This window comes from Rhodopirellula islandica, assembly GCF_001027925.1.
GTDB lineage: Bacteria > Planctomycetota > Planctomycetia > Pirellulales > Pirellulaceae > Rhodopirellula > Rhodopirellula islandica.
The window spans coordinates 173,015-230,685 of sequence record NZ_LECT01000028.1 but is presented as its reverse complement, the minus strand read 5'-3'; the positions used below and the strand labels follow the sequence as shown (position 1 = coordinate 230,685).

The following is a 57,671-nucleotide window of genomic DNA, read 5'->3' as shown; positions in this document are numbered from 1 at the left end:
TGCAGCCCGGTGGTCAGTACGAGCTGTTTGTTTCGCAAATGGGCAAGATGCGGCTAAAATGGTTGAAAATCGAGCTGGTTTGCGAAGAAGAATCGTTTTTTCGCCAGGGCACGGACGTTCGCAGCGATCATCATGTGGCGTTGCGGCAAGAATTGTTGAAAGAAAAGACGGTTCGTGTTGACCCCCGCGGGCCCTGGGAACAACAATTGTCGTTCGAGCTCCCTGAAAACGTGATGCACTCTTTTGCTGCAACCAACAACGTTGTCAGGTGGCGACTGCTTGTCTCTGGAGAGTCCCGTCCGTGGCCATCGTTCTGCCGAAGTTTCCCGCTGCTCGTCCATCCGCCGCTCATGTCGCCTCCCGACAGCCCGCGGTGAATGTGTCGGTCTGTCGTGACGACGGGGCCTACGCAGCGGGGTGTCAACTGAAAGCGGGTTGGCGGATCAGTCGGGTTGATTTGAGTGAACTGGAAAGCGTCGAAATTTCGGTGCTTTGGCACACCGAGGGCAAAGGGGATGAGGATCTCGGTGTCCATTATTTCCAACGCTACGACCACTCGGATCTGCAGAACATTCAGTTGAAGGAGCGAAACGGAATCCAGTGCGTTTTGCCCGCTTCGCCGCTGAGCTATCAGGGCCACCTGATGCAAATCCACTGGAAGATTCGGGTGCGAGTCTTCCTGGCCGACGGGCGCGAGGTCGTTGCCGAGCAACCGTTCTACTTGGTGGCTCACCAGCCAGAATCGAATCAAGAACTGGGAATGGATCCTTCCGTGTTGGAAGCGTGTCACGACCCGCCACAGCGTCGCTCGCTCGCCGCCAAACTTCCATCCGTCATCTCGCGTTTACGCGGACGCCGATCGCAGCCGTAGTCTGTGTCAGCCACGAAGTGGCGGAATCATGTAGCCCTGAGCGGCAGCCCAGGGAACGCTATTTAGGTCGAAGATCTAGCCACGAAGTGGCGGCATGATGTAGCCCTGAGCGCCAGCTCAGGGATAACGAGGCAGCCCGGCGTCGGGAGTCCTGAAGGGACGGCAGGAGGTGCCTTGCAATCGACGCCTGTCGCCCCTCTAGGGCTTGGTGGCATGGTTTTGCCATTCGATCCACGGGTTGGCACCCGTGGCGACAACATGTCGTCCGTTCCGGACTAGGTGCGTAGGCACTGCGTAAGGTGCCAGCCACCTTCCCGCCCAGGGGAAATGAGGCGACCCCTGGCTGTTTCAGCCACGAAGTGGCGGCATGGTGTAGCCCTGAGCGTCAGCTCAGGGATAACGAGGCAGCCCGGCGTCGGGAGTCCTGAAGGGACGGCAGGAGGTGCCTTGCAATTGACGCCTGTCGCCCCTGCAGGGCTTGGTGGCACGGTTTTGCACCCGTGGCGACAACATGTCGTCCGTTCCGGACTAGGTGCGCAAGGTGCCAGCCACTATCCGGGCTCCCTGGGGAAATGAGGCGACCCCTGGCTGTTTCAGCCACGAAGTGGCGGCATGGTGTAGCCCTGAGCGTCAGCTCAGGGATAACGAGGCAACCCGGCGTCGGGAGTCCTGAAGGGACGGCAGGAGGTGCCTTGCAATCGACGCCTGTCGCCCCTGCAGGGCTTGGTGGAATGGTTTTGCGATTCGATCCACGGGTTGGCACCCGTGGCGACAACATGTCGTCCGTTCCGGACTAGGCGCGTAAGGTGCCAGCCACTTTCCGGGCTCCCTGGGGAAATGAGGCGACCCGCTGGCTGTTTCAGCCACGGAAGTGGCGGCATGATGTAGCCCTGAGCGTCAGCTCAGGGATAACGAGGCAACTCGGCGTCGGGAGTCCTGAAGGGACGGCAGGAGGTGCCTTGCAATCGACGCCTGTCGCCCCTGCAGGGCTTGGTGGAATGGTTTTGCGATTCGATCCACGGGTTGGCACCCGTGGCGACAACATGTCGTCCGTTCCGGACTAGGCGCGTAAGGTGCCAGCCACTTTCCGGGCTCCTTGGGGAAATGAGGCGACCGCTGGCTGTTTCAGCCACGAAGTGGCGGCATGGTGTAGCCCTGAGCGTCAGCTCAGGGATAACGAGGCAACTCGGCGTCGGCAGTCCTGAAGGGACGACAGGATTTGATCCCGTGCCAGATGAGGGCGGGCGGTTGTAGCGAATCGTCGGATTGAGATGACTTTGCCAGCAGCGGGGGGAGCAATTCGCCGTCGGATTGTGCACGCTCGTCACTCGGGGCTTGGTAAAATGATGGGATGCAAACAGTGTCCATTGATCGTGTTGCTCGCCCTGGCTCAAGACGCCTGCGGGGGCATGCTTCGTCTTCGCTCGGAATCCAACCACGAGGCTTGCTCGTTTTCGCTGTTGGGGTGATCGTTTGTTTCGGGGGCAGCGGCACTGCTTTGATGGCAGATGATCTCGCCAGCGAGGTGATGTTCCGCGAACAGTTGGTGCCGTTGTTGCGGACTTACTGCTACGACTGCCATGGCCTGGAAGACGGCGAAGGCGGCGTGTCGTTGGAGGCCGACGACACGGCGTTGGAGATTGTCAAAGGCCGTGATCATTGGATGCGGGCGCTCGCGCAAGTTCGCTTGGGCACCATGCCACCGGCGGATTCCGATGTGATGGATCCGTCCAGTCGGGCTCGGATGGTCGAGCTGATTGACGAGTTGGCCAATGCGATCGACTGCGTGCAAAATCCGAACGCTGGCAAGGTCGCGTTGCGGCGGCTGAATCGTGCCGAGTATCGCAACACCATCCAAGATTTGGTCGGCGTCGATTATGCACTGGCGGACGATTTTCCGGGCGATGACGTTGGCTACGGATTCGACAACATCGGTGATGTGTTGTCGCTGCCGCCGTTGTTGATGGAGAAGTACCTCGATGCGGCCGAAGCGATCATGGGCGAAGCGATTTACACGCCGCTACCGCCTGAATTGTTTGAGTTGGAACGTTCTCCCGCGACGTTGATTGGGGCGGACAAGTTCAACGTCCGCAGCCACCTGGTGATGTCCTCCAATGGCACGGTCACGTTGCAGTTCGACGCTCCTTTTCGAGGGACCTACACGATTGTGTTGTCTCTCAGCGGAGACCAGGGCGGAGACGAACCGGTCCGCGTGGAAGTCACTGATGGACGTCGTGTCATTCCGGTGGAGGTCAAGGAGAGTGAGCCCACGGAAAAGACGGTTGCGTTTCGGTTGGGGAAAGGCACGCGTCAGATCGAGATCTCGTTTCTGAATGACTTCTATGTCAAGGATCAGATCGATCGCAACCTGCACGTTCACCATGTGAAGGTGAGTGGCGTGGAGCAACGCAGTCAGTTTGCCTCGTCTCCGGATCTGCCAACGACTCATCGAGTGCTGTTGTTTGAAACCCCGGGCAACGACCAGGAATTTGAGCGAGCCGCGAAAGCGGTGTTGGGGCGATTTGCCAGCCGGGCTTATCGACGGCCGATTGGCAAGTCGGAGCTCGGGCGATTGGTTGAGCTAGCCACGCAGGTGCATGAAAACGAGGGGTCATTCGAGGAGAGCATGCAGGTCGCGATGCAGGCTGTTCTGGTTTCGCCGTACTTCCTGTTTCGAGTCGAGCGACCGCGGGAACCGGGGCCGGACGGTGTGATGCCGCTGGTGAATCAGTACGAGCTGGCCACGCGAATTTCGTACTTTTTGTGGAGCAGCATGCCGGACGATGAGCTCTTGCGGATGGCACATCGCGGCCAGTTACGTGACCGCCGGATGTTGCTTGAGAAAGTCGGGCGGATGATCAAGAGTCCCAAGGCGAGTCGCTTCGTGGATAACTTTGCTTCGCAGTGGTTGCAGCTTCGCAACTTGGAAATCGTGCAGCCGGACACTCGCATTTATCGAGGGTTTGACGAGGAGGTTCGCGAAGCGATGCGGGTTGAAACGTTGATGTTCTTCTCGGAGGTGATGCGAAACAATTTGCCGGTCACGGAACTGTTGAGTGCGGACTTCACTTACATGAACGAAGCCTTGGCGCGGTTCTATGGGATCAATGACGTGCGGGGCAGTGAATTTCGCAAGGTGTCGTTGTCGGGAACGCCGCGAGGCGGGTTGCTGACGCACGCCAGTGTGTTGACGGTGACCAGCAACCCGACTCGGACCAGTCCGGTGAAACGCGGCAAGTGGATCCTCGACAATCTGCTCAACACGCCACCACCACCGGCACCGCCCAATATCCCGGAACTTGAGAAGGGGAAGTTGGTCGGTTCGCTTCGAGAACGCATGGAGCAGCACCGGTCGAACCCAGCCTGCGCCGCGTGTCACAATATGATGGACCCGCTGGGGTTTGCGCTGGAGAACTTTGATGCGGTTGGCCGTTGGCGAACACGCGATGGGCGGGACGAGATCGACGCCAGCGGATTGATGCCCGATGGAACTTCGTTTGATGGGATCAATGGGTTGCGAGACTTGTTGACGACGCAGCGCAGCGAGCAGTTCGTTCGGTGTTTGGCCGAGAAGATGCTGATCTACGCCCTCGGGCGTGGGACCGAATATTATGACAAGTGTGCACTCGACAAGATCACGGCCGATGTTCGCGCACACGATTACAAATTCGCATACTTGATCGCCGCGATCATCGAAAGCGATCCTTTTCAGAAGCAAGGTTATCGAGAACCATGAGTCATTCGCCTCGTACTTTGTCGCGACGTTTTGTGCTTCGTGGGTTGGGGACCTCGCTGGCATTGCCATTGTTGGATGTGATGAGTCCGACGCGGCTGTTGGCGGCCGCTGCTGATGGTGGGCCGCCGCCGTTGCGGATGGGGTTTTTCTATGTTCCCAATGGCATGCACATGCCCGCTTGGACGCCCCAGAAAGAGGGACGCGAATTTGAGCTGACGCCGACCTTGCAGAAGTTGGCGGAGAACAGAGATTCGATCAGCGTTCTGTCTGGGTTGACCCTCGATGGGGCTCGGGCTCACGGCGATGGAGGCGGTGACCACGCGCGCAGTGTGGCTGCGTTCTTGACCGGCGCTCACCCTCGCAAGACCAACGGCGCTGACATTCAAAACGGCGTCTCGGTCGATCAGGTGACGGCGCAGTATGTGGGCGATCGAACCCGGTTCACTTCTTTGGAATTGGGGTTGGAAGCGAGCAGTCAGGCTGGCAATTGTGACAGTGGCTACAGTTGTGCTTATGCATCGAACATGTCGTGGCGCGGGCCAACGAATCCGATGGCCAAGGAGACGGATCCGCGGGCTTTGTTCGATCGCTTGTTCGCGGGGCAAACCATCAAGGAAACGCGACGAGCAAAGAGCGAGCGTGAGAAGTATCGAAAGAGCATCCTGGACTTTGTCTCCGAGGATGCGAAGCGTTTGCATGCTCACCTGCCCATCGTCGATCGGCGCAAATTGGACGAGTACCTGTATTCCATTCGGGATGTTGAGAAGCGACTCGACGGTGCCGAAAAATTAGGGCTGACGGAAGAAGGCGTGCCGGATTACCCGCGACCCAGCGGTGTGCCTCAGGAGCTGTCTCGGCACAGCGATTTGATGATGGACATGGTGGCGTTGGCGTATCAAACCGACAGCACGCGAATTTTGTCGTTCATGTTCACCAATGCAGGAAGCAATCGGGCTTACAAAGAGATTGGCGTCAACGAAGGGCACCATGAGCTTTCGCACCATGGCAAAAGCGAGCACAAGCAAGCTGAGATTGCGAAGATCAATTCATTCCATGCGGAGCGATTCAATTACCTGTTGTCTCGATTGAAGCTGATTCGCGAGGGCGATGGTTCGCTGCTGGATCACTGCATGATCGTGTACGGCAGCGGGATCAGTGACGGGGATCGCCACAACCACGATGACCTGCCGGTCCTGTTGGCCGGAAATGGTGGCGGGCGGATTCGGGCTGGTCAGCACGTGCGGTATGAAAATGGCACGCCGTTGTGCAATCTTTATCTGTGGATGATGAAACAGATGGGGGCGAATGCCGAAAGCTTCGGCGACAGCAACGGAGTCTTGCAGGGATTGGGGTGACGTCCGTTTTGAACCATTCAGCAAAGATCGCGAGGCGGTTGTTGCCTGTGTTGTTGATTGTGGTCGGCGTCGGCGGGTTGGTCAGCGGCGTTGGCACGGAGTTGGCCAGTGAATGGTTGGCGATGGGACGCGAAGCGGGGCCAGTCGCGTTTGTGATGCTGGGGACGTTGGCGATGTGTTTGTTTGTTCCCAAGACATTTGTGTCGATCGCGGCTGGGTCGGTGTTTGGATTGATGGTCGGTGGTTCAACGTTGGCGGCCACGGCGGTTGTTTCGGCGTGGGTGAACTACCACCTCGGAAAGTGGTCCTTGGGCGGCGGTTCTGATGGGAGTGAATCCAAGAACGATGGATCCTCTCCGGGGTCGACGCTGGAGGTGGAATCGGAGGCGTCCTGGCGAGAGGGATTGCGGGTGATCGGTTCGACTGCTCGCGATGCGAATCTGGGGATGCATCTGTTGGTCCGGCTGTCACCCATCCCGACCACGATCATCAGCTACTCGATGGGGGCGGCCGGAGCGCGTCAGGTGCCCTACTTGGCCGCCGCGTTGCTGGCCGCGGGGCCGCAGTTGTTGTGGGTGCATTGCGGGGCCATGGCGACCGAAACGATGAGTTCGGTTGCCGAGTCGGGAGTCGCCGGGGTGGCTGATTCCAGTCTGACTCGTTGGTTGGGGCTGGCAACGTCCGTCGTTGCGGCGGTGCTGCTGTCGGTTTGGGTGCCGAGGCACATTTGGCAGCAGCGAACGCAAGAGTTGGCAGGCAAGGGGTTGGTTGCCGAGGATTTGGCTGCAGCAGGCCAAGACGTTTGAGCATTGGTCCGTTGGTCGGGCAGGTCGAAGCCGTCAGGCGAGTGGTTTGGGCCAGAGGCTCGACCCAAGGGGGCAGATCTGCGGTCCGCTGCGATTTATCCTGCGTTGGAGACCATTCTGACTGCGCATCGAAAAAGGTCCTGTTTGAATCAGGACCTTTCGAAGGCTGTTTGTCTCAAACCAAGTGGCGAGTCAGCGGAATTCGCGACCTCGCCGGTGGTTGGCCTGGATCAGGCAGATTGAGCGGCGTTCTTGATCAAGTTGTTCAAGCGGCTCTTGGTGCGAGCGGCAGCGTTCTTGTGGATCAAGTTATTCGCTGCGGCACGATCCAGCTTCTTTTGAGCGATTTTGAACTCGTTCTTGGCGGTCTCCAAATCGTTGTTGTCGACAGCTTCACGGACACGACGAATCGTCGAACGCATGTTTGTACGGGTGGCACGATTCAGCAAACGACGTTTTTCGTTTTGACGCAGACGTTTCGAGGCGCTTGAAGTGTTTGGCATTTCGCTCGGAGTGTCCGGCGGACACGCAATGGTAGGGAACGGATCAAATTGGTCAAAATTTGGAATCGAGGAGTATGACGTGCAATCAGCCGACTGTCCAGGTCAACGGAGAAGTTCCATAATCTTGTTTTCCAACCCATTTATCGCGTCAAAGCTGCAACTCCTTGAATTCTGAACGCTCTCTTTCTGAAACATCGTCTGGATTCGTCGCATTGGTGGGGGCTGGTCCGGGACATCCGGGATTGCTGACCCTTCGCGGTCAGGAGTGTCTGCAGGAATGTGACGTCGTGCTGTACGACGGGCTGAGCAACGTCGAGATGCTGGTCCACGCCCCGCAAGCGGTCCACCAAAGCGTTGGAAAACACGGGCAATCGCGAATTTGGAAGCAGGACGAGATCATCGCCGAGATGCTCCGGCATGCTCAAGCGGGGCGGCATGTCGTGCGGCTCAAAGGGGGCGACCCGGCCGTTTTTGCTCGGACCAGCGAAGAGGTCAACGCGTTGAAGGCCGAGGGCATCCCGTTTGAAATCGTTCCGGGAATCACGGCGGCCTTGGCGGCGGGGTCCTACGCGGGAATTCCGATCACCCATCGCGGGATCGCATCGGCGGTGGCTCTGGTCACCGGGCATGAAGAGCCGGGCAAGGCGAAATCGGACTTGGATTGGCCGGCATTGGCGAGATTTCCTGGCACGCTGGTGATTTACATGGGGGTCACGACGGCCAAGCAATGGACGGAGGCGTTGATCGCGGGCGGCAAGGATCCGAAAACACCGTGTGCGATCCTCCGGCGTTGCAGTTTGCCCGATCAGCAGAAAATCCAGTGCCGCTTGGACGAGGTCGCTGGTCATCTGACTCCCGCCAGTCAGTTTCGGCCGCCTGTGATCACGATTGTCGGTGAAGTCACGGGATTGGCCGAGTCGATGGATTGGTTCAGTCGTCGGCCGCTCTCCGGGAAGCGTGTTTTGGTGACGCGGCCGAGGGATCAAGCCCAGGCCTTGGCCAGACCGCTGGAAGAACTGGGGGCGAATGTGATCGTTCAGCCCGCCATTGAAATTGCTCCGCCCGATGATTGGTCGGACGTGGATGCTGCGATCGAGCAGATTGACTCGTTTGATTCGCTGGTGTTCAGCAGTCGGAACGGCGTGAAGTTCTTTTTGGATCGGTTGTGGGAGCAAGGCCGCGATTTGCGTTGCCTGGGCGGACTCAAAATCGCGGTGGTCGGTGATGCGACGGCCGCGGTGTTGGCCGCCTCTCACCTGCGAGCGGATTGGATTCCGGAAACGTTTGATGCCGACGCGTTGCTGGAAACGTTGCTTCAGGTCCAGCCTTCCCTGCGTTCCACGTTGATCGTGCGAACCCAACGCGGACGGGATGTCGTCGCCGATGGGCTTCGAAGCCTCGGGACGAACGTTTGCGAAGTGGTCGCCTATCAAAATCGAGACGTGCCGGAAATGGATCCGATCACACGAGCCAAATTGAACGAGCAACCGTTGGACTGGGTGACATTGACCAGTCCGGCGACGGCACGGAACGTTCATCGTTGGTTGGGCGAATCGATTGGAGACACCAAGGTGGCGGTGATCAGTCCACTGACCGCGGAAGCGGTTCACGAATTGGGATGGCGAGTCGACGCGATCGCTTCGTCGGCCACAATGCAATCTTTGACCCAAGCGATTCTTGACGCGGAGACAACATGATTCCCAAACGCTACCGCCAAATGCACGCCGACCATCCGGAGTACATGCGAGCTTACGAGGACTTGGGCAAAGCTGCTCGCCAGTCCGGTCCGCTGAGTGACCGAGAGGTGGCGCTGGTCAAGCTGGCGATTTCACTGGGAGCGGGCTTGGAAGGCGCAGCTCACTCGCATTGTCGCAAAGCCTTGGAAGCCGGGTGCACGCCGGATGACTTGCGACACGTGGCGATGCTCTCCGCCCCGACGATCGGATTTCCCACGATGATGCGAGCGAAGTCATGGGTGGAAGATGTGATTGAACCCAAGCCGATGTGATGGCTTGGTTTCTTGAATCATTTCAGATTCAAGAGGCGTCCCCGCTTCAAAGCGTGACCCAGCCTGGACGAGTGGGGCGGCTGCCGCGTTGGCGGTGGGTGGCTTGCAGAGAGGGCATCCACAACAAGTGCTGAGCGATGGTGATCAGCGATTTGGGGTCGATGGGTTGGAAGAGGCAATGCGTGGGCGCGATCTCGACTTCGGTTTTCTTTTCCAAGCCCGCCCATTTGGAATCCGCCAGCAACACGACCGGCAAGTTTTGAAATGCTGGAAGGTGACGGATCTGTTGGACAATCGCCAGCACGCTCATCGGATCGTCGGCGACATCCCAGATCAGCAGATCGATCTCAGAACTCTTGGAAGATGTCTGGGCGGACGGCCCGACCTGACCGGGTTGTGGGTGGCGTTCGTCGAGTCGCGTTTGAAGCGTGGGAGGAGCGGATGAGTCCTCGGTGAATTCCAGTTCAAACGCTTTCAACACGGCATCGGCGGTGCGAGCACAGATGCAACGCATCCCTTCATGATGCAAGACGCCGGCGGTGGCCAGCAGCGAAAGCGGTTTGGGATCCGCCACGACCACGGTCGACGTGGTCGACTTCGATCCCGAGTTGGTGGGATCGGGATGGGGGCTGGCGGCAGGTGAGCCGGATTCGTCAGCAGGAGTGGAGGACATCAAACGACCCGAAACAGCAACGGAAGCAATTGGCATAGCAAACGAATCACAAAAATCATTGTGATTCGGGGCTCAGCGGTGTCCTCATTCCGGGAGAATGAGCCTGCGGTCGCGATGAAGGCAGACCGCTGATGAGAATCCGAAATACGCCATCGGGGCCCGTTCTGCAAGCTCAGAAGCTGCCTTTCGGTGGGCAAGTTTGCTTTGCTAGGGTCGAACCATGATTGGCGAATACAAAATCAACCGAACCACCCGGCGCTGCAGCGTTGGCGATCGTCCGCTGGAACCTGGCGAGGTTTATTATTCGGTCGTCATGGAAGCCGACGAGGACTTCAAGCGGATCGACATTGCTGCGGACGCTTGGACGGGCCCACCAGAGGAAACCATCGGATGGTGGAAGAACCGGGTGCCGCGAGCGGAGGAGAAGAAGCGTGAAATCGCTCCTCCTGAGGTGTTGGTTGAACTGTTGCGATCGATGGCGGGACAACCTGCGGCGGCGAAGAGTCGATTCTTGCTGGCCTTGTTGTTGCTCCGCAAACGGCATCTGAAAACGATCGAGCCCACGGCGACGGGGTCACCGATCGGTGCACCGCAGCAAGATCCACCCGAAGAGGGTTCGCGGGACGCTGCCGAAGCAACGCTGTCCGCCAAGAAATCACGAGAGACGATGTTGTTGATGTCCAATTTGGACCAGTCAACGATGGAGGTCGAGGTGGTCGGGATTGGGCCTTCCGAAGCCAAAACACTGCAAGATGAATTGATCGATCTGATTTACCGTGACGTCGACGAACTCCCTGAATGAGAATTGACGCCGATGCTTTCCAGGTTCCCTTTGCCCGCTTTGATTCGCATGCTTGACCGCCAATTCGCCTGGGTCGGCGTGATGTCGATGATGGGGTTGCTGTCGTTGGCCACGGGTTGCGTTCGAGCGGTTTCGAACACGCCGTTTCCGGCTCCGCCTGTCGTGCTCAACGCGTCCCCTGACATTCATCAGCTGGCCGCGGCGGTCAATCGAACCGACGCGATTCAGCAGCTTTCGACAAACTCGGCGAAGGTCGACGTGTTGTCGATGCCAGCCGTTCCGAAGCTCAACGCAACGGTCAATGTGCAACGTGAAAAACGATTTCGGATGAAGGCCAGTGTGCCGATCATCATGGGAGCCGGCATTGATCTGGGCAGCAACGAGAACGAGTTCTGGTTCGAAGTCCCGGACAACATGACCCAGACGTTGTACTACGCGAATCATGAACAATACGCGAGGCAACTCAACCGTGCGATCTTGCCGGTGGACCCGACTTGGTTGATCGAGGCCATTGGGTTGGCCCGACTGGATCCGGCCACCGTGCTCAGTGGGCCCGTGATTCGGAGCGATGGTTTGATCGAGGTGCGGACATCGATGCAGACGCCGTCGGGCATGTATCAGCGGGTTGTGTTCATCGAGCCATCGGCGGGATACATCACCAATCTGTTTTTGTATTCCCCGGATGGTCGTCAAGTCGCCAAGAGCGTCGCGTCGGACCACCGTTTCAATGAAACGGTCAACGTCGTTTTGCCTCACCGTGTCAAAATCGAGTTGTTCCCCGCTGCGGGGCCGCCTCTGGCGATGCAGTTGGAAGTGGCTTCTTACACGGTCAACCAATTGTTGTCGGGCGATCCGGAATTGTTCACCATGCCGACGACCACCACGACCAAAGTGGACTTGGTTCAGATGGCGGGGATCGGATCGCCGGGAGGATTCGGAAGCAATGCGTCGGGCGCGATGGGATACAGTTCCGCGACGACGGGCCCGATCGTGCCGGCTGCGGAAGCCCCTTGGACGCGCCCACCGGGATTGCCTGGGACGGCCGCGGCGTATTCCGCCAACGCTCCCACGGGACCACCGCTTCGCGGCATTCGCTACGAATGAGTCGGCTTGGCTTGCAACGGTTGGCCCGGTATTCGCTCATGCCTGGAATTCAGATCCTGGGGCTGATTGTTGCCAAAGCGACAGCCGCACGGTCCAATGACAGTTCCAATTTCGTAACACAGGGTGGGCCCCAGTACAGGGACGAATGAGCGACCGCGAAACCGAAGTCAATGACGAACCCCTCGACGATGAGAGTGCCGCCTCGGATGTCGAGGCGTCCTCCAAGTCGGCGGTTTCACCGAAGGTGCTGCAGGATTTCACCCAAGGGTTCCGTCAAGCCGCCCGGAAGGTCAAGACGTTCCCGCAATCGCCGGGCGTGTATTTGATGAAGGATTGCGCTGGCGTGGTGATCTACGTCGGCAAAGCCAAGAACCTTCGATCGCGGGCGAGCAGCTACTTTTTGAAAGCTGCCAGCGAGGACGCTCGCACGGCCGATTGGATTGGCGACATCGCTGACATCGACTTTGTGGAAACGGAAAGCGAAGTCGACGCGTTGTTGATGGAATCGCGGTTGATCAAGGACATCCAACCGCGAAACAACAAAGAGCTAAAGGACGACAAGTCGTTTCCGTACCTGATGATCACCACGCGAGAGGAGTTCCCGCGGGTGGAAGTGACCCGGGAACCGCAGTCCAAGGGCGTGAAGCTTTACGGACCGTTCACCAGCGCGGGGGCTCTGCGCGGCGCGATCCAGGTGATGCAGCGGATCTTTAAGTTTCGAACGTGTTCGCTGGACATCAGCGAGTCCGACGAGCGGTGGCAGTGGTTTCGGCCGTGTCTGCTGGCGAGCATCAATCAATGCACCGCGCCGTGCAACTTTCGAATCAGCAAAGAAGATTACCGCCGCGACATCAAGCGATTGCAAACGTTTCTGGATGGTGGGAAGACGAAGCTGCTGCGTGAGATGCGAAGCGAGATGAAGGAGGCCAGCAAGGCATTGGACTTTGAACGAGCCGCTGTGCTTCGCGACGAGATCAACATGATCGAGCGTTTAGAAGAGCGGGGCGACTTGGACACCAATGCTCAGCCTGAAGTCTTTTACATCGATCCTCAAAAGGGATTGGCTGGCCTGAAGAAGGTGTTGGGACTGTCAGAGACGCCGCGTGTGATCGAAGGCGTCGACATCGCGCACTTGGGTGGGAACGAAACCGTTGCTAGTCTCGTCCAATTCATTGACGGGTTGCCGTTCAAGCCCGGATACCGGCGATTTCGCATTCAGGAAGTCAAAGGCATCGATGACTACCGTAGCATTTACGAGGTTGTTTCTCGACGTTTTCGTGGGTTGTCGGATCGTCAAGAATCGTTTCCCGACGTGTTGTTGATCGATGGTGGCAAGGGGCAGCTCAACGCGGCGATGGCGGCGTTTCGAGATCAAGACATCCAACCGCCGACCGTGATCAGCCTTGCAAAACGCGATGAAGAGATTTTTCGACCGGGGATCTCTGAACCCTTGAAGCTGAGCAAAAACGCGTTTGCATTGCGGTTGTTACAGTATGTTCGCGACGAATCTCACCGGTTTGCCCAACACTACCATCACATTTTACGTAGTAAATCCAGTCTCGAGCGGTGAACCTTTCCGAGTGCGAAGGGTCCGTTATGAGAGTAAAATGGAGTCGACGACTCCGCTTCCAACCTTTTCAACCAAGGCACCCTCTCCCTCGTGTCAGATAAACACATCACCCTGCACGACGACGCTCCCGAACGTAGCATTTTGGCTCGTTTGATCCTGCCTGACACCGTGGTCGAAGAAGACCCGTTGGAAGAACTGCACGGGCTGGCGACCACCTCGGGGACCGAAGTGGTCGACGAGTTGATTCAGCGTCGATCCACCCCCGACCACTCCACCTATTTGGGCAAAGGCAAAGTCGAAGAGCTGCGTTTGATGGTCGAACGCCATGAAGCCGACGTGGTCGTCTTCGACAACGATCTGAGCCCCGCTCAAATTCGCAACTTGGAAAAGAAGATCAATGCGAAGGTGATCGATCGAACGGAGTTGATCCTGGACATCTTTGCCGCCGGAGCACGAACGCACGAATCGCGTTTGGCCGTTGAGTTGGCTCAGTTGGAATACTCGCTGCCACGGCTCAAACGCATGTGGACCCACCTTTCGCGTCAGTCGATGGGCGTGGGGATGCGTGGTCCAGGTGAAAAACAGTTGGAGGTTGACCGCCGGTTGGCCCAAAAACGCATTCACGATTTGAAGACCGAACTGAAGAGCGTGGAGCTGAGGCGGGAACGCCAGGTCGCGGCTCGGTCGGATTCACCGACGGTGTCGTTGGTCGGGTACACCAACGCGGGCAAGAGCACGTTGATGAACGCTCTGACCGATGCCGGCGTGATGGCTCAAGACAAACTGTTTGCGACCCTGGACACTCGCACGCGACGTTGGCATCTGCCGGAATGGGGGCATGTGTTGCTCAGCGACACGGTTGGTTTCATTCGCGATTTGCCTCACTCGTTGGTTGCCAGTTTTAAATCGACGTTGGAAGAAACTCGTCAAGCGGAATTGTTGCTGCACGTGGCGGACGCCAGCAGCCCTCAGGTTTTCGAGCAGATCAGCGCGGTGTATCAGGTGCTCGAAGAGCTGGGCATCGAAGCGAAGGACACGTTGTTGGTGCTCAACAAGATTGATGCCATCACCAGCCCGCGAATTTTGAATCGGGTGCTGGATCGTTACCCGAATGCCATTCCTGTCAGTGCGAGGTCGCATTCCGGTTTGAAGCCATTGGCTCAAGCGGTTGGCGAAGCCCTGTCTCGCGAGTTTCTGGATGTGGAGATTGTGGTGGCGCATCACGATGGCAAGCTGCTGTCGTTTCTCTCCGCAACAGGCAAAATCGAATCGCGTGAGTTTGGAAACGACCATGTCACCGTGCGGGTTCGGATGCCAGCCTCGGCAATGGGAACCGTTCATCGCAGTGCGTTGAGGGTGACACCCACGACGCTTGAAATGTGGAAGCAAACCGCGTCGGAAGATGACCCCAAGCCATCCGAGGAGGATTCTGTGGAAGAGTCTGTCGAGCGTTCGAGCGACGTGGCTTGAACATGCCGTTGCCCTTTCAGCAGGTTTGGAGTCCCGAGGATGCTGTGACCATCGTCACGGGGGCGAGCAGTGGAATCGGATTTGAACTGACACGAATGTTGGTGGAAGAAGGAGCTCATGTCGTCGCCGTCGCTCGGCGCCAGCAACGGTTGACAGAGCTCGCCAACGCAACGTCGTGTCCGGAACGTGTGCACTGCATTGTTGGTGATGTGACGGACGCATCCACTCGTGAAAAAGCCATGGCAGCGGCGGATTCGCTTCGCGATGGCCGATTGGATTTGTTGGTCAACAATGCGGGCGTGGGCGCGATCGGGCCGTTCGCGGAAGCATCGCCTGAACGCATGCGGCGGGTGATGGAGGTGAACTTTTTCGCGCCCGTGGATTGGACTCGCGACGCTCTGCCTCGGTTGCGTCAGGCGGCTCAGGAAGGAGGGCATCCTGTGATCTGCAACATCGGCAGCGTGTTGGGGCACCGAGCGGTGCCGGACAAAAGCGAGTACTGTGCCAGCAAGTTTGCGCTGCACGGTTGGAACGATTCGCTTCGAGCCGAATTGGTAGGCGATGGGATCGGCGTGACGTTGGTCAGCCCCAGCACCACTCGCAGCGAGTTCTTTGACTCGTTGGTTGAGACGGACCCGGGGCAGAAGTCTGCTAGTGTTGGCAGTTGGCCGCCCACACGAGTTGCTCAGGCAGCGTTGCTGGCGATCAAACGTGGGCGTAGCGAAGTGATCTTGAGCCTGGGTGGCAAAGCGTTGGTTTACGCTGATCGAATGTCGCCGCCGGTGATGAACGGCCTCTTGGCCAAACGTGGACGCTGAACCGTTCGCTGGCAGGGTCGCGAAAGACTTGGATCAGTCGCGATCGGTCGGCGAGTAACCGTCTTAGTACGGTGCCACTGGGGACGGCGTTCCTTGACCGGTTGGGTAGGGAGCGAACTGGTTGGTGCCGGCCGCTGGGTTCGGGCCACGGTTGTGTCCGCCGCCGCGTGGATGCCCCGGTCCACCTGGATTGGTCCCCGGACCGCCATGCTGTGGCCCACCGGGATTGGGGCCCTGCCCGTTGGAGCCCCGTCCATTGAAGCCCTGTCCGTTGAAGCCAGCGCCGGGGCCGTACTGTGTGGGGGCGTTCCAGCCGTATCCACCACCCAATCCGATGTTCAAGCCACCGTAGGGCTGGCCCCAGTTCGGATAGGGAGTGCTGTAAGGTCGATATGGAAAACGCCATTCGCCATAGGGGCGAACGGGGTCGCCCCACTCTTCGACTCGGTGGTAGTTGTCCGCCGATTGCCCGTAGGCAAGTGTGCTGCGGTAGTGGGTGTAACCACTGGTTCGGAGCGGCTGAGAGATCGCTGTGGTGGGGGCGTCGATCGGAGCAAACTGAGCGACGCGTTGGCCGGTTGCAACGTCGTGCGTGTAGGTGCTGGGCAGTGCCAACCAGTCGGCCGAGACGGATGGCGATTCGCCTGCAAGGGCGATCGTGGCGAGACACAGAAGGGCTGGGACGAGCGATTTCATAGACGCCAACGTAGTTCGCATTTGGCGATCAGGTCGGGCGTCGTAGAAAAATCAATCTGGGAATGTCTCTGCGAGACAGCCTGATCGTTGCAATCGATACAAACGGAAGCCCTTGCCGGGCCGACGCTACGGTTGGAGGTTGAAACGAGGGTGGCGGCTGCGAATCAGTTCGCTCTCGTAAGCCCGCCGGACCGTGATTTTCTTCGCGGGTGAATCGTTTGGAAACGCGTGCAATTCCAAGGTCACTGGGTTGGCTTCGGAATCGCTGAGCACTTTTGACAAGCCAGCGTTGTGGCTGCCACGGAGGTGGTCACCGATACGGTCTCGCAAACGAACCGCTTCACCGATGTAGAGGTACCCGGTCGAGTCGCGAAAAAGGTAAACGCCTGGTGTGTTGGGGAGCGACTCGAGATGGAGTTGGTTGACCGGATGTGTGGTCACGGTTCGATCCCAATCGGCCACGCGGAGGACGAGTTCGGGACGAAGCCGCCTTGATTTGCGAAGTCGTAGAACCGCTCGTCGAACGGTTTCAGCGGAGATGTTTTTCGAGAGTCGTTCGGCTTCTTGCTGCAATTCGGTGCGCATTCTGGGGTCGCAGAGGACATCGTCGATCATGGCATCGTGTCGATCAAGGACCGTCCGGATGGCGATCTCAGCGGTCGGAATGGCGGCGTTGATGGACGCCGACGATTCGCTCGATCGTTGCGTGGTTGGCACATCCAAATCACCGCGTTTGCGAAGTTGCAGCAAGGCTCTTAGGGCTGCTCGCTGTTCGTCAAATTGCGATTCTTGTTTGGGAGCGATGCCCAATTCTTGAAGGAAAGCGTCTCGAAGTTTGTCCTGCAGGATCAATTCATCGCTGCTGAACCCTTGATGGGTTTCGCGAAACGCTTCGCGGATTGACTCGGGAGTGACATCCTTGTGATCGGTCTGATTCGATGGCGAACCGACTCTGGTGGAGGTGGCTTGCGCGAGTGTCGGGCGGGCGTCTTGAGAGGCTGCCATGGCCAGCCACACCGCGAAAAAACAGCGAATCAGGGAGCCTGTGCCTGGAGAGTGATCCGTATGGTTGCGGGGAAGCGCTGGGTTCGAGGAGGTTGGCATGTCAAAGAATTCCGGTCAGGCAATTGGTTTGCATTCTCTCGATTCTAGCAATCATTCGTTGTGCAACGTGCTGCGACCGCTACAGGCGGCGATTCAGCCGGTTTGATTGCCATCATCGGGGCGAGCCGGACGATAGGATCGAAGAAATCAATCACCGGTTTGCGGCATGAGGCCGCTGCCCCCATTTTTGCTTCTAAGTCACGACCGCGGATTTGCGGCCTTTCCCGACTTGGATTGAAGTCAATCGGAAACGGAGTTCGCCACCCATGACAAGAATCAATACCAACGTTTCGTCGCTCGTTGCACAAAACCGCTTGCAGGCTAGCAACGATGACTTGCAAACGGCATTGACTCGGTTGAGCACGGGTTTGCGAATCAACAGTGGTGCGGATGATCCCGCTGGTTTGATTGCCAGTGAGGCCTTGCGAAGCGAAGTGACCAGCCTTGGTCGAGCGATCACCAACACCCGTCGTGCCAGCCAAATCATCAGCACCGCCGACAGTGCCTTGGGGCAGGTCAGCAACCTGCTCAACGATGTTCGCGGTTTGGTGGTGGAAGCAGCCAACAACGGGGCGTTGTCCCAAGAAGAGATCGCTGCCAACCAGTTGCAGATCGACTCTTCTTTGGAAGCGATCAACCGGATTGCACAGACCACGACCTTCCAAGGTCGCAAATTGCTCGATGGTTCGTTGGACTTTGTTTCGACTGCGGGCGGCGTTGATTCGATCCGTGATATCAATATCGACCAAGCAAACCTTGGCATCACCGGCCAGATCGACGTGGAAGTGGTGGTTCAGTCGGAGGCCACCCAAGCGACGGTGACCACAGGTGGTTTCAGTGCCGCATCACAAGCTTCCGTCAGCTTTGGCAGCTCAACGACTGCGGACATCAACGGGGAGGCCATCGATATTGTGGGGCCAGACGGCTTCACCAGCGTCGCCTTCGTCGATGATCCCAACAATTCGAACACGGGGGCTGTGTCCTATGATGACACGACCGGGGTGTTGACCGTCACCGGCAACTTCACGGGTGACTCTTTGAATGTTGGTGAAGCTGACGCAGATGCGAGTGCGGTTGCGATCCAAGGGTTGATCGACGCATTGGATGGGTTCTCTGCTTCGGGAACTGCGGTTGCTGGAACACAAGCGTTGCCCACCGGAGTCACGGCGGACGTCGCCTTCCAAGTCGATGCCATTGTAGAAGGATCGGAATTCAACAATGTTCAGGTCGAGTTTGTGGACCTGAATGATGCGTTGGCCGATGACGCTGCGACCGCATCGTTTGACGAGGAGCAAAAGATTCTGACGGTCACCTATAACTCGCAGGCCGCAACGTCCACCAACCGGGATTACGCAGCGATTGCGACCGCCATTGATGCTGTCCAGGACTCGGAAGGCACCAACCTGTTCACCAGCACCAACAACTCGGGAGCAAACGCATTCGTTGCTCCTGAGTCGCCACTGACGACTGCCAACACGGGTGGCGAAGTGCTTTTGGATGACTTGGTGTTTCAGCTCAACGGAGCCCAGGGAGCCGAAACGTTCAACTTCGCTGGTGGAACCGGACAAGATCAGATTGCAGCCGCGATCAATTTGGTCAGCGACAGCACGGGGATTTCGGCCAGCACAGAGACCGGCGCGTTGACGTTCACTTCGACCGAATACGGGTCGGAAGCGTTGATCAACATTGATGTGATCAATGAGGGGGACTCGGGAACTTTCGAATCGTCTTTGACCGTGGCGCGAGCGACGGGACAGGATATCTCGGCCACCGTCAACGGCGTCGAAGCTGACGGACGTGCCAACACGTTGTCGATCAACACGTCGTCGCTGGACTTGGAAGTGACCGTTGACAACGGGAGTTCCGCCAACTTCTCGTTCTCGATCACGGGTGGTGGAGCGTTGTTCCAGTTGGGACCGGACGTCACCAGCAATCAACAAGCTCGTTTGGGCATCGGAAGCTTGAGCACCGGTCAGCTTGGTGGTGCATCGGGCCGCTTGTACGAACTGGGAAGTGGGCAAGCGAAGAGTTTGACCAACGATGTCAACGGAGCGGCTTCGGTCATCGACGAAGTGATCGACAAAGTCACCAGCCTGCGTGGTCGACTCGGTGCATTCCAAGCCACCAGTCTGGAAAGCAACTTGGTGAGTTTGAACGAGACGCTCGCGAACTTGGAAGAAGCCGAGAGCTCGATCCGTGACGCTGACTTTGCACAAGAGTCGGCGAACTTGACCCGGGCACAGATCCTGGTTCAATCGGGAACCAACGTGCTTTCGTTGGCCAACCAGAACCCACAAAACGTGTTGTCCTTGCTCGGGTAAGATTCGCTTTTGGCCCAGGCAAACTTTTAAGAACGAACGCCACCGGTTCCAAGTCATGGGATCGGTGGCGTTGTTTGTTTGGGAGTGAGCAACGCACGTTCAATCCCTGTCGTGGTGGACGAGCTAAGTAGGCCGGATCAAGGAACGATCTGTCGCCGCTCCGCGGCTTTGGATTGAGGTGGGGGCATCCGCGACGTCGGGTTGAAACCCGACGCTGTCGACTGTCACCGCTCCGCGGTTGTTCGATCAACCGGACACACACAACCAGTCACCCTTGCCCGTCCGAGTGGTGGCTGTCGGCCAAGACCGTCAATCACAACCCGACGCGTGAGCGAGGGACAACCCCCATTCCCACGACGGCCCCATCCGGGGCGACCGTTTGTTTTCCGGTATCAGTCTCTCGGGGCTTCCGCCCCGAGCTAAGCACGACGGCCCCATCCGGGGCGACACCCTGACGCCAGCCACCACTGATTGATCGAACGTTCTGAGGGAGGGTGAATAGAAGGGCTTGGCAAATCGGTACTGCAGGGGGCTTTCGGTATTGGAACCGTTTCGGGAAACGTCACTGTTCCTATGTACAACCGGGGCGAACGCCCAAACGGCTCACATACCCGATGACGTCTGCGTACGCGCTCAGATGTAGAACATCGGGGCGGCGACGTCTTGGCACTCTCGGATGACATCGCCCAGACGGACGCGAGCCAGACGTGCTCGGGATTCCTCAGAGGCTTCGTTCCATCGTCGTTGCAGGGCGCGCTGCGCGTCTGACATGGGTTGGTCACCTCGGTCAGTGGATTCCGTGCATCCAATCGCTTCGGCGATGTCCAGCAACGTGATCGAGTCGGGGTCGACGGCCAAGACGTAGCCGCCCTGGGCGCCACGCACGGCGCGCACCCAGCCGGTGGACTTCAGTGTGCGCAGAATCTGAACCAGATACGGTCCCGGGATGTCGTGGCGCGAGGTGATCTCGGACGTGCGGACCGGTTGCCCGTCGTTGCTGTGCATGGCCAAATCCATCATCGCCAAGCAGGCGTAGTGAACGGCAGCGTTGATCACCATCGCAAAATTCTCCGAGCAGGGGGCAACCGATCTACGTCAATCCGCGGTGTGCAGTCCGCATTCCGTCTTTTGGAATCCCGTCCACCGACCCGCTCGCTCGTCTTCGCCAATTTGGACGGGGCGCGTGCAGGCTTGGCATCCAATGCTCGGGTAACCTTGATCGTGCAACGGGTTGTAAGGAATGTTCTCTTTGGTAATCAGCGACCAAACATCCTTCTTGGTCCAGTTCGCCAGAGGGCTGATTTTCACCAGTTGGAACTTCTTGTCCCAGCCAACGATGGGAGCCTTGGCTCGATCTTCGCTTTGGTCGCGACGGATCGCGCTGGCCCAAGCGTGCCATCCACTGGCCGCCCGGTGCAGGACTCTCAGTTTGCGTTCAAAGCAGCAGCGGTTCGGATCGGTTTGGTAGAGCGGTCCACCGTTGAGAGCTTCGAACTCCTCGACCGTTGTGTCCGGGTACTTGTACTGGACTTCGATGCCATAACGCTGCTTCACCGTCTCGCGAAGATCGAGGGTTTCTTGGAACTGGTAACCGGTTTCCAGATTGAAAATCGGAGTTTCCGGCGCGATGGTCGCCAGCATGTGAATGATCGTCATGCCCTCCGGGCCGAAGGCGGTCGCCATCGTGAATTTGGGAGCGAATCGATCCGCGGCCCACTTCAAAATTTCCTGTGGCGTGGCCGATTCCAGCGACTCACTGTCTCGTTTCAGTTCCGCCAAAAACTCGTCCGTGGGGTTCAGGGGCGGATCGGCTGCCAAGGCGCCACGTTTCATCGGGATGCCCTGAGCGTCGACGTCAGGGCCCGCGGCAGCAGCGTTGTGAGCGATTTCAGCGGGCGTCAGCACGCGCAGAGATGGTTTGGGCACTGACTCATCCGAGGCAGGGGGAGATTCGAATTCAGAGGGGACATCGGTGGGGTTCACCACGGCTGTCTCGTTCAGGCGAATGGGCATTGCGACTCATCTCCAGACCGCCAAAAAAGCCGTCGGAATGACTTTGGAATTGTGAAACCTTACAAACATGATCTGAATGGTCAAGTATCCCCATCGGCCGCCAGCGGGATCCGCTTGAGTCGATCAAAGTGGATCCCCGCGAGTTTGACGTATAATTGGGGTGAGACGCTCTCTTTCGCCGTCTGAGCCAAGGATCTGGAACATGCACGTTTTCCCTCACGCCAACCTGAATCATCGACCCATTTCCCGTCGGAAGACGCGGGGGATGGTGGGGGTGGTGTGCGCGATGGGTCTGGCCGGCATCCCGATGGCGAGCACGACGGCGGACACGCTGCTGCTGAGCACCGGTGGGCAGCTGACCGGCAAAGTCCGCGAAGTCGAGGGCAAGAAAACGCCTTATGTCTTGGTGCAGGTCGATCCAGAACTGTCCGTTGCGATCGCGAAAGCGAATTCGCGGATGATTGTCGGCGAGGAAAAGCTGAGTGAATACCGACGCCATGTCGCGGAAGCTGGTCAAGACGGGCAGGCCCACTACGAGTTGGCGACTTGGTGCAAGCAAAACAACCTGTTGCAGCAACGCCAGTATCATTTGATGAGAACCATTGACTTGCTGCCGGATCATCCCAATGCCAGGGCAGCGCTGGGGTACACGCAGCGTGATGGCAAGTGGATTCTCACGGAAGTTTGGCGACGCAACCAAGGTTTGGTGAAAGACCGCCGGGGACAATGGGTTCTGCCCGAGGTCCTGGCTTGGCGAAAGGCCGCCGATCAGAACGACAAAACCGCCAAGCGTTGGATCAAGACGATCAAGCAACAGTTTTCAAAGATCAAAAATGGCGATGCCGAAGCGATGGCCGAGTTGAACGCGATTGAGGATCCATTGGCGTCACAAGCGATCGCGAAGGAGCTGATCGATTCGCAGAAACGGGGCTCGAGCTTGCGTCCCGTGCGGATGGTGTGGCTGCGGAAATTGATGGAGCTTCGAACCGGCGTGGCGGTGGAGGCGATTGTCCAAACAGGGTTGCTGGAACCGGACGATGTGATTCGCGAAGAAGCCTTGCGTTGGTTGCAATCCAATGAGACCAGTTCAGCGGTAGCGACTTACATGCCGTGGTTGAAGAGCAACAACCCGCAGCAGGTCAAAGCGGCCGCTCGTGCACTCTCGTTCTTTCCCAATTCGGAAGCCGCGTTTGCCTACATCGACGCCTTGATCACGATCGAAGAGCGAACGCAGCAGGTTGGTGGCGGTTCGCGAGCCGGTTTCGACAACCAGGGAGGTGGCGGGTTCTCTCAAGGCAGCAAGCAGGTGGTCATCAAAACGCCACACCGTCACGCGGAAGTCTTGCAGTTGCTTCGGTCGATCGCACCCGACGTCGACTTCGGCTACGACAAATCAGCCTGGAAGAAGTACTTCGCTGATCTGCGTTCACCGCCACGCTCGGATTTGCGACGCGACAGTTGAGTATGAGGCAATCGTGGCCAGACAAAACAAAAACGCCTTGGTGAGCGGGCTCACCAAGGCGTTCGTTGTTTGATTTCGTCGTCGATAACGTTTTATCGCATGTGGGATGGGCACTCTTGCCCGTCAGAGTTGTGGATGTCGGCCAAGAGTGGCCAACCTACAACAAAATCAACAAGCCGTGAGGCCCGGTTGGGTTGTAGAAACCGGTGCTAACGCACGGCGGTTAATATTCATCAACTCGACGGATGATTGCCCGGTCCAATCAGGCGACGGGTTTGACTTCGTAACCAGGACGGTATTCACGACGCAAGAACGGGTTGGCGACGTCGGCGTTTTCACCCACGAATTGTTCCGTCTTGGAATCGTGCGTCAGCATCGGGCCAGACTTCAGTTCCGACAGGTCGGCGCCGTATCGTTTCAGCGATTCGTGCATGTCATCGAGCACGGCTGACCAAGCGGGCAAGTCCGACGCGGAACGAACCTGTTCGTCGTTGTAAGTGCTGGCACAACGCATGGCGACGTTGGCCAGGTTGCACCAACCGGTGCTGTAGTGACCGTTTTCGATCGGGGCGGCCAGGGAGTCGGCTTTGCGACTCTTGACTGCTTCGACGAAGTTGCTGACGTGAGCCGGCACGGTGCTGACATTGGCTTTGAAGGTCCGGATGGTTTTGCCATCCAAGTCGACCGCTTTTCCAGTGCCACGTTGGCCAAGGTAGTAGCCCCCTTCGCAAACGATGACATAGCCACTGTTGGGGCCTGTCATGGGCTTGCCGCCGGGGACTTTCCAGCTGCCTTTTTCGCCCGGTTTGATCGACATGTTGCTCAACGCGATCACGGTCGGGAAGAGTTCGGTTTCGAACAGCGCGAAGTGAGCGTTGGGGGTTTGCCCCGCGTCGTTCCAGGCCATGCGTCCGCCAGCGGCGATCATCTTGGAGGGGGTTGAAACCTGGTCTTGGTAAGCGACGTTGCGAATGTCGTCCAAGATGTGGACACCCCAGTTGCCCATTTCACCGCTGCCGGTGTTCCAGTCCCAGTGCCAATCGTAGTGGAGGCTGTTCCGCATGATGGGTTGGTCTTGAGCAGGGCCAAGCCACAGGTCGTAGTTGACTTCCTTGGGGATCTCGAGTGGCGTGTCGCGTTTGCCGATTGGTCCGCGAACCCCGAGCCGGTTGGCTTGGACGTATTTGATTTCGCCGAGGCCTTTGTCGTTGTGCAGGAACTGGCGAGCTTCCATTTGGATGGGATCGCTGCGCTGTTGAGTTCCCAGTTGAACGATCGCGCCGGACTTCTTGGCGGCTTCAACGACTTGGCGTCCTTCCCACTGCGAGTGCGACAAGGGCTTTTCCACGTACACATCTTTGCCAGCATCGATGGCCCAGATGGCAGCCAAGCAGTGCCAGTGGTTGCAGGTCGTGATGACAACGGCATCGACATTGTCGAGGTCCAAGACTTCCCGCAGATCGGTGTAGGGCTTGGCTCCGAATTTACCTGCCAGGGAAGCGGCTCGCTTTTGATCCGGGTCCGCCACGGCGACCAGTTTGGCCCCGCTGACACCATGGACGGTGCGGGCCAATTCACCGCCGCGTCCGCCGGCACCGAGGACGGCGATGCGGACTTCTTCGTTGGCAGCGGCGCGGAGGGGGCTGCTGAGGGCGACAGTGCCGACTCCTGCTGCCATACCGGCTAGAAATTGACGCCTGCCGAGATTTGAAGTCGAGACTTCACGCATGTTGTAGATCCTATGAAGTGGGGAGACGGGGGGACCGTTGAGGTTCATGCTATCCAGGATAGCGGATGGTGCTTAGGAAAGGCAAAGCACCCCAGTGGCTCGGTTAGCGGGAGAGTCTCTCCCGCACGCCAAAGTATCTTATTCGTGCCGCAGGGCTTCGATGGGATTCATCCGGGCGGCGCGAATCGCGGGGTACAACCCGCTGACCAAACCCACCAAGACAGCGATGATCACCGCCAAAGGAATGGTTTCGTAAACGATCGCTGGTTGCGAATCGCGAATTGCACTGGGGAGGGCTTCGAACTGTTCCGGGAACCCTCTGGCAACCAATCCCATGAACAATCGGTACATCGGTGGGCCGGCGAAGCCCAATAAAATCCCCAGAAAGGCACCGGCAAAGCTGAGGACAATGGTTTCGACCAAAAATTGTCGGACGATGTCGGCCCGTTTCGCACCCAGGGCACGTCGAATCCCGATCTCTCGCGTGCGTTCGGTGACGCTGGCCAACATGATGTTCATGATTCCGATGCCACCCACCAGCAGAGAAATGCAGGCGATCAAGATCCCAATGCCCAGGAACATCAAACGCAAGTTGCGGGCTTGTTCGAGCAATTCCAGCGGGACCACGACGGCGATGTCACCGACATCCGCGTGTTTGGGGGCCAAGATGTTTTGGATCACAGCGGCGGTGGTTCGGACTTGCGAGACCTTTTCCACCTGCAGTGTGATTTGGTTCAGCTCCATCATTTCGATTTGAAATTGGCCGCTTCGCCGCGTCACGATTGTGTCGCCGATGCGCTTTTGCATCGTCTGCATCGGGATGTAAATGTCTTTGGAAAAGTCCTGCGAATCCAAGGATCCACCGATGGCGGCGGATGGGTTGCGAGCTTCCAGGACGCCCACCACTCGGTAGTAATCCGTGTGCTCGGGGATATAGATTCGCTTGCCGATGGGTTCTTCATAGGGGAACAAACGTTCGACCACGCCGGTTGCGATGACGCAGACATTTTCGTTGGTCATCCCGTCGGCGTCGGTCAGGAACCGTCCGCCACGTTCGCGAATCTTGAGTTGATTGACGGTGGCATAGCCAGGCGTGCTACCCACCAAACGGCCATCACACAGTTTGTCTCGATAGGTGAACTGGCGACGGATCTCACGAATCGGAACTGCCTTTTGAATCGTTGGCAGAGTCGAAATGATTTGGTCGAGTTCGGAACGCAACAGCCCGTATTTCGAGGCGGAGCTTTCCGCGAGCTTTTCTTCCGGTGGTTTGACCGTTCGCACGATGATCGTCGTTGCGCCGAGTGATTCAATTTGCTTTTGGACTTGGTCGCTGGCGCCTTGGCTGATCGCGGTCAGCACGATCACGGCCCACACACCAATCAGGATGCCCAGCATCGTCAGCCCGGTTCGCAGCGGGTGCAGGGTCAGGCTTTTGACGCCCAGCGAAAAGGTACGGAGCCACATCATGATTCGAGCCCTTGTTTCGCAAGGATGGCTTGGGCAGCGGAACGCTGTGCTTCACGAGCTTTTTTGCGTTGCGATTCAGGAACCAATTCATCGCTATGCAACATGCCGTCTTTGAGTCGCACGACTCGTTTGGCGCGGTCCGCCACATCGTCTTCGTGAGTCACCAGAATGATGGTTCGGCCTTCGCTGTTGAGCACATCGAAGAGCGTCAGGATTTCTTCGGTGGTGACCGAATCCAGGTTTCCTGTTGGTTCGTCCGCAAGGATGAAGAACGGATCGTTGACCAACGAGCGAGCGATCGCGACGCGTTGTTGTTGTCCACCAGAGAGTTGATTGGGGCGGTGATCGAGGCGGTCGCCCAGGCCCACGCGTCCAGCCAGTTCGACCACATGCTTGTGTTGCTCCGGGCCAAGTTTGCCTTGGTAGTAGAGCGGCACCTGAATGTTCTCAACGACGCTGAGTTGTTGGATCAGGTTGTAGGACTGAAACACAAACCCGATGCGGCGACTTCGGATATCAGCCAACTCGTCATCGGTCATGGTTCCGATGTCGTCGTCGCCCAGCATCAGGTGGCCCGAGGTCGGTTGGTCCAAGCATCCCAGCAGATTCAAGAGTGTACTTTTGCCGCTTCCCGAGGGTCCCATGATGGCAACGAAGTCACCTTCCGGAACATCAAAGGAAACGCCGCGAAGTGCTCGCACGGTCTCGCTCTTGAGAACGTATTCCTTCGTCAGTTTCTTGATGCTGGTCGCAAGACGCTTTCCGTTTGCGCCCGATTCGGATTCTTTGTTTGATGCCAAGGCAGTGCCGCTCGAAGATGCAACCGGTGTCTGAGAGTCATAGGCGTTTGGGACGCTCATGATGCGACCGGGGGAGTGTCAGTGACCTCGCTGAGTGACGGTGTGTCAGCTTCAAGAATCGCTGCTGGCTCTTCCAAGGTCGAGTCGGAGGCTGCCACACCATCGACGGTAGCCTCCGTCGAGGATAGTTGGTTCGGACGGGAGCGGTGGAGGCTTTCTGCGTTGCCTGCTGGGCCCCGGTTGCCACCATTGCCGCCAGGTTTGCCCGCACCAGGTTTTCTGCCACCGGGAGGTCCTCCACCGGGACGTCCTCCACCAGGAGGTCCAGCGCCGGGGCGGCCTTCAGGTTTGGCTTCCGAATCGGATGCCGCTTCTGTGCCGGCTGGTGCGGTTTCGCGAATGTCTCGCATTTCGCTGTTGTCCTCGGCGATGATTTCCGGCAGGTCCAACAGGTTCAAATGCTCTCGCAAGTTCAAGATGACTTGTTCACCCGGTTCCAATCCCGACAGGATGTGGCCCATTGTGTCATTGATGGCACCCACCTCGACTTGTCGAGTTTCAAAGGCCATGGGGCCGGTTTGCACGAGCGAGTACATGTTGCCGCCGTGTTCGTACAATCCCTGGATCGGCACTTGAGTCGCCTCCGGAATTTGTTGGATGAAGACTTCGACGGCGGTCGTCATGCCGGTGCGGATGATTTCCGGTGGGTCGATGATTTCGATGGTGGTGGCGTACTCTTTGACGGAAGAACTGAACCAGCTACCTGGTTCGGCGTAACGGTTCACCTTGGTGACGCGACCTTTGAGAACGACATCGGGCAAGGCGTCCAAACGAATCTTCGCCGGCATGCCTTTTTTGAGCAGGGTGATCCGTGATTCGTTGACCTTGCAGCGAACCTGCATGCGTGTGGGATCGGGAAGTTCAATGATGGCTTGGCGTTCACGAACTTGGGCCCCGGCCTCGACAACGAATTCAGCGTTGCCACCGCGTGAGCTGTATTTGTTCGCGTGAACGACCACGCCATCGGTTGGGGCATAGATCACACAGTGTTCGATTTGTTGCTCGACTTCGGCCAGTTCCTGTTGCTCCGAGAGCAGTTCCGCACGAGCGGCTGAGAGGGTGGCTTCGGCGGCATCAATGTCGCTGTCGAACTGGACCAACATCTTTCGGCGAGTCAGGTTTTGCAGAACCTTCAAGCGGGCTTCGGCCGATTCCAATTGGTTGCGAGCGTTGGCGAGTGCGAACTTGTCGGCTTCGAGTTGCAGTGATTTGACCAGACCTTTGGCGACCAAGCGTTCGGTACTGCCGATGGCCAATTGAGCTTTGCGGAGCTCTTGTTCTGCGACCGCAATTTCACTTTGAATCGTTTTCTCGTCGGTCTTGAAGACCCCTTCCAGGTATTCTTCCCGAGCGATCTTGGCTTGCTCCACCAGTGCCGATGCGGTCGCCACATTGGCCTCCGCCGTGATCACCTGGATGCGATCTTCTTTCAGTTCGACTTCCAGGTTGGAGGAGTCCAGTTCGACCAGTTTGTCGCCCTTGCGGACTCGCGAACCTTCGTCGATGACCCACAGAATCGAGGTTCCCGAACCACCACGCGTTTCAATCTGGCAGACGATTTCGGTGTTGCTGCTGCTCTCGATTTCTCCTTGCTCGATGACGGTGTGATCGAAAGCGGCTTTGGTGGTCTTGGTGACAATCAAATCATCAATGCTGATCTGTGATTGCTGGGCGACGTATCGCTGGTACCCGAAGTAACCGCCCACTCCGAGCAGGACCAAGCAGATCAACAATCCGATCAGGATCCCGCCGGTCCGTGGCGGATTGGCTGAATCGGCCGCTGCCATCCCCTGGGAATGGCAACCGCGGGAATGTGAAAGGAGATGGCGAGCCGAACGAACGCGACTTCGCTCCGCAACGACATTCTGCCGTCGTGGGCTGGATTGGGATGATCGCATGATTTTCAGGCGGGGGCCGTGGGGAGAGGACGGAGGGCTAACGGTTTGAACCCCAGAAATCAGCGAAGGTTTCGGCGGATTTCGTTCGGGGAGGTGAACACGGCAAGTCCACCAGTCGGGTCAATATGTTACTCCACCCAGACGATCTCCCAACCATTATTAGCAAAAATATCGATCGGATGAGATCGTTTGCTCTGCCTCGGATTGTCCCAATTTGCTCATCTTTTCGCCGAGTTCGGAGGGATCCAAGGCAAATCGTGGGTTGATTTCGACCTGGACCGAATCGTCCACGCTGACGCCACAGGAACGCAGCCAACGCCGGTGCAAATCGCAAATTGCCTGGCGAGCCAATTCCGGGGTGTCCGTTGCCGCGCCGTTGGCATTCTTCACCGGTGCAAAGGCCTCCGCGGGATCTGCCTCGCAAACGATCGTGTTTTTCGCATGCGGAAGCAGGTCAAAAATGAATTGTTCAAACTTGGTGGCGTTGGGTTGGTCGGGGCTCACCAATTGCCCGTTTGCGTCGAGATGAGGCACCTTTTTGCTGGCTCGGTGGATCGGCAAGGACGCGTCAAGTTGCAGCATCCGTTCGAGGAAGTTCAGGTCGAACAGGTGCACCGCGATGTTGCCGGCCCAGAGTTTCAGGCTGCCATCGGGGTTGGTCATCTCGGCGGCTGAGTCGGGCAAATCGCTGTACTCGATGATCTGGGTCTGCCCATCGATCTCGACCACATTGCCGACTTTTTCGGTCGGGTAACGTTTGCGGATGACTTGGGTGGTCATCTCGCTGCCTGCCAACAAGTGGTGCCCAATGAAGATCGGGTCGCACAAACCGACCAACGGGTTGTCGACTTGGAAGTAGAACAGATGCTTCCGTTTGTTCTTTTGCATCTCGTCCAAGCAACCGTTTTGCGACAGTGCTCGCAGGGTCCCGCCATGACCGTCGGGGCTGAGCGCCAGGGAACCTTTCTCGGCCAACAACACTTCGCCGGTTGACGCATCGACGGCGGGCATTGTGCCCTGCTGAAAAATCGTGACTTGGTCGGGTTTCAGGCCGAGGTAGTCGTTTTCCTCGAAGTAACGACGTGTTTCGTCATGGGTCGCTTCGCTGGTCATCAGATACAGCGGGACGTCGACGCCATACTTTTGACCTGCTGCGATCAAGCGGTCGGCGAAAAACTGAAACAGCGTTCGGTCGCTCACTGGGCCCACTGGAAACATGCCTTTGGGTTGATCAAATCCCAAGCGGGTGCCTTGGCCACCGGCGACCAGCACCGTCGCGATCTCGCCGGCCCGCAAGGCTTCTTCGCCACGCTGCTGGGCTTGTTCTAGAGTCCAATCGCAGCCACTTCCGTCACTGGCGACCGCTTGAGGCATCGAGGCCCGCGAGGCGAGTTCAGCGAAGTCGACGGATTTGTCCTTTCCTTCGACCAACGTTTTGAGTTGAGCGAAGTCGACTTGGGCGATCTGGTGGCTCAGGTGGGACTGCTCGTCGGAATCGAGGGAATCCCAAAAACGTAGCAACTGAGTCTGCTGGAATGGTTCCAAGCGTGACTTCAGTTCCGCGAATGAAAGTGGCGATTGGCTTTGAGCAGATGGCTGGTCGGCAGACATTGGCAACAGCTGAGTTCTTAGAGGGAAACGCAAAGGAATGAAATCACGGGCAGAGTCAGCATATTCTGTTCCAAGAAGATGCCAGCCACCCGTTGGGGAGATTCACGGAAACTTCGTCAACTGGTTTCCGAACGTGGGAATGCTGCCGGTTGGCCGAACCAATCGGGATGGAAATCTTGCCGGACGGCGAGCAGGACGGCCTTGCCATGTTGGTGCGGGGCGCCGTGGGTGGTGTCCCACTCCAGCCGTTCTTCATACCGCAAGACTCGCAGGCGTGAGTCGGCCTCGCAGGCCCACCCGACCAATTGGTTGGGACGAAAGTAATTGATGACGGCGCCTGCCGTTTCGCTGACAGGCTGGTCGCTTTCCTTGCCCGGTGATTGGTCGCTGCCGGGATCTTCGGTGGTGTGAACCTGGGTGTACAGCATGCCCTGGGAGGTCAACGCCGCGCACATCTTCTTCCAGACGGCGGGCGCATCGGTGCCGGGAATGTGGTCCAGGACCGTGGTGGCGATGACCGCGGAATAGCAGTCGGCGTCCATGGACAGTTCGCGGACGTCGCAGACCAGGGTTTTGACTCGGTCGGACAAGTTCGCTCGTTCGGCGCGTTCGCGAATTCGGTCCAGCCCACGTTCGCTGACGTCCACCGAGGTGACGTCGTAACCCGCCGCTGCCAGTGCCAGCGTGTCTCGACCGGCTCCGGCACCCAGGTCGATGGCTTGGGGGCGGGCGGATCGTGACGATTCCGCTGAGGCGGTCTGTTTCAGATAGGCCGCCAATTCCGGCGACGGTTGCATCCCATAGGCGATGTTTTCGCGGTCGTAGGCTTCGAAGAAGAAGTCGTTGGACGGGTCATCGGTGACTGGATTCACGCTGATACAGACTGTCTGAAGAAATCGGATAAAGTGGAGTGGTCATTGGCAAGATAGCCCGCCGGAAAGCGAAACACACTCATGCCTTCCATTGAACCCACGATCGACCCAAGCGACGAGTCCCCTGATTCTTTCGCTGAAAATACGCTCGTGACGGCCGAATTGGTGACTCCGCCGGTCGTCACGGCTGAACTCGTGCCGCGTTGGAAACGAACGCTGGCGTCTGTGCGACGCTGGGGGGTGTTGCTCGTTTTGGCGTTGTTGACGTTTGGATTCTTGTCCTCCGGATTGAGTCCGGATCCTTCGGCCATCTTTGACGAGAGCGATCGTGACCTCCATCCGGTGGCTCAAGGTGACCGCCAAGCAGAGACTCAAGCGAGATGGATGGGCGCTGGCTCGGCTGAGATCGATCTCGCTTCGGTCGAGCCTGTTCGATTGGAGGCGTCTGGGCGGGCCTCCGTGAGTGGCTCGACATCACAGACGGCAGATTCCGAACAAGTTTTGATCTCGACGATCCTCGAGGAGCAATGGCGGTCCGGACTGGAGTCACGCGGTTTGGAAGCTGGCCCGATGGCGGATTGGTTGACGGTTTGCCGTCGTCTTTCGTTGTCTTTGGCGGGGACCGGATTGTCACTGGAAGAGATTCGGTCGTTGCAACGATTGCCCGAGGCGGATCGTGTGGCGACGCATCGTGAACGCTTGCTACTGAGCGACCGGTTTCATCATTACTGGGCGGAACGAACGGCACGCTATCTGGTCGGTGCCGACGAAGGGCCATTCATCGTTTATCGCGGACGGCGATTTCGCACCTGGTTGGCCAATCATTACGCGATGAACACGCCCTACGACGAATTGGTGCGGATGTTGATCACTGCCGAAGGTGTTTGGACCGACCGACCGGAAGTCAACTTTCATACCGTCACGTTTGACAGCGGCGACGATGCTCCGGATCCCATTCGTTTGGCAGCCCGGACGACAAGGGCATTTTTGGGTGTGCGGATTGATTGTCTGCAATGCCACGATGACTTCTTGGGGAACGTCTCACTGGGGGACGCAGCTTGGGTCAGGCCCCACACGGCTGCCGAGGCACCCGTGACAGAAACCGATGCATCGGAAACGGAATCCAGTTGGTTGCTTCGCGAAGGGGCTCAAGAAGATTTCCATTCGCTGGCGGCGTTCTTCACGGCCGCGACGAGTGAAGGGGTGCAGGGACTGAAAGACAAACGAGCGGACTACGAGTACCAGTACTTGTATGCGGACGAGACGGTGCCGGTTGAGCCCAACGTCCCGTTCCGCCGAGATTTGTTGCCTCCGCGACCGCCGCAGAAGTCGGAGTCAGACGAGCAGGTTGATGACGAAAAAGATGGGACAGGGGAACAGGACGCCGCACAACAAGACTTGGATTCGGAGCCCCAAGTGGATGACGCCATCGTTGGGGTGGAGGATGCAGTCACGACGGGAAGCGGTGGCGAATCTGAAACCAGCGATCTGCCCAGGTACATGAGTGATCGGGAACGCTTGGCGTATTGGTTGACACACCCCGAGAACAAACCTGCGGCTCGGGCCGCCGTGACCCGGGTTTGGACCCTGTTGTTTGGGCGACCGCCGGCCATCGAAACCGAGTATGGATTTCAAGTGGGGGAGGTCGACAATTTGCCATTGGACTCGCCTCCTTCGGAGATGATCGACACCTTGACGGAGGCCTTCGTCGACGGCGGATTTGATGTCCGGGAACTGATTCGCTTGATCACGAATGCGCCGGCTTTTCGAGTGAGCAGTCGGGCGGACTTTGACGTCACAGAACAACATGAGTTGGCGATGGCCGTGTTCCCCGTGACTCGGTTGCGGAGCGAACAAGTCGCGGGGGCAACCATCCAATCTGGACGCGTCAAAACGATCAACCGTGATTCGTCTTTCTTGGTTCAGTTGCAGCAGTTCGGAAGTCTGAACGACTTTCTGAAGCGGTACGGCGATTTGGGTGAGGACGAGTTCACGCCGCAACCGGTCACCATCACGCAGCGGCTGGTGATGTTGAACGGGAAATTGGTCAGTGAAACGGCGTCACCGAACCCCATTTTGAACGCTTCATCGCACATCGAAATGTTCGCTCGAAACGACCAAGAAGTCGTGCGGACATTGTATTTGACGGTTTTGAATCGAGAGCCGACCGAGCCCGAGTTGAAACACTTCACCACTCGGCTCACCCCGGAGAGTCGCAATCAAAGCGAGCCGCCGACGTCACGGAAACAAGAGATCACGGATCTCACGTGGGCCTTGCTCAACAGCAGTGAGTTCGCCTGGAACCATTGAGGCCCGCCCTGTGCGGGAAACCAACTGGAGACTTTCATGAGTATCACGTTCCATGACCAAACCGGATCCAACTTTGGAGCGTGGCGTTCCGCGCCGAGTGGTTTGTGCAGTGCTGAGGTCCACCTCTCACGTCGACGACTGTTGGGTGCCGGATCCGCGTTGGTGATGTCATCGCTGGCACGTCGTTTGACATTGGCGGCCGAGCAACAAGCGGATTCTGGCAAGCCGCCCCTCAGTGTGATTCTGTTGTGGATGGAAGGCGGGCCAAGCCAATTGGAAACCTTCGACCCACATCCAGGAACCAAATTCGGTGGTGAGGTCGGCGACCTTGCAACCACAGCGAAGGATCTGCGGATCGCTGACACGATGCCGCGTTTGGCGGAGCAGATGCACCTGTGTTCTTTGGTCCGAAGCGTGGTTGGCAAGGAAGGCGATCATGAGCGCGCGATTTATGCGATGAAGTCGGGCTATCGGCCGGATCCCACGTTGGAACATCCCTCGATTGGAAGCATCCTGTGTCATGCGGATGACGCGGGGGCTGACATCCCGCGGCACATTTCGATTTTAGCTGGACGGTCTGCCGCGACGGGGGGATACCTCGGGCCGCAGTTCGATGCATTCAAAACTGGCGACCCTTTGGAGCCGGTTCCTGACGTCCGGCCGAGAGTTGATGAATCACGTTACCAACGTCGGCTCAATGCATTGACCAACGTTTTGGAACCCCAGTTCACACGGGGCCGAATTCGGGATTTGCAAGAGAATCGAACGTTGCATTTGGCAGGAACGCAAGCGGCTCGGAAAATGATGTCGAGTGATCAGTTGACCGCGTTTGATATCAAAGAAGAACCGCAAGCGGAGCTGGATGCCTTCGGTGATCATGCGTTTGGGCGGGGGTGCTTGGCTGCATCCCGGTTGGTGGAAGTCGGCGTTCGATGTGTGGAAGTGACGCTCAGCGGATGGGACAGCCATATCAACAACCACAGCCTGCAATCGAGTGCCGCGGGAACCTTGGACGCAGGCCTGGCGGCGCTCTTGAAACGACTGGAAGAACGCGGTCTGTTGGAATCCACGTTGGTCGTTTGCGGTGGTGAGTTTGGACGCACGCCGCAACTCAATCCGGCAGCAGGACGTGACCACTGGATTCACGGTTTCAGCACGTTGTTGGCTGGCGGTGGCATTCGCCGTGGTCATGTGCATGGTGCCACGGGGCCGGAGCCCGATCCCGACAAGCCAGATGCGCATGTTGTGGCCCCCGTCACGATCCCGGATCTTCATGCCACGATCCTGTCCACGTTGGGATTGGATCCGACAGAAGAGTTGGACACTCCAATTGGACGACCGATGAAACGCAGCGAAGGCCAGGTCATCGAATCGGTCATCGCATAGGAAGCGATCGGGTATCGAGCGTCAGGTTCCCTTTGGCCGGCGGCCCCTTGAGCCGGTTTGGGATTGTGAACGTCGACCCGGTGCTCTGTTCAGCAGATCGTGGTCAGCATCACTGAGCTGGTTGGATCCAGTTGATTTCAAACGATGCGGGCTCGTTGGAAACGTCGATGTTTCCAAAGGCAACCGCGGTGATCGTTTGTGCCTCGACGTCGTCCGCGAATGTGACTGGGTAAGCCTTTCCGCCCATCAACCGAACTTGATAGCCGTCGGTTTCTTCCGCAGCGACAAATTTGCCGAGGATGAATGCCCCGTCGGTTTGCCGTTCCGCTTTGGGTGTGTCGACCCAGGCTGGGACTTGCTTGGCAAAGGAACGAAACAGATCGGCGTTGGATTTGATGCGATCAACCAAGGGTTGCAGTTGGTCAAACTGATCCGCCGAGGTTTCTGTGGACAACCTCGAAAGCATGCCATAGGCGAAGGCGACCGCTTGGCCGTACTTGGGGTCTTGGGGGTCCATGCCTTCGAGGCGAATGAGAACCTTCCCGACTTCTTTGACCGACTCCGCGAGCTGGGACTCACCATTGTCGGGGATGTCATCGGCAGGATCCAATTCGCTCGGCAGATCCAGCTCCTCTGACGCGGCTTTCATCACGGCAGGCGGCAAGCCGGGAAAGCCCGTCAAAGGTTCTTCCTCGGCGGGTTCTTCTGGCGTGCGATCTTCCCGAGCGGTGTCTGGAAGTTCCATCGCCGTGCCGTTTGAGTCGACCGCTGGTTTGGCCACCTCGGTGACGGGAGCGTCGTCGGACGGCATTGCGAAATCATCTGTGTCTAAAACGGCGTTGTTCACCGCGTCATTCAACTCGGCCAAGGCTTCTGAGGCGGGGTCGGTGGCCGGAACCATGTCCGTTTGAGAGGTGTCCAATTCGACGGGAGGGGGAGGCGTGGTCTCTTCGCCACCGCCGTTGTCGAGGTCCTCGCCCAACGAGCGACCCTCCGGTGACTCGTCCATGATTGGCGGGACGTATCCACCAGGAGCGGATGGGACGGATGCCGAGCGACGGACTGGATTGGACGAACTGTAGGTTCCGTCCAGCGGATAAAATCCAAGGTTGGGAAGGGCATCGAGGTACCACAACAATCCACCACCGATGGGCAACGCCAGCAATGCACCGAGGATGGGCGAACCAACGGTCTTGATCAGGGATTTCTTTTTGCGACGAGATTTGTCGCTGGTGTAAATCGCCATTGGAGCGGCATCTGTCGCCACTCCGAGTTCCGGTGTTGCGTTGTCATCTGGGATGATGAATTCATCCATGTTCTCATCCGCCGCGGGCGATTCCTGCGAACTGAATTCCGGTTCGTCCTGGGCAGGCTCGAAGGAATCCGTGTCCAGTGTCTCTAAGTCAGTCACTTCGTCCGCCGCAAAGTCATCCGTGCTGAGTGGTTCTGCGGCGACCCCCACGCTGTCCAGTTCTGTGTCGTCCAGTTCAGGGACGGTGTCTGCTGAGGTGAAGCCGGCTAACTCAGCGGGTTCCTCATCGTCAGATTCGATTGTTTCCAAATCCAAGAGAGGTTCGGAGGCAGTGTTCAAATCATCACCCACCACGATCAAAGCGGGCGGCATTGCCGACTCGATTTCCTGTTGGTCCAGCGTCGACAAGCACCACGGGCATTGGATTTGTGCGGACGTTGCCACCTGACCCGATAGCAAACGATCAGGAATCCGGACCGATTCGTGGCAGCGAGGACAAGAGGTGACCAACATGAGCGAGACCAATCCGGCGGGAACTGTTTGATACGAGATTGGTCGTATTGTAACCACGCTTGGCAGCGATTTCAGCCCGCCGCTTGTGGGGCAATTTCCTCTTCTGGGTGGCTGGTCGTTAACTCATGATTGAGGATTTCAAGCAAGGTTTGCAGGAAGACCACGACCATGGGGCCAACCAGGATCCCGATCGGACCGAACACGGAAACGCCACCGATCACGCTGAGAAGTGCGAACAGCGGGTGAAGTTGGCTGCGGCCGTGCAGCACGTAAACCTTGATCACGTTGTCGATCGAAGAGACAACGGTGGCTCCGTAGAACGCCAGAAACGAGGCGGCGATCCAACGCTGATCGACCAGGCCGAGCCACAGGGCGCAGGGCACCCACACGGAGGCGGCACCCAAGAATGGCACCAATGCCATCACACTGGTCAGGAACAACAGCAAGACAATCTGATCAAAATCACAGAGCCAGAATCCAATGGTTGCCAGGATGCCTTGAACCAATGCACTGGCGACGCTTGCCAGCACCACCGCCCGACTGGTTCGGTCAAATTCCATCAACAGTTGATGTTCGTAGTTGTCGTCCATCGGCGAAAGCCGCATCAGCGTGCGGATCATCACAGGACCGTCGATTAAAAAGAAGTAAACCGACACGACCAAAATCACCAACCCAAAGATGACTTGCGCGACAATGCTTCCCGTCGCGCTGGTCAAGCGGACGAACCGAGGCTGCAAGGATTCACGCGCCATCCGGATCAAGGCAGCAAAATCGCCTTCGTCGGGATTGGCGATCAAACAGAGTTGGCTGCGAAGGGATCCGCCGAGCAACAGATTCATCCAGCTTCGAACGGAGGCAGCCGCGATCACCGCGGGCTGCTCGAAGCGTTCGTTGTTGTTCAGTTGGACCAGCAGTTGAGGTCGAGTGTCGGTGGATGAATCATCACGCTGAGTTTGGGAGCCCAAAGAATCGACGTCGCTTGATTCCGCGGGGGTCTCCGCCGCGGATCCCTGCGGTGAATCCTCGTCGGCGTTTGATTCGGGAAGACTGGGAGGATCCAACGCCGCCGGAGGAGGCGTTTCTGAATCGATCTGTCCAAGTGAAGAGGTGGCTGGCGCAGGGGGCTTGGGGAGAGGAGTGTCGTCGGCGGAAACACCCCACTCCGATTCGATCGTTTGGGACTGGATCGACTGTTTGAGTAGGTCCGAGAACTGGCTCAAGTTGTTGACCGCGATTTCAGCGGCCGCCTCGGCAACGCCCGCGTCGGGAACTTCCGATTGCAAGTACGTGACGATCGCCGCGGCTTGATTCAGTTCGTTGATTTTGTCCTGCACCGCTTGTGGATTGTCGGCTTGGGGCACGGTGATGTCCCCGATGATGCGGTCCAGTTCACGAAAGTGTTCTGGGTGGGGCAACGACAGGCCGACTTGTGAACGGACACGGTCCATCGCGACCGACATGTTGCTCAGATTCATTTTGCTGAGCAGGATCGTGAACTGAGTGGTGGCCACCGACACCAAAATGCCCATGGGCAGCAACACGATCAACAAAATCAACGCGGTGGTCGAACCCGCCGCGAGCCGTCGGCGTCGCCCGACTTTCTCAAAGATCCACAGATGGATGGGACGGAAGATGACGACCAGCAACGCTGCCAGAAACAGCGGGACAAAGAACCCAACCATCAAGCGGTAGAACAGGACGCCAACCGCCAAAATCCCAATCACCAACATGACCACGGACATGATCCGTGAGAGCGATGGCAGTTGAGGGAAGAGGATCTGTTTGCGATTGCCTGGTGGGACCTCTGTGTCCTGGGGCTCCGATTCAGGATCACTGACCACCGCGTTCAGTGGTTCGTCACCGGCGGTTTGGGCAGCTGTTTCGGATGCAGGTGACGAGTCAGGAAACCCTGAGTCGGACGGCGTCGAACCAGGAGACGCGGAGTCCGCATCGCGGGAATGGGAATCTTCACGCGGAGCGGAGCCACTGGTTCGTTGCTGGTTCTTTTTGCGTCGTCCCACAAACTCCCTTTCAATTTTGAGACGCTGCGATCGCATCGCCTTCGAGAGCGATTCCAAACGCCGACATCATTTCGTCACGATTGATCGACAACGTGATCCGGTGGCGACCTCGCGACAAGGGGAGATTCTTCAATTGCCAGGTTGGTGTCGGTTTGCCATCCACCCACGCCTCGAAGCCGTCCCACGATTTTTCGTCGTCCGCGGATGGGGTGGATTCAATCAACTTCAACGCAATGGTTGCGGTCTCGGTGTTGGAATCCGAAGGCGTGACTTCGATGTCAAAACGTAGGAAGCTGATGAACGGTGATTGGCGATGTTGTTTGAATCGATCCAGTTCTTCCAAGCGAACGGTTCCATCGACCATCGAGGTCAGGTCTCGCCAAGTCATCGCGGGATCGTCCTGGGCGGCGGTGTCGACACTGGTTCGATTCAGTCGTCCGTTTGCGGCCGCGGTGTAATTCAGCGTTTCAAAGCTTCGCACGATGTTCTGCGTCGAAACCGTGAACTTTGGATCTCGCCCCAGTGCGACCAAGAACGTCGTCAAGTCGACCAATTCGGCTTCGGTCAGATTGTCGAGCAACCCTTCCGGCATCAGTGATTTGCCAGGGGCGTCATCCAAGATCGCATCGGTTTCGATTTCACGTTCGGTTCCATCGGCCAATCGCAAACGGGTCGCGTCGTCGGTTTGTCCAATCGCGATTCCGCTGATGACCTCTCCGTCTTCGGTCAAAATCTTGCGAGTGGAATAGCCTTCTTTCAGTCGCGCACTCGGATCGAGCAGTGACTCCAGGACGTAGTCCGGTTGGGAACTGCCGCCCAGCGAAACCAAGTTGGGACCGACCAGTCCTCCCGCTGTTCCGATGGCATGGCAAGAGATGCACTGCAATTCTTGGCGGCGATAAACCAACTCACCACGAGTCGCCGAGCCGGATTCTTGGACCCGTTTCAGCAGCCGTGATTTGAGTTCCGGCGTCAGTTTCCAAGTCGCGTCGGCGAGTTTGCCCGCCTTTCGGATCGCTTGTTCCAGTCCTGCATTTCCGCCAGCCGAACGGATGGCGCGAAGCAACGTGCGAGCGGTGTCGGAGGCCAGTTCGGTCTCGTTCATCTTCTCGGTGTAGCGTTTCACCAAATCAGGTCGTGAAAGAGCGCTGACCAACCAGCCATGAGCTGCTTCCGACGTTTCCGGTTTTGTAAGTGCACTGAGCACCAAAGGAATCGCGGCACCTGGACGTGAGGCGACCAAGCCATCGATGGCTGCGACTCGATCGGCAACCGATCCTGATTTCGCAATGCTCATCAATTGTTGGTTCGCTTGCGGCGTCGGTAGCGATGCCAGAGCTTTGATCCACACCTGACGATCAGCGGCGGAGGCATCCGATCGCGTTTGGATAGCGGACAGCAAGGTTGCCTCGGTGGACTTCAACTTCCACTGCTGGGTGGATTGCGAAATCCAACGCAGCGTCGACGGCTTCAGGTCCTTGGTGGTTTGTTTGCTCAGCCACTGCTTCACGCTGGCATCGGCGTTGGTGGGGGCCACGTTTTTACGTTTCGAAGTTGACTCCAACAAAACGCTGATTCGGTGTTGGACTTGCGAAGGATCACCGCCGAGCAAACGGCTCAGGACACTCCCCAGTTGCTCCGCGGTTGCCACTTCGCCGATTGCTTTCAACCATTGGTCATCCGCGGCATCGGGAGACGATTGATCCCACGCGACACGATCGATCAACAGTTTCGCGGCATCGGCGCTGCCGACGGCTCCGACGGACCAGGCAAGGGTTTGTGGGGAATCTTCCCAAATCTGTTGCAGCGTCTCGTTCCCTCGCTGCCAATGCTCCGCCGTTTCGCGAATCGATTGCCAGAGCGCGAAATCAAGCGACGCTTGCGAGGACAACGGTTGATCGGAAGCCAGCGTTCTGGCGAGGATTTGATGCAACCAGACGGCGGATTCTTCGCTGTCGAGTTGTCCACATTGCACGACGACTTCCAGCGTCAAAGCGGGATCGGCGATGTCGATTGCCGCTTCGACCAAGCTGGCTGCATCGGTCATTGCTTTGGTTGCATTTGCGGGATCCGTCACCCTGGTTTGATCGGCTGATCGGAACTGGCTTCGCAGCCAGGCGCGAGCGTTGTCCGGGACCGAACTGGGGTCGGCTTTCCAGGCATTGAGTTGAGCGATGGCGGCGTCGGTCGCGATCGGTTGGAACGCGGCTTCGCGAAGCCACTGAGACTCGAGTTGTCGGTGGGCCAAACCATCTTCCCGGCTTTGAACCCAGTTGCCGACTTGATCAAAGAAGCCCGGATCTTCCAGGTGATCCCAGAGCGTTTGCCGAGCGAATTGTCGGACGGTCAGGGATTCGTCTTCGAGGTATCCCAGCAGTTCCGGCGTGGAGGAGGCCAGGAAATCGGGCCAAGGGTCGAGCGGTCGATTGGGAAACGACAGTCGCCAAATGCGGCCGTGTTCGGTGTCGCGACGTGGGTCACGGAAGTCGACTTCGCCGTGTTGGATGATCGGGTTGTACCAGTCGGCGATCATCAGGGTGCCGTCGGGAGCCATCCGAGCATCGATCGGGCGAAAGGCAACGTGCTCCGTCGTCAGCGGTTCCGGTTGTTGGCGGCTGATGTAGTCCGCTCCATTGGGACGGATGCTGAACCGGCACACACGGTGGCTTCGGAAGTCGTTGGTGATCAGGTCGCCTTTCCATTCGGGCGGAATGTGTGATCCCGAGAGAATTTCCAATCCGCAATACTTCGGACTGCCAGGGTTCAATCCCAGCAACCATCGGGTCGCACCGGGCGATGTCTTGAAGACCGCGTCGGGGAAGGCGTGGGTGATGCCGTCAAAGGCTGCGCCGTCGGAGACGAAGGATTCGCCATTCGTATCCACGATGTGGCCCCACGGATTGATGAACCCTTTGCAGAAAACGTCGAGTTGTCCGGTGCTGGGGCGGTAACGCCAAATGCCACCACCGTCCAAGCGTTTGGTTCCATCGGGAGTGTCGATGTGCGAGTGGATATAGATGGATTGATTGAAGTACAGGCATCCATCCGGGCCCCAGCGAAGGGTGTGAACCAAGTGGTGCGTGTCTTCCGTTCCAAATCCACTGAGCACGATCCGACGTTTGTCGGCGACGCCGTCGTGGTCGGTGTCTTCGAAGTACAGCAGTTCGGTGCTGGCGGCGACGTAGGCAGCGTGCGGTCCGTCCGGAATCACTCCGGTGGGGATCAGCAACCCGTCCGCGAAAACGGTGCTGGATTCGGCGACGCCGTCGTGGTCCAAATCTCGCAGCACGACAATCTGGTCGTTGGGGATTTCACCCGGTTTGACTTGCGGGTACGACTTGCTGCTGGCGACCCACAGGGCACCTGTGCAGTCGAAGTTCATTTGAATTGGTTTGCGAATCGCCGGATCCGCGGCAAAAAGATTGACGGCCGCGCCGGAGTCCAATTTCATCGCCGCCGCTTCGGCGACCGGGTCGGGTTCCGGGATATCGGTTAGATTCCGTTGTGCGTGCGCCGCCGTGGCGAAGCAGCCGATCCAAACCGCGAAACAAAACAAAAGAGGGGGGCGACGCAGATTCATTCTTTGGATTTCAATTCTTGACAGAAAATCGGGAGGGCCTTTTCTATGCTTCGTTTTGAACGCTCACAACCTAACAGGTTTCTGCTTGGATACCGCCAATCAGCGTCCTTCCACTCTGCGTCCCTCAATTGACCGCCACTTTAATCCACGCGTCCTGGCGGAACGACCCACCACCCACCCCGTCTCCCAACGAACCCCACCTTTGCTGAATGTCTGCCGCCGCTGCCACCCACCGACTGTTTCGAATGGACGAGATGGAAACATTGCGTCGCGATCGTCGCTTGGACCCGCAGTTGATTCGGCAGCTTCGAAACGGGCTGCTGAAAAAGTTTGAGCCTGACGACGTTGTCAGGGAACGATTTCCGGCCTCCGACGCGGTCCAGTTGCACGCCCTGAAACTTTTTCAGCGGATGGATTCCGAGATCGACGGGGCGACCAAACTGTTGTTCGAAACCGATTCGGGATTGCTGATCGAAAGCGTGATCCTTCGAATCGCATCGGGGCGAACGACCTTGTGTGTGTCCAGTCAAATCGGATGTGCCGCTGCCTGTGACTTCTGCGCGACCGGCAAAATGGGGATCGCCAAGAACTTGGCCACAGAGGAAATCTTGGACCAAGTCGTTCAGGCGGGACAGATTCTGCGAGCCGAAAACAGGCGGCTGAGCAACATTGTGTTCATGGGGATGGGGGAACCTCTGCACAACGAAGCCAACGTGACCGAAGCGATCCAGTTGCTAACCGCACCGGACCATTTTGCCCGTTCGCCGTCGACGGTGTTGGTGTCCACGGTCGGCGTGCCCGCGGCGATGCTGCGGTTGGCCAACGCATTTCCGCGATTGAATCTTGCTCTCAGCTTGCATTCCGCCGATCAAGCGACCCGTGAGACCATCATTCCGCTGGGCAAGAAGGCTTCGTTGACGCAATTGCACGACACGATCCAGGAGATTCAAACGATTCAAGATCGTGAGTTCATGATCGAATACTTGATGCTTCGCGGCGTGAACGATTCCGCTGAGGACGCGAAGCGATTGATCGATTGGATTGGCGATCTGCGGGTGCACGTGAATCTGATTCCATACAACACGATTGAGGCGTCGCCCCACCTGCAAGCGTCGCCGCGACCGACGATCGAATCGTTCGCCGACCTCTTGAAGGCGTCCGGTTTGAAGACCACGGTGCGGTACAGTTTGGGCCATGACATCGAAGCCGCCTGTGGGCAATTGATCCGCCAAGAAAACCGTCAACGAGCGATGCAGGCTCGGCGAGCGGCGGCGGAGGGCGACTCACATGTTGGCTTCCTCGACGTGCGGCAAGTCATCGATGGACTCGAGTCCTAAAAGAACGAGCAATCGCTCGCCGGGATAGAATCGCGATACCAGTTTGTCGGTGCCCTCGCCGGGTTCCCGTTTGACTTCGACGAGCCGGCGACGCACCATTTGATTCAGCAACGAGCCGCTGTCGCGTCCTCTCAAATCGGTGACGCGTGCGGAGGTGATACCGGGTTGATAAGCGACCAGGGAAAGCACCTCAACGGCAGCTTGATTCAGCCGCGTTTCGCGAACTTTGCCGGTGAATGCGGCGCGGACCGATTCCACTTCGGGAGCCACCACCATGCGGTACCCGCCGTCTTGTTCGACGATCCGGATGCCCTGGCGTTCGGTGCGGTACGAGGCATTCAGCTTCTCGATGATTTCGACGACTTCCTCGGGCGAAAAACCTCGCATGATCGAGGCCAGACGGGGAGGCGTCAGCGGCAGGTTTTCTGGGTGCCCGACAAACAGGGCGGCTTCCACGATGGCTTCTGGGGTGGCGGCGTGATCCGCCGTGGCGTCGGAATCGGCGGAACTTTGTGCCGCGACGGCGAGTGCTTCGTCGCTGTCCGGATCCTCCTCGACAAATTCGTTTCCCGATTCTTCGTCCCTGGGGGCGGGGTCTGGTTCGGCACGCAGCAGTTCGGCCGGATCCAGGTCCGCGGGCGCGTCGTCACCGCTTTCTGACATGGCCGCGACACGGGCGTAGGCGGCCCCGAGTTGTTCGAGCGAAAAACCTTCCTCGTCGTCATCGAACTCGTTGTCGAGTGCTTCTGCGTTTTCAGGGGGCCCGTCTTCCGGGATCTCGTCTTTCGGGGAATCGGATGGCTCATTCATGGAAGTTCTGTCGCAATTGTTTCATGCCTCGGTGCAGCAGTCCCGCGACTGATCCAGCGGTTTTGTCCATTCGTTCGGCGACATCGGACAGTTTCAATCCTTCCAGGTAGTGCAGCGAGATCGCGTCTCGCTGAGCTTCGGGCAACGATTCGATCGCATCGGCCAACGTCAACAGCGATTCGCCCACCATCGCGTGCTGGCTGGGGGTGCCAACATCGCCGGCCAGCAAACCTTCCAGCCGCATGGAGGATTGAGCGACCCGTTGTTCCATCGACTGTTCGCGGCGGATGTCTCGTTTGTCGCGGTGCAGGTCGCGATCCAGGTGGCACATTTGCCGCACCAGAATCTTCCGCAACCAGGCCCGCCACTCGGCTTCCGTGGTGCCGCGATATTGATCGACGGCGGCGACCGCTTGCAACATGGTTTGCTGGACGATGTCAGATGCGCCCAATTTGGCTTTGTAGTTGGCTCGCATTTGCATTCGAGCCAACATCCGCAAATACGGCTCGTACTGGGCGATCTCCTCGGCCCGATTCGACGATTCGGCGGAGAAAGCCGGATCGGCGGCAGCGTGGTCCGAAGCCCGTGAATCGTGGGGCTCAGGCGGGTCGAGATCGGATGGATCGGGGGACGTCATCGTTGGTTCGATTGGGTTTGTCGCTTCGCGGGTTGCCAGCGGACCGTTACAGTAGCAGAACTTTCCGGGCGGATTGGAGACGTCCCGGACACATTTCATTGCCTGAAACCGTTTGATTGATCGCCTGATGGCTCGCGAAGCAATTTACCAACAATCGAATCCTGACCCTGGCGGGGATCCGCCTGAGGATGGGCCACCGCCAACCAACAGCATCGCTGATGGCGGGGAGGAGCCCGATCGAGGTCCTGATCCGGATGTCACCCTCCGCCCGCAACGCATGGCCGAGATGGTGGGGCAGCAGGACGTGATCGAACGATTGCGAATCGCCATCGATGCGGCTCAGGTGCGTGGCGAACCGCTGGGACACATTCTGTTCGATGGGCCGCCGGGGCTGGGGAAGACCACGTTTGCGACCGTGATCCCCTCCGAAATGAACACGACGGTCCAAATGGCCAACGGGGCCGGGTTGAAAGCCCCGCGAGATTTGCTGCCGTACCTGACGAACGTTTCGCGAGGTTCGGTGCTGTTCATCGATGAAATTCACCGCGTTCCTCGAGCGATCGAAGAGTACCTGTACACCGCGATGGAAGATTTTCGAATCGACATTGTGCTCGGCGAAGGGGTCAACGCGCGAACCTTGAACCTGAGTTTGGAACCGTTCACGTTGATCGGGGCGACCACCCGAGCCGGGATGTTGACCGCTCCCCTGCGAGATCGGTTCCAAATCCGTGAGCACCTTGGCTGGTACACGCGAAACGAGTTGGCGGAGATTGTTCAGCGCAATTCGAAGAAGCTGAACATCGAGGTCGACCCAATCTCGGCGGGAGTCATCGCGGATCGAAGTCGCAGCACACCTCGGTTGGCGAACAACCGCTTGCTCTGGGTGCGGGACTACGCTCAAAGCAAAGCGAATGGCAACGTGGAAGCGAGAATCTGCGAAGCGGCGTTGGACATGATCGGCATCGATCATCTGGGGCTCGACAAACAAGATCGCAACTACTTGGACACGCTGATGCGAGTTTTCCTGGGCGGGCCAGCGGGCTTGGACGCGATCGCCCACACGATGAACGTCAGCTCGGACACGCTCGAAGACGAAGTCGAACCGTTCTTGTTGCGAAGCGAACTGTTGGTGCGGACTCGGCGTGGACGGTTGGCGACGCCCAAAGCATTTGAACACATGAAACGCGAAATGCCGGATCGTCCTCTCCCTTGAATGGAAGCCGTGCCGTTTTCTGGTGCTGCGTTTGGGCGGGTTTCTGCATTGGCGTACCTCTCCCGAAACGAAGTTTGGGAGATCGGAGATCGGAGATCGGAGATCGGTCAAGCGACGCCGTTCAGGCGTACGCGAGGGTGAGGGCCGGGCATGGGAAACGGCGCGGACAGCCCTCCCCGGAATTCTCGCTGAACGCTCGCATTCCGACCCTCCCCAACTGCGTTCAGGAGGGTGAATTCAACCTTGCGAGCACGGCACTTCAAAACGGCGCGACCTCTGCGCGGGCGGGGTTCTCAAGGCGTTACTGGCACAGCATTTCAAATACTGCACGGCCTCCTTTGTTTCAGGGGAGGCGTCGGTTGCGGAAACCCTTCAAGCAACCTGGGGTTTCTCACGCGGAATCGACGAAGTGTTGCCAAGATCGGGCGTTCGTGTCCGAAGAGCGTTGGGTATGACACTCGCCTCCTGAAATTGGCTGATCACAACGATGAATGACACCGACGAAACCGTCCTTTGGGAAGCGGAATTCAATCCCAAAGTCAGAGTGTATTGGTTGATCAGTGCGGTTCTGACCACGTTTTTGACAATCTTCCTGATCCCGCTGTTGCCGTTGATCGCTCCGCTGGCTTGGTACATTTCGGGGCTGTATCTGAAGAGTCACCGCTGCACGCTGACCGAGCGAACGCTGAAAGTCAGCCGTGGTGTTCTGGTCCGGCAAGAGAAGACGGTGCCGCTGGATCGGATCACCGACTTGGGGTTGGTCCAAGGGCCGATCATGCGGTCGCTCGATTTGGAAGCCGTCAGCGTCGAGACGGCTGGTCAATCGGGACCAGGTTCGTTGGTCCGACTGACCGGCATCCGAAATGGCCGGTCTTTTCGCGATGCGGTGTTGAAGCAACGCGACATGGTGACCGGCGGCGAGCCCGCTCGTTTGACCGCGGCAGCGGAACCGGATGGGATAGTGGATACGAACGTCCAAGCGACGCTGACCGAGATCCGTGACATTTTGAAACGGATCGAAGCTCGATCAACGTCGCTGTAAACGACAGGATCCTGTCGCCCGGTGGGGGCCACCGAGCGACAAGTTTTGGACGAGCTGCTTAGTGGTCTGTCACAGCTAAAAGTGAGGGTTGATCGTAGTGGACGAGGCCACGAGTCCTTGGATTTGACGCCAGTTCAGGACTCGTGGCCTCGTCCACTACCCGAAAGATGAGTCGTGCCTAAAGATAAGTCGTGACACCCTGCTAAGCAGATCGGCTGGAATGATCGGGCACAACCATGTGAGCCGTTTGGGCGTTCGCCCCGGTTGCGCGTGAAAACCGTGGCTAACGCCAACGGCTCACATACCCGATGACACCTGCGTACCTGCTTAGAAACCGCGATCGCGGGGATCCGTCAACCCATCGGCTAAACGACGCAAGGCTTCCGTTTCGATCTGGCGAACTCGTTCTCGCGTCAGCCCCAGCTCAGCACCGATTTCTTTCAACGTCATCGGTTCGACGCCGCCCAACCCAAACCGCAGCTTCAGAACGGTGGATTCGCGTTCTTCCAAGTCCCCCAGCAAACTCATCGCGTGTTTGAGGATGTCGTGATCGAGCATCTCCTCGTCAGGAGCCTTCAGTCGATCGTCCTGCACCATGTCGCCCAACGACCATCCCGCCTCGGTCTGATCGCTTTGCGGCGTTGAGTTGTTGATCTTGATCGCCTTGCGAATGATCGGCAACTTCTTCTTGGGCAACCCGAGCACGCGAGCCACTTCTTCGTTGGTTGGCGTGCGTCCCAGTTCTTCGTTCAAGCGTGCGGTCGCTCGGCGCCACTTGCTCAACAACTCCACCATGTACGCTGGAATGCGAATGGTTTTGGCTGAGTTGATGAGCGCCCGTTTGATGGACTGCTTGATCCAGTAACTTGCATAGGTGCTGAACCGAGTCCCGTGGATTGGGTCAAACCCTTCGACCGCACGCAACAACCCCAGGTTCCCCTCTTCGATCAAATCCTGCAGTCCGAGACCTTTGCCCGTGTAACCACGCGAGATGTTCACGACCAACCGCAGGTTTGCACGAACCATTTGGTCGCGAGCCATCACGTCGCCTTGAGCGATGCGGGCCGCGAGTTCGAGTTCTTCCGCGGCGCACAACAACGGGGTTTCGTTGATTTCGCGAAGGTACGTTTCCAAGGGCGACTGAGCCGCTTCACTTCGGCGTGTCGGCGTTTTGCGGCGACTCTTTTTCAGCAGCGAGAGTTCGTCCTGCTCCAGAGATTCGGATAATGTCATCGGTGGCGATCCGGTCGGGAAAGGGAGGTGGTTCCGACAAATCACGAGTCGATGCATCACTGCGACGATGCTCGTCATCAACCCGAACGCGTTCCCTGTTGTTCAGTGGCAAATGGGAGGTGCCAGTGAACGGAACGCTTTGGAGTCAACGACGACAAACGTCATTCCAAGTGTGATGCCTACAACGACGCGGGGAGAGATCGGTCGGGAGGTGGTCACAAATGGTTTCGACCAATTCCAGCCCCAGAAATCAGAGGTTGTTAAAACGTTCGGCTTGTGTCGGCCGCAACGGTGGTTCCGGTTGGGCAAAAGCCGGGGAGTCGGAGGCTTCCACAGGAGGATCGCGCGCTGGCTGTGAACCTGAACTCGCGCGGTGGCGTGCTCGACGTGGCAACTTGAATCGAACAGAACGATTTTGCTCCGAGAACGACAGCTGAGTCGCAGCGGACTGATTTTATGCCGCTCAAGACCGATTCCTCGCGAATCGAAATGCAACTATACTGCCGCAATCCTGGCGTCAACAGCCGTTTAATCCCCCCTACAATCTTCCCAAGAGATGCCGATGGACAATCGCAAGAAACTGCTAATCGCTGGAATTCTAACCCTCATCGCCGCTGGGATCGGGTTTGGGGTTCGCGGGGGTTTGCTGGGGATCTGGGCTGGCCAATACGGATTCACCATGACGGAACTCGGACAGATCACCGGTGGTGGTTTGGTCGGCTTCGGGGTCGTGATTCTGTTCGCAGGCTTCTTGATCGACGTGATCGGATACAAAAAGTTGCTGATGGCGGCACTTGTGTGTCACGTTGTTTCGGCAGCAATGTTGTTCATGGCGACGCCGGTGTTCAACGCCAGCGGCAAGGACGCCGTCTACGCCATTCTGTACTGGTCGATGTTTATTTTTGCGGTCGGAAATGGGATTTGCGAGGCGGTGATCAACCCGCTGACGGCAACCTTGTTCCCTGATCAAAAGACGCACTACCTCAACATTCTGCACGCCGGCTGGCCAGCTGGTTTGGTGCTCGGCGGACTGATCGTGTTTGCCTCCAGCATTGTCGCTTGGGAAATCTTGATGGCGGCGTTCTTGATCCCTGTTTTGATCTATGGGTTCATCGTTTTGACGGAAACGTTCCCGCAAACTGCTGCCCAGGGCGGCAACATCTCTTACGGTGGCATGATTGGTCGCCTGATCGGCCCGTTCTTCCTGATCTTGCTGCTCGCTCACGCTTGCGTTGGATACGTTGAACTCGGCACCGACAGCTGGATCAATAAGATCACCGGCAGCATCCTGAACAGCGAAAGCACCGGAACGACCCTGTTCATCTACACGTCCTTGTTGATGACGATCTTGCGATTCTTCGCTGGCCCCATTGTCCACCGGATTTCGTCGCTTGGTTTGCTCTTGGTCAGTGCCGTCATCGGTGCCTGTGGTCTCTACCTGATCAGCATCGGCACGAACGTTGGCTTCATGTTCTTGGCCGCTTCGGTTTACGCCGTGGGCAAAACGTTCCTTTGGCCAACCATGTTGGGCGTCCTGGGCGAACGTTATCCCAACAGTGCCACCGTCGGCATGGCAATCATGGGCTGCGTCGGAATGCTCTCGGCAGGTTTGTTGGGCGGTCCCGGCATTGGTTACAAACAGGATTACTACGCTTCTCAGCAGTTGGAACAAGCCGCTCCGGAAACGTTTGAGCGGGTCAAGGCTCCCAATGAGAACCAGTTCTTGGTCTTCCCCGCCATCACCGGTCTGGATGGAGCCAAGTCCAAGATGATCCAGGACTCGGGAGCCGCGATCGAAGCGGACCGGGAATTGGCTGGCGAAGACTGGGACGACCCCAAATACGAAGAATTGCGAAAGCAATACACTTGGTGGGAAACCAACAAGGAATTCGCGGTAGTCGACAGCGAACCTGTTTCAGTCGCAACGTTGTATGGCAGCCGAATGGCTCTGCGTGTGACCGCTTTGGTGCCTTGCACGATGGCAGTCCTCTACCTGATCTTGCTGGTCGGCTTCAAAGCTCCCAAGCATGAAAATGAAGAGTTGGTTGCGGAACTGGAAGCGGAAGCTCCAGCCTGACCTGCGGATGCTCGACCGGTTGAACAACCGGAAGCTTCCCACCAAACTCGCGGGCGGAACTTTGTTTCCGCCCGCGTTTTTTTTTGAGCGTTTGCTCCCTCCGTGTTCCTCGTTCTGATTAAAAGTGACGCATGTCCGTTGAAATCACTGCGGTTTATCAAGGTCAACTTCACTGCGAAGCCACTCACGGGCCCAGCGGGACTCAACTGCTCACTGACGCGCCCACCGACAACGGTGGACGCGGTGCCTCATTTTCTCCGTCCGATTTGGTTGCCACCGCATTGGGGACTTGCGTGATGACAATCATGGGATTGGTGGCGGATCGGCACGAGCTTGACTTGAGTGGAACAACCATTCGCGTCGAAAAGGAAATGGCCAGCACTCCGGTTCGCCGAATTGCCAGCCTCAAAACTCGGGTTGCGTTTCCGGCAGGTTTGGAATTGCTACCCGAGATGCGAGATCGACTGATTGCGGCGGCACGGAAATGCCCCGTTCATCAAAGTTTGCATCCGGACATTGACGCACCAATCGATTTTGTCGACCTAGATTGACAGGCACGGTCTGGTTTCAAGCCATCAATCGGATCATACTGCTGCCACCCGCTTGTCCCGTTTTCTCTTGTTTTGACCGATTCTTTCATGAACCGCAGTGACATCGTGATCACCGGCGTCGGTGTGGTTTCATCGATTGGTTTGGGGCGGGAAGCCTTCACGCAATCTCTGCTCCAAGCGAACAGCGGAGTCATCGAACTGGTCGATTCCACGGTGGGCGATCGGAATGCAACGGCTCGGTTCAAGTTTGAGGAAGGCCACTCGGGACCGACCCAGCCCGAATCTGCGGTCGAGATTGGCGCCCCGATCACCGAATTTGACCCCAAGCAGTACGTCAAACCGCGAAAAGCGTTGAAGGTGATGTGCCGCGAAATCCAGACGTCCTTCGCCGCCTCCCAGATGGCGATCGAGGACGCGGGTCTGACCTCGCTGCTTCCCGCTGAACCGGCCGAACTAGCCAAGAAGTCGGGACGCATCGCCGTCGAACGAATTGGGACTGTGTTTGGCAGTGAAATGCTGTACGGGGATCCCGAGGAACTCGCCGACGCCTTTGCGGCCTGCAAAACCGAAGCCGATGAGATCGATCGTTCCAAGTTTGGAAACGCGGCGATGCGGTCGATCACGCCGCTGTGGATGTTGAAGTACCTGCCCAACATGCCTGCCTGTCACGTTGGGATCGCCGTCAATTCGCATGGTCCCAACAACACCTTGACCGTCGGCGATGTCTCCGGCCCCAACGCGGTCCTGGAATCCTGTGGCTACCTGCGTCGTGGGATCGCGGACATCATGGTCGCCGCCGCGGCCGGGTCGCGGATGAACACCACCCGAACGATGTTCACCGAAGATCAACCGCTCACAGGTGCATCGGATCCTGTCTGCCGCAGCAGTCGCCCTCACGCAAAAGACGCTCAGGGAATCGTACGAGGCGAAGGAGCGGCGTGCTTGATCTTGGAATCGGGGGAATCTGCCTCGTCGGGAAATCGCAAGCCCATCGCCAGGGTTCTGGGAATGGCTTCGCGTTTTGTTCCCTCCGCTGCGTTTGCTGCGGGGCAGTTCACCAGTTCATCTGAAAAGAACGCTGGACGCGGGTCATCCGCCGCGATTGAAATTGCCATCCAAGCTGCCTTGTCCGACGCCGGATTGACGGCCAACGACATCGGGTTGGTGGTTGGACACGGCATGGGCGACCCGGTGATTGACGCTCAAGAAGCTGAAGCGATTACGAAGGCTTTGCCGGGTGTGCCGGTGACTTTGCCCATCGGATTGCTGGGGCACACTGGTGCGGCGACAGGAATGCTGGGCCTCATTGCCGCAGTGGTTGCCGCCCAACGAGGCGTGGCACCGCCAGTGGCTCATGCTTCGGATTGCCCGGAGCCTTTGAATGTCGTCGCCTCATCGACTCCGTTGACCCAGCCCAATGTGATCGCGTTGTCGCACACATCCCATGGATCAGCGACTGCGATCATCGTTTCCGCAACTTGAGGAAAAACGTGGTCGCCGTTGTGATATCGACAAACGAATCACGCAACCGCTTCTGATTCGGACTTGAGGCAAATCAACAAAGTTGTTCGTCGCCACTGCGGCTTCTCGGCCGAAGTCAACTCAGACAGACGCGTGAGGCGGTCCTCGCGTCATTCGAACAAGCCCCGGCAAATGAGCCGCAGTTTGTTCGCCCCTGTGCATCCTCCCAATGCCAAGCTGAGCGACGCGATGACAAAGACACGATTCGAATCCATCCTGCGAATTGCCGTGGCCCTTGTGGGGTTCGCTGCCGTGACCTGGTCGGCATCCTCCGCCCATGCCGTCGAAGGCACTGAGCTGACCAGTCGCAAAGCGATTTGGGCACCCCTGCTGCCGACCTACCAAGGCGACTCCGGTGACTCAGTTGGTTTCCTGACCGACATTCGCGGTCATCACCGCTTTGATGGGTACCGAACCAGCGTCGAAGGAAACGTCACGTACGCCGTTTCCGATAACACTGAAATGTACGGCTTCGACGCCATCCTTCGTGACACGTGGACCTTTGGGGTGCACGATTTGTCCGCTGGAACCGGCTACAGCCAAATGGAATGGAAGCAAGAGATCAGCGACAACGAGCTGGACAACTCCTACCGCGGTGCCGTCGTGGTGGCCGGTTGGGAAACTGCATTCGGTCGTCGCCCCGTTTGGGTTGACCTGCGTCTCGGGCTCTATGACCTGGATGGGCAATTCGTCAGCAGCGACGGACTGACGACCGGCTCAAACAACAAATTTACCACCACGTACGGCATCGATGTCAAACATGACATCTGCGTGTGGGGCATTCCCGGTCGCACCGTCCTCGGAATCGACTACCTGGCCGACTACGCAACGTGGGATGGAGCGAACATGGGCTTCGATGACGCAGTCGTGCTCAAAGCCGGTTTTGAGCTCCTGCTCTACTAAGCAAGAATGATCGGGCAGAACCATGCGAGCCGTTTGGCCCGTTTGCGTGAGGGATCGCGAATCCGCTTCCGCACTGGCCGAGTTTTGAAATTGTTCGGTTTAAGAAGCCGCCATTGAAAAGACAACCACAGCAAAAGGAGCGTGTGCAATTCAATTTGTACGCGCTCCTTTTTTGTAGTTTTGTGGAGGGTGACTCGGGCCAGGCTGCCGTTCGACGCAAGCGTGGGCGGTCGTTTGAATCCGACCCTCGGCTTGCCTACTGAGGACCTTCGACTGGGGGTGTCTCGGTGACGTTGTACAGGTCCAACCGGCGGTCGTTCCAGTTCTGCACGCTGCCTTGTTCTCGATGTCGGCGTAGCAACTCCAGGTCAACGTCATAGATCACGACGGTCTCCACATTCGGATTCGCTTCGGCCCCAATGCCTTCACGAGCGAACGTGACATCCAATGGCGTCAGCACCGCCGACTGGGCGTAGTGAATGTCCGCGTTCTCGCAAAACGGCAGGTTCCCAGTGCAGCCCGCGATCGCGACAAAAACATGGTTTTCGACACAGCGTGCGGCAGCGCAAGTCCGCACACGCAAGTAACCATGTTGGTTGTCCGTGTTGAACGGAACGAAAATCAGTTGGGCGCCCTTCTGAACCGCAATTCGTGATAGCTCGGGAAACTCAATGTCATAGCACACCTGAATGCAGATCGGTCCACAATCGGTTTGTAGCACTTCGATGCCTGGACCGCCAACGACGCCCCACCACTTTCTTTCGCTGGGTGTGATGTGCAGCTTGTACTGCTTGTCGATTCCCCCGTCTCGGTGAAACAAAAACGCGACGTTGTAGAGTCGTTCGTCTTCGATCACAAAGTGGGAACCGCCAATGATGTTGGTGTCAAACTTGACCGCCAAGTGGCTGAACAATTCCAGGTACTGCGGCGTGAACTCCGCCAATGTCCGGGCGGCTTGTCCCGGTCGCTCATTGGGCAGGAACGAAAGCAATTGCGTGGTGAACAACTCAGGGAACAACAAGAAATCACATTTGTAATCCCCCGCCACGTCGACAAAATAGCGTGCTTGCTGAGCGAACTCTTCGAAGTCTTTCACTGCCCGCATCTGATACTGCACCGCACCGATTCGCACCGGACGGACAGTGCGGCGAAAACGTCGCTTCGCCGCCGAGACATAATCAAGGTTCCGCCATTCTAAGAATGTCGCGTAACCGCAGCTCTGCATGTCCGTTGGCAAGTAGTTCGGGATCAAGCCTTGTAGTGAGAACCCGTTTGCGATTTGCGCCGTGAGAACTGGATCGAAGAACGTTTTGTCGATCACTCGGTCAATGTACTCACTCGCCTTCATCTCATCGGCGTGCAAGTGGTAGCCCGGAATGCGTCCACCAACGATCATCTGTTCGATGTTTCGTGAACGACAGAGTTCCTTGCGGGCGTCGTACAAACGCCTCGACAAACGCATCCCTCGAAGATCGGAATGCACCATGATTTCGATGCCATACAGCGTGTCGCCGGTGGGTTGGTGGTTTCGAATGAAGCCACTGTCGGCGATCTTCTTGTAGTCGTGCCATTCCAAGTCGTCGTCGTAGTGCAGCAACAAACTGCTGCTACTGGCGACCAACTTCCCGTCGCATTCGATCACAATCTGGCCTTCTGGAAAGTGCGCCAGCTGGCTTTCGACTTGCTCTCGTGTCCACGGTTGCATGTCAGGGAAACAAGCGAGCTGCATCTCGACCATCGAATCGTAGTCCTCCAGCCGCATGTTTCGGAGAATCAGTTCGCGTTCGAAGTTCGAAACGTCAAAGTCAGGTGTGGGCGACGACATAAAGGGCAGTCATAGAACCGAAGAGAAGGAAACGACTCAAATCGAACCGTGCAAAAAGTCTGCCACGGAACCACAGCAGATCCACGAATCATTTTGTTCGTGTCGACAGATACGTGTATCCGCTGAGTGCGCGTTCGTAGGCGGCGACGGTCTCGCCAGCTTGCTGATGATCGATGCTCCCTTTGCCAATCGCGGTTTCTACCGAATCTTGCAGGTTCTCGATCAGCTCACGGTCCTCGTACTGGACGTAGCCCAAGACCTCCGAGACCGTGTCGCCTTTGACGATCGAGCGGACCTTGGTCACACCGTCCTCGATGTCCACGTGGACCGCATGGGTGTCGCCAAACAAGTTGTGCAGGTCTCCCAGAATCTCTTGATAGGCACCCACCATGAACACCGCCAACTGATAGGGTTCGCCGGATTTCAGCGGATGCAACATCAATGTTCGCTGCCGCCCACCGCCGCCAACGAACGCGTCAACCTTGCCGTCGCTGTCGCAGGTGATGTCCCCCAGCACCGCGTGGCGGGTTGGCTTTTCCAGCAACCGGTGGATTGGCATGATCGGAAACAGTTGATCGATTGCCCAGGAATCCGGCATCGACTGAAACAGAGAGAAATTCGCGAAGTAGATGTCCGACAACATTCGGTCGAGATGCTTCAAATCGTCGGGACGTTCCTTCATTGATTCGGCCAGCTCTCGCACCCGGTGGCAGATCGCGAAGTACAGGTTTTCCGCGGCCACACGTTGTTCCAATGGCAAGTAACCACCACTGAACAGGTTCATGCAAAGATCCAGTGATACCTGCGCGTCGTGAAACGTCTCCATCATGCTGGCTTGCGTCATGTTCACATAACCAACCCACAGATCATGCACCGGTTGTTCGTAAGACTGAGGTGGTCCTTCCATCTCGGAAGTCTCAATGGCTCCGACGGAGTCCATCTCACTGCCCCCGTGATCTGGTGAGACTGGCTCGCCTTCGACTTTCGCCCACGAGGGCAAATTCGCGACGCCTTGCGAGGTCACGCCCAGCGTCTCCATCACCAACACGCTGTGGTGAGCGGCGACGGCCCGACCCGATTCTGAGATCAGTTCGGGGTGCGGCACACCGGCTTCGTCGCAAACCGTTTGCGTGTGATAGACGACGTCATTGGCGTATTCCTGCATCGTGTAGTTCATGCTGGATTCGCTGTCACTGCGTGAACCGTCGTAGTCGACGCCCAGGCCGCCACCGACGTCCAGGTAACGCATGCCTGCGCCGCGACGCACCAAGTCCACGTAGATTCGAGCCGCTTCCAAAATGGCCGATTTCAGTTGCCGAATGTTTCCGATTTGGCTGCCGACATGGAAGTGCAGCAACTGCAGGCAGTCGCCCATGTCCATCGCGATCAAGCGATCCAGCTGATCGAGCAATTCAGCCACCGTCAGCCCGAATTTGCTGCGGTAACCTCCGCTGGCCTGCCAACGACCGCTGCCTCGAGTCGCCAACTTCACACGCATGCCGATCGTTGGACGCACGCCAATGTCCTTGGCCACATCCAAGATCAGATCCAGTTCGCTGACCTTTTCAACGACGGGCAACACAACCCGGCCAAGACGCTGCGCCAACAGAGCCAATCGAATGAACTCTTCGTCTTTGAAACCATTGCAGACGACAGGAACGCTGGCGTCGCCCATTGCCACCGCGGCGACCAACTCGGGTTTGCTGCC

Annotated in this window: 43 protein-coding genes (2 of these 43 running past the window's edge); 23 read left to right on the top strand and 20 right to left on the bottom strand. The window is 57.8% G+C overall.

Annotated elements, in window-relative coordinates; all coding sequences use genetic code 11:
* The 5 genes from RISK_RS14550 to RISK_RS14530 all read left to right on the top strand — a co-directional run.
* Positions 1–377, top strand: the final stretch of a protein-coding gene (locus RISK_RS14550; RefSeq protein ID WP_236696312.1) for a hypothetical protein. It extends 784 nt beyond the left edge of the window; the window shows 377 of its 1,161 coding nt (coding positions 785–1,161); its start codon lies beyond the left edge, outside the window; it ends in the stop codon at positions 375–377.
* Between the two features lie 2 nt (positions 378–379).
* Positions 380–871: a hypothetical protein gene (locus RISK_RS14545; protein WP_047815084.1), complete on the top strand. Its 492-nt coding sequence runs from the start codon at positions 380–382 to the stop codon at positions 869–871.
* Between the two features lie 1,501 nt (positions 872–2,372).
* A complete protein-coding gene (locus tag RISK_RS14540; protein WP_236696311.1) occupies positions 2,373–4,607 on the top strand; it encodes a DUF1592 domain-containing protein in 2,235 nt (744 codons plus the stop codon).
* A complete protein-coding gene (locus RISK_RS14535) occupies positions 4,604–5,962 on the top strand; it encodes a DUF1552 domain-containing protein (RefSeq protein WP_047815009.1) in 1,359 nt (452 codons plus the stop codon). Before RISK_RS14540 ends, RISK_RS14535 begins: the two co-directional genes overlap by 4 nt.
* Positions 5,959–6,768: a VTT domain-containing protein gene (locus RISK_RS14530; RefSeq protein ID WP_236696310.1), complete on the top strand. Its 810-nt coding sequence runs from the start codon at positions 5,959–5,961 to the stop codon at positions 6,766–6,768. Before RISK_RS14535 ends, RISK_RS14530 begins: the two co-directional genes overlap by 4 nt.
* Positions 6,769–6,998: 230 nt before the next feature.
* On the opposite strand, the gene rpsT is transcribed toward RISK_RS14530, so the two are convergent.
* Positions 6,999–7,271 (bottom strand): 30S ribosomal protein S20, encoded by a 273-nt coding sequence (gene rpsT / locus RISK_RS14525; protein ID WP_047815008.1) that lies wholly within the window; start codon positions 7,269–7,271, stop codon positions 6,999–7,001.
* A gap of 164 nt (positions 7,272–7,435) precedes the next feature.
* On the opposite strand from rpsT, the gene cobA reads away from it, so the two are divergent.
* Complete coding sequence (gene cobA / locus RISK_RS14520) at positions 7,436–8,968, top strand: uroporphyrinogen-III C-methyltransferase (protein WP_047815007.1); 1,533 nt, start codon at positions 7,436–7,438, stop codon at positions 8,966–8,968.
* Positions 8,965–9,279: a carboxymuconolactone decarboxylase family protein gene (locus RISK_RS14515; RefSeq protein WP_173442674.1), complete on the top strand. Its 315-nt coding sequence runs from the start codon at positions 8,965–8,967 to the stop codon at positions 9,277–9,279. Before cobA ends, RISK_RS14515 begins: the two co-directional genes overlap by 4 nt.
* 46 nt (positions 9,280–9,325) lie before the next feature.
* Here the strand turns inward: RISK_RS14515 and RISK_RS14510 are convergent, their stop codons facing one another.
* Positions 9,326–9,952, bottom strand: coding sequence for a hypothetical protein (locus RISK_RS14510; RefSeq protein WP_173442673.1), 627 nt, complete (start codon positions 9,950–9,952; stop codon positions 9,326–9,328).
* 220 nt (positions 9,953–10,172) lie between these two features.
* Between RISK_RS14510 and RISK_RS14505 the strand changes: the two genes are divergently transcribed.
* The 5 genes from RISK_RS14505 (at position 10,173) to RISK_RS14485 (ending at position 15,716) form a co-directional block, all read left to right on the top strand.
* Positions 10,173–10,754, top strand: a complete 582-nt coding sequence (locus RISK_RS14505; protein WP_047815005.1) for a hypothetical protein — start codon at positions 10,173–10,175, stop codon at positions 10,752–10,754.
* A gap of 48 nt (positions 10,755–10,802) precedes the next feature.
* Positions 10,803–11,858: a hypothetical protein gene (locus RISK_RS14500; protein WP_173442672.1), complete on the top strand. Its 1,056-nt coding sequence runs from the start codon at positions 10,803–10,805 to the stop codon at positions 11,856–11,858.
* A gap of 145 nt (positions 11,859–12,003) precedes the next feature.
* Entirely contained in the window at positions 12,004–13,428 is a 1,425-nt protein-coding gene (locus tag RISK_RS14495) for an excinuclease ABC subunit UvrC (protein ID WP_047815004.1), read from the top strand.
* Between the two features lie 90 nt (positions 13,429–13,518).
* Positions 13,519–14,898 (top strand): GTPase HflX, encoded by a 1,380-nt coding sequence (gene hflX / locus RISK_RS14490; RefSeq protein ID WP_047815003.1) that lies wholly within the window; start codon positions 13,519–13,521, stop codon positions 14,896–14,898.
* 2 nt (positions 14,899–14,900) lie between these two features.
* Entirely contained in the window at positions 14,901–15,716 is an 816-nt protein-coding gene (locus RISK_RS14485; protein ID WP_047815002.1) for an SDR family NAD(P)-dependent oxidoreductase, read from the top strand.
* Between the two features lie 63 nt (positions 15,717–15,779).
* Here the strand turns inward: RISK_RS14485 and RISK_RS14480 are convergent, their stop codons facing one another.
* Both RISK_RS14480 and RISK_RS14475 read right to left on the bottom strand, forming a co-directional pair.
* Complete coding sequence (locus RISK_RS14480; protein ID WP_047815001.1) at positions 15,780–16,412, bottom strand: hypothetical protein; 633 nt, start codon at positions 16,410–16,412, stop codon at positions 15,780–15,782.
* 126 nt (positions 16,413–16,538) lie between these two features.
* Positions 16,539–17,417 carry a GIY-YIG nuclease family protein gene (locus RISK_RS14475; protein WP_236696309.1) on the bottom strand — a complete coding sequence of 293 codons (879 nt, stop codon included), beginning with the start codon at positions 17,415–17,417 and terminating at the stop codon, positions 16,539–16,541.
* Between the two features lie 365 nt (positions 17,418–17,782).
* On the opposite strand from RISK_RS14475, the gene RISK_RS14470 reads away from it, so the two are divergent.
* Positions 17,783–19,837, top strand: a complete 2,055-nt coding sequence (locus tag RISK_RS14470; protein ID WP_047815080.1) for a flagellin — start codon at positions 17,783–17,785, stop codon at positions 19,835–19,837.
* 633 nt (positions 19,838–20,470) lie between these two features.
* On the opposite strand, the gene RISK_RS14465 is transcribed toward RISK_RS14470, so the two are convergent.
* Complete coding sequence (locus RISK_RS14465; RefSeq protein WP_047815000.1) at positions 20,471–20,896, bottom strand: Rrf2 family transcriptional regulator; 426 nt, start codon at positions 20,894–20,896, stop codon at positions 20,471–20,473.
* A gap of 36 nt (positions 20,897–20,932) precedes the next feature.
* Complete coding sequence (locus tag RISK_RS14460; RefSeq protein WP_047814999.1) at positions 20,933–21,850, bottom strand: phosphoadenylyl-sulfate reductase; 918 nt, start codon at positions 21,848–21,850, stop codon at positions 20,933–20,935.
* Positions 21,851–22,181: 331 nt separating this feature from the next.
* Between RISK_RS14460 and RISK_RS14455 the strand changes: the two genes are divergently transcribed.
* Positions 22,182–23,312: a HEAT repeat domain-containing protein gene (locus RISK_RS14455; RefSeq protein ID WP_047815079.1), complete on the top strand. Its 1,131-nt coding sequence runs from the start codon at positions 22,182–22,184 to the stop codon at positions 23,310–23,312.
* Between the two features lie 262 nt (positions 23,313–23,574).
* Here the strand turns inward: RISK_RS14455 and RISK_RS14450 are convergent, their stop codons facing one another.
* From RISK_RS14450 to RISK_RS14425, 6 genes are all read right to left on the bottom strand, one after another.
* Positions 23,575–25,041 carry a Gfo/Idh/MocA family protein gene (locus RISK_RS14450; protein WP_047815078.1) on the bottom strand — a complete coding sequence of 489 codons (1,467 nt, stop codon included), beginning with the start codon at positions 25,039–25,041 and terminating at the stop codon, positions 23,575–23,577.
* Between the two features lie 138 nt (positions 25,042–25,179).
* Positions 25,180–26,511, bottom strand: coding sequence for an ABC transporter permease (locus tag RISK_RS14445; RefSeq protein ID WP_047814998.1), 1,332 nt, complete (start codon positions 26,509–26,511; stop codon positions 25,180–25,182).
* Positions 26,508–27,371, bottom strand: coding sequence for an ABC transporter ATP-binding protein (locus tag RISK_RS14440; protein ID WP_047814997.1), 864 nt, complete (start codon positions 27,369–27,371; stop codon positions 26,508–26,510). The genes RISK_RS14445 and RISK_RS14440 overlap by 4 nt, the downstream gene beginning before the upstream one ends.
* Positions 27,368–29,269, bottom strand: a complete 1,902-nt coding sequence (locus RISK_RS14435; RefSeq protein WP_047814996.1) for an HlyD family secretion protein — start codon at positions 29,267–29,269, stop codon at positions 27,368–27,370. Before RISK_RS14435 ends, RISK_RS14440 begins: the two co-directional genes overlap by 4 nt.
* A gap of 159 nt (positions 29,270–29,428) precedes the next feature.
* The gene (locus tag RISK_RS14430; RefSeq protein WP_047814995.1) at positions 29,429–30,880 is read right to left on the bottom strand and encodes a UTP--glucose-1-phosphate uridylyltransferase; all 1,452 of its coding nucleotides are present in this window, start codon (positions 30,878–30,880) and stop codon (positions 29,429–29,431) included.
* 116 nt (positions 30,881–30,996) lie between these two features.
* A complete protein-coding gene (locus RISK_RS14425) occupies positions 30,997–31,752 on the bottom strand; it encodes a class I SAM-dependent methyltransferase (RefSeq protein ID WP_047814994.1) in 756 nt (251 codons plus the stop codon).
* 81 nt (positions 31,753–31,833) lie between these two features.
* Here RISK_RS14425 and RISK_RS14420 point away from each other — a divergent pair, with 81 nt between their 5' ends.
* Both RISK_RS14420 and RISK_RS14415 read left to right on the top strand, forming a co-directional pair.
* Positions 31,834–34,062 carry a DUF1553 domain-containing protein gene (locus RISK_RS14420; RefSeq protein WP_047814993.1) on the top strand — a complete coding sequence of 743 codons (2,229 nt, stop codon included), beginning with the start codon at positions 31,834–31,836 and terminating at the stop codon, positions 34,060–34,062.
* 36 nt (positions 34,063–34,098) lie between these two features.
* On the top strand, positions 34,099–35,448 hold the full coding sequence (locus RISK_RS14415) for a DUF1501 domain-containing protein (RefSeq protein WP_047814992.1): 1,350 nt from the start codon (positions 34,099–34,101) through the stop codon (positions 35,446–35,448).
* 109 nt (positions 35,449–35,557) lie between these two features.
* Here RISK_RS14415 and RISK_RS14410 read toward each other — a convergent pair whose 3' ends face one another.
* The 3 genes from RISK_RS14410 to RISK_RS14400 all read right to left on the bottom strand — a co-directional run bounded on the left by RISK_RS14410 (position 35,558) and on the right by RISK_RS14400 (position 42,814).
* A complete protein-coding gene (locus RISK_RS14410; RefSeq protein WP_047814991.1) occupies positions 35,558–37,213 on the bottom strand; it encodes a hypothetical protein in 1,656 nt (551 codons plus the stop codon).
* A gap of 71 nt (positions 37,214–37,284) precedes the next feature.
* The gene (locus RISK_RS14405; protein ID WP_390173934.1) at positions 37,285–39,270 is read right to left on the bottom strand and encodes an AI-2E family transporter; all 1,986 of its coding nucleotides are present in this window, start codon (positions 39,268–39,270) and stop codon (positions 37,285–37,287) included.
* Positions 39,245–42,814, bottom strand: coding sequence for a PVC-type heme-binding CxxCH protein (locus tag RISK_RS14400; RefSeq protein ID WP_047814990.1), 3,570 nt, complete (start codon positions 42,812–42,814; stop codon positions 39,245–39,247). Before RISK_RS14400 ends, RISK_RS14405 begins: the two co-directional genes overlap by 26 nt.
* A 209-nt stretch (positions 42,815–43,023) precedes the next feature.
* Here RISK_RS14400 and rlmN point away from each other — a divergent pair, with 209 nt between their 5' ends.
* Entirely contained in the window at positions 43,024–44,151 is a 1,128-nt protein-coding gene (gene rlmN / locus RISK_RS14395) for a 23S rRNA (adenine(2503)-C(2))-methyltransferase RlmN (RefSeq protein ID WP_047814989.1), read from the top strand.
* Here rlmN and RISK_RS14390 read toward each other — a convergent pair.
* Together RISK_RS14390 and RISK_RS14385 are read right to left on the bottom strand one after the other, a co-directional pair.
* Positions 44,098–44,961 (bottom strand): SMC-Scp complex subunit ScpB, encoded by an 864-nt coding sequence (locus tag RISK_RS14390; protein ID WP_047814988.1) that lies wholly within the window; start codon positions 44,959–44,961, stop codon positions 44,098–44,100. The two genes, rlmN and RISK_RS14390, sit on opposite strands and share 54 nt — an antisense overlap.
* Positions 44,954–45,598 (bottom strand): sigma-70 family RNA polymerase sigma factor, encoded by a 645-nt coding sequence (locus RISK_RS14385; RefSeq protein WP_236696308.1) that lies wholly within the window; start codon positions 45,596–45,598, stop codon positions 44,954–44,956. The genes RISK_RS14390 and RISK_RS14385 overlap by 8 nt, the downstream gene beginning before the upstream one ends.
* 112 nt (positions 45,599–45,710) lie before the next feature.
* On the opposite strand from RISK_RS14385, the gene ruvB reads away from it, so the two are divergent.
* A complete protein-coding gene (gene ruvB, locus RISK_RS14380; RefSeq protein ID WP_173442671.1) occupies positions 45,711–46,811 on the top strand; it encodes a Holliday junction branch migration DNA helicase RuvB in 1,101 nt (366 codons plus the stop codon).
* Between the two features lie 487 nt (positions 46,812–47,298).
* Positions 47,299–47,853 (top strand): PH domain-containing protein, encoded by a 555-nt coding sequence (locus tag RISK_RS14375; RefSeq protein WP_047814986.1) that lies wholly within the window; start codon positions 47,299–47,301, stop codon positions 47,851–47,853.
* A gap of 327 nt (positions 47,854–48,180) precedes the next feature.
* Here the strand turns inward: RISK_RS14375 and RISK_RS14370 are convergent, their stop codons facing one another.
* Entirely contained in the window at positions 48,181–49,086 is a 906-nt protein-coding gene (locus RISK_RS14370; protein WP_236696307.1) for a sigma-70 family RNA polymerase sigma factor, read from the bottom strand.
* Between the two features lie 562 nt (positions 49,087–49,648).
* Here RISK_RS14370 and RISK_RS14365 point away from each other — a divergent pair.
* The 4 genes from RISK_RS14365 (at position 49,649) to RISK_RS14350 (ending at position 54,138) form a co-directional block, all read left to right on the top strand.
* Positions 49,649–51,163, top strand: a complete 1,515-nt coding sequence (locus RISK_RS14365) for an MFS transporter (protein WP_047815075.1) — start codon at positions 49,649–49,651, stop codon at positions 51,161–51,163.
* Between the two features lie 131 nt (positions 51,164–51,294).
* Positions 51,295–51,714 (top strand): OsmC family protein, encoded by a 420-nt coding sequence (locus RISK_RS14360; RefSeq protein WP_047814984.1) that lies wholly within the window; start codon positions 51,295–51,297, stop codon positions 51,712–51,714.
* Between the two features lie 87 nt (positions 51,715–51,801).
* On the top strand, positions 51,802–53,196 hold the full coding sequence (locus RISK_RS14355; RefSeq protein ID WP_047814983.1) for a beta-ketoacyl-[acyl-carrier-protein] synthase family protein: 1,395 nt from the start codon (positions 51,802–51,804) through the stop codon (positions 53,194–53,196).
* Positions 53,197–53,367: 171 nt separating this feature from the next.
* Positions 53,368–54,138, top strand: coding sequence for a hypothetical protein (locus tag RISK_RS14350; protein ID WP_236696306.1), 771 nt, complete (start codon positions 53,368–53,370; stop codon positions 54,136–54,138).
* 256 nt (positions 54,139–54,394) lie between these two features.
* Here RISK_RS14350 and RISK_RS14345 read toward each other — a convergent pair whose 3' ends face one another.
* Together RISK_RS14345 and speA are read right to left on the bottom strand one after the other, a co-directional pair.
* Positions 54,395–55,963 (bottom strand): carbon-nitrogen hydrolase family protein, encoded by a 1,569-nt coding sequence (locus tag RISK_RS14345; RefSeq protein ID WP_047814982.1) that lies wholly within the window; start codon positions 55,961–55,963, stop codon positions 54,395–54,397.
* A gap of 88 nt (positions 55,964–56,051) precedes the next feature.
* Positions 56,052–57,671, bottom strand: partial view of a biosynthetic arginine decarboxylase gene (speA, locus tag RISK_RS14340; protein ID WP_047814981.1) — the 3' portion only. It continues 387 nt past the right edge of the window; the window shows 1,620 of its 2,007 coding nt (coding positions 388–2,007); its start codon lies off the right edge, out of view; its stop codon occupies positions 56,052–56,054.

What these genes read in the sequence shown, in the direction of transcription:
- RISK_RS14540 (WP_236696311.1), top strand. Translation starts at nt 2,373, where the DNA reads ATGGCAGATGATCTCGCCAGCGAGGTGATGTTCCGCGAACAGTTGGTG.
- RISK_RS14535 (WP_047815009.1), top strand. Translation starts at nt 4,604, where the DNA reads ATGAGTCATTCGCCTCGTACTTTGTCGCGACGTTTTGTGCTTCGTGGG.
- rpsT (WP_047815008.1), bottom strand. Translation starts at nt 7,271, where the DNA reads ATGCCAAACACTTCAAGCGCCTCGAAACGTCTGCGTCAAAACGAAAAA.
- RISK_RS14515 (WP_173442674.1), top strand. Translation starts at nt 8,965, where the DNA reads ATGATTCCCAAACGCTACCGCCAAATGCACGCCGACCATCCGGAGTAC.
- RISK_RS14510 (WP_173442673.1), bottom strand. Translation starts at nt 9,952, where the DNA reads ATGTCCTCCACTCCTGCTGACGAATCCGGCTCACCTGCCGCCAGCCCC.
- RISK_RS14505 (WP_047815005.1), top strand. Translation starts at nt 10,173, where the DNA reads ATGATTGGCGAATACAAAATCAACCGAACCACCCGGCGCTGCAGCGTT.
- RISK_RS14500 (WP_173442672.1), top strand. Translation starts at nt 10,803, where the DNA reads ATGCTTGACCGCCAATTCGCCTGGGTCGGCGTGATGTCGATGATGGGG.
- RISK_RS14495 (WP_047815004.1), top strand. Translation starts at nt 12,004, where the DNA reads ATGAGCGACCGCGAAACCGAAGTCAATGACGAACCCCTCGACGATGAG.
- RISK_RS14485 (WP_047815002.1), top strand. Translation starts at nt 14,901, where the DNA reads ATGCCGTTGCCCTTTCAGCAGGTTTGGAGTCCCGAGGATGCTGTGACC.
- RISK_RS14480 (WP_047815001.1), bottom strand. Translation starts at nt 16,412, where the DNA reads ATGAAATCGCTCGTCCCAGCCCTTCTGTGTCTCGCCACGATCGCCCTT.
- RISK_RS14475 (WP_236696309.1), bottom strand. Translation starts at nt 17,417, where the DNA reads ATGGCAGCCTCTCAAGACGCCCGCCCGACACTCGCGCAAGCCACCTCC.
- RISK_RS14470 (WP_047815080.1), top strand. Translation starts at nt 17,783, where the DNA reads ATGACAAGAATCAATACCAACGTTTCGTCGCTCGTTGCACAAAACCGC.
- RISK_RS14465 (WP_047815000.1), bottom strand. Translation starts at nt 20,896, where the DNA reads ATGGTGATCAACGCTGCCGTTCACTACGCCTGCTTGGCGATGATGGAT.
- RISK_RS14460 (WP_047814999.1), bottom strand. Translation starts at nt 21,850, where the DNA reads ATGCCCATTCGCCTGAACGAGACAGCCGTGGTGAACCCCACCGATGTC.
- RISK_RS14450 (WP_047815078.1), bottom strand. Translation starts at nt 25,041, where the DNA reads ATGCGTGAAGTCTCGACTTCAAATCTCGGCAGGCGTCAATTTCTAGCC.
- RISK_RS14445 (WP_047814998.1), bottom strand. Translation starts at nt 26,511, where the DNA reads ATGATGTGGCTCCGTACCTTTTCGCTGGGCGTCAAAAGCCTGACCCTG.
- RISK_RS14440 (WP_047814997.1), bottom strand. Translation starts at nt 27,371, where the DNA reads ATGAGCGTCCCAAACGCCTATGACTCTCAGACACCGGTTGCATCTTCG.
- RISK_RS14435 (WP_047814996.1), bottom strand. Translation starts at nt 29,269, where the DNA reads ATGCGATCATCCCAATCCAGCCCACGACGGCAGAATGTCGTTGCGGAG.
- RISK_RS14430 (WP_047814995.1), bottom strand. Translation starts at nt 30,880, where the DNA reads ATGTCTGCCGACCAGCCATCTGCTCAAAGCCAATCGCCACTTTCATTC.
- RISK_RS14420 (WP_047814993.1), top strand. Translation starts at nt 31,834, where the DNA reads ATGCCTTCCATTGAACCCACGATCGACCCAAGCGACGAGTCCCCTGAT.
- RISK_RS14415 (WP_047814992.1), top strand. Translation starts at nt 34,099, where the DNA reads ATGAGTATCACGTTCCATGACCAAACCGGATCCAACTTTGGAGCGTGG.
- RISK_RS14410 (WP_047814991.1), bottom strand. Translation starts at nt 37,213, where the DNA reads ATGTTGGTCACCTCTTGTCCTCGCTGCCACGAATCGGTCCGGATTCCT.
- RISK_RS14405 (WP_390173934.1), bottom strand. Translation starts at nt 39,270, where the DNA reads ATGCGATCGCAGCGTCTCAAAATTGAAAGGGAGTTTGTGGGACGACGC.
- RISK_RS14400 (WP_047814990.1), bottom strand. Translation starts at nt 42,814, where the DNA reads ATGAATCTGCGTCGCCCCCCTCTTTTGTTTTGTTTCGCGGTTTGGATC.
- rlmN (WP_047814989.1), top strand. Translation starts at nt 43,024, where the DNA reads ATGTCTGCCGCCGCTGCCACCCACCGACTGTTTCGAATGGACGAGATG.
- RISK_RS14390 (WP_047814988.1), bottom strand. Translation starts at nt 44,961, where the DNA reads ATGAATGAGCCATCCGATTCCCCGAAAGACGAGATCCCGGAAGACGGG.
- RISK_RS14385 (WP_236696308.1), bottom strand. Translation starts at nt 45,598, where the DNA reads ATGACGTCCCCCGATCCATCCGATCTCGACCCGCCTGAGCCCCACGAT.
- RISK_RS14375 (WP_047814986.1), top strand. Translation starts at nt 47,299, where the DNA reads ATGAATGACACCGACGAAACCGTCCTTTGGGAAGCGGAATTCAATCCC.
- RISK_RS14370 (WP_236696307.1), bottom strand. Translation starts at nt 49,086, where the DNA reads ATGACATTATCCGAATCTCTGGAGCAGGACGAACTCTCGCTGCTGAAA.
- RISK_RS14365 (WP_047815075.1), top strand. Translation starts at nt 49,649, where the DNA reads ATGGACAATCGCAAGAAACTGCTAATCGCTGGAATTCTAACCCTCATC.
- RISK_RS14360 (WP_047814984.1), top strand. Translation starts at nt 51,295, where the DNA reads ATGTCCGTTGAAATCACTGCGGTTTATCAAGGTCAACTTCACTGCGAA.
- RISK_RS14355 (WP_047814983.1), top strand. Translation starts at nt 51,802, where the DNA reads ATGAACCGCAGTGACATCGTGATCACCGGCGTCGGTGTGGTTTCATCG.
- RISK_RS14350 (WP_236696306.1), top strand. Translation starts at nt 53,368, where the DNA reads ATGAGCCGCAGTTTGTTCGCCCCTGTGCATCCTCCCAATGCCAAGCTG.
- RISK_RS14345 (WP_047814982.1), bottom strand. Translation starts at nt 55,963, where the DNA reads ATGTCGTCGCCCACACCTGACTTTGACGTTTCGAACTTCGAACGCGAA.